The sequence below is a fragment of the Flectobacillus roseus genome, assembly GCF_030056595.1.
GTDB classification, from domain to species: Bacteria; Bacteroidota; Bacteroidia; order Cytophagales; family Spirosomataceae; genus Flectobacillus; species Flectobacillus roseus.
The window spans coordinates 230,685-288,355 of record NZ_JASHIF010000009.1 but is presented as its reverse complement, the minus strand read 5'-3'; the positions used below and the strand labels follow the sequence as shown (position 1 = coordinate 288,355).

Genomic DNA, 57,671 nt, shown 5'->3' with positions numbered 1-57,671 from the left:
TTCTCGATCCAGATGGGTCAACACTTTTTGATGCGGCAACAGGCTCAGGTAGTTTTATTTTTGAAGGCAAAGATTACGCTTACACCACCAAGGCTGATATTTATTACGATAATATCAATCAATTCGTAGAAGTTGCCTACCACAGAGGCACGGCATATCGTTCGGGTAAATATACGGTTGAGTTGTTTGCCGAAGGTTTTAAAATCGGAATTGGCGGTTTTGAGATTAAGTAGGTATTCATGGAAGACTCACCAAAAAAAAGCACAATACAAGTCAAAGAGTTTTATTGATTTGTATTGTGCTTTTTCATTTTATAAAACGCCGTATCATGAATTAAATAAATTATCTTTAATACTGTATGTTTTTAGATAATTTATCAAAAATATAAGTATTTATGTTTTATAATTTCTATTTTTTGATTCAATACCAAATGATTTATTGGTTTGCTTTTTAAATCTTCTTAAAACCTACTAATTTTGTACTTTATAAAGAATTGAGTAAATAATCAAAAAACAATATAGCTATTTAAGTGGCTGAGATAGAGTTTTTTAAATGCTTAATTTTTCAAGTATTAGAAATAATAAAAGTAAAAAATAAATGTCAACTACAACACAACCGTACACTCCGTACAAAGTAAAAGACATCGCCCTTGCTGATTGGGGTCGCAAAGAAATTCGTTTGGCTGAAGCTGAAATGCCAGGTTTGATGGCGCTTCGTGCTGAATATGGTGAGTCTAAGCCATTGGCTGGTGCTCGCATCGCAGGATGTTTGCACATGACTATCCAAACTGCTGTATTGATTGAGACATTGGTAGCTTTGGGTGCTGATGTAACTTGGTCTTCTTGTAACATCTTCTCTACACAAGATCACGCTGCTGCTGCTATTGCTGCTGCGGGTATCCCAGTTTATGCTTGGAAAGGTATGAACGAAGAAGAGTTCAACTGGTGTATCGAACAAACTTTGTTCTTTGGCGAAGATCGTCAACCTTTGAACATGATTTTGGATGACGGTGGTGACTTGACTAACATGGTATTTGATAACTACCCAGAATTGATTGGTGGTATCAAAGGTTTGTCTGAAGAAACTACAACAGGTGTTCACCGTTTGTATGAGCGTTTGAAAAATGGTACATTGTATTTACCAGCTATCAACGTTAACGACTCAGTTACAAAATCTAAATTTGATAACAAATACGGTTGTAAAGAATCATTAGTTGACTCAATCCGTCGTGCGACTGACTTGATGTTGGCGGGTAAAGTAGCTGTAGTTGCTGGTTATGGTGACGTAGGTAAAGGTTCTGCTGAATCATTGCGTGGTGCTGGTTGCCGTGTGTTAGTAACTGAAATCGACCCAATCTGTGCGCTTCAAGCGGCAATGGACGGTTTTGAAGTAGTTACAATGGACGAAGCTGCTACTCGTGCAAACATTTTTGTAACAGCTACAGGTAACGTAAACATTATCAAAGGTCGTCATTTCTTAGCAATGAAAGACAAAGCGGTAGTTTGTAACATCGGTCACTTCGATAACGAAATCGATATGGCTTGGTTGAACGGAACTTACGGCGCTACTAAACAACAAATCAAACCACAAGTTGATTTGTACACTGTAGAAGGAAAAGAAATCATTGTATTGGCTGAAGGTCGCTTAGTGAACTTAGGTTGTGCAATGGGTCATCCTTCTTTTGTAATGTCTAACTCATTCTGTAACCAAACTTTGGCTCAATTAGAGTTGTGGTTGAACACAGACAAATATGAGAAAAACGTATATATCCTTCCAAAACACCTAGATGAGAAAGTAGCGAAATTGCACTTAGCTCACATCGGTGCTAAATTGGAAGTATTAGACGAAGAGCAAGCTGCTTATATCGGCGTAACAGTAGAAGGTCCATTCAAATCTGACTTGTACCGTTACTAGGATTCTGTCCTAAAACGACCTATATATCAAAGCCTCAATTACTTCGGTAGTTGGGGCTTTGTACTTTCATGCATAAGTATCCAAATATTTTGAATTTATTCAAGAAGTCTACTAAATTTGGACAAATTCTCCCTTATCCTATCTATTAAAAAATCAAACTTATTATTGTTCTTTAACCTCCGAAAAAAGAATTCTTAGGATTTGGACACTACTAAATCTTAAGTAGCTTTCGATTCGTTTGAATCGATAAGTTTTACATGAACCCAATACCTCAAATTATATACTCTGTTGCACAACCACTTACCTATTTGTTGAGTGAATTACTGATTTTTTACTTTGTGCTTTATATGAAAGGTATTTTACATTGTGCTTGCTTTATTTTTTTATTGGTCACCTGTGAAGATCCGATATGGGGGAAAAATTTCGCTGCTGATTCTGTCAAAAAGGAAACAGAGCAGGCTTATACGCCGTCTTCACTAACACTTCGTTTGAGAGATAAACATTCCCGAAAATATATTTTTGGTCAATTCATCGTACAGTATGAGAATGGTCAAAAGACACTTATCGAAACTGCTTCTACGCATGTTGTCACTTTTACAAAAGAAACAAAACTGACAATCATCGCCCAATCAGAAGGCTATCAGAATCAACAACGAACCTTCCAAATTTTACTGGCTCCATTCGGAAAACATTATGAATTTGAAGCATTAATGGAAAAAGCAGTGGGCGTTATTCGTGTCAATGCCATTGACGCAGAGTCGAAGAAGAATGTCAAAAAAGTAAATTATATTGTCAAAAATATCGATACTGAAGAGTTACAAAAGTACCTAGCTATCAGTACAGAAGGCATAGTATATTTGAATTTGTTTGATTCACCTCTCAAATATGAACTCGAAATTTCGGCAAAAGGCTATGAACCACAAACTATCAAATTAGACTCCTCAAGTCTCGACAGAGTACTAAATTATATGTTGACACCAGTCAAAAAAGCGAGTGTAGTCATTCCCGTAGTGGCACAAGACCAGCTTACCAAAGATTTGATTCCTGTATTTGAGGTGGTTTCAACAAACTTAAAATTGACTGAAACCAAGCCCTACAAAGTACTTTTGGTAGATGGTGATGAAATAGATGTTGAAATAGCTGCTAAAGAATATCAAACCTATGCTAAGCATTTTGTCGTGACGGATACCCTTTTGAATCTTTCAAAATTGATTATTCCCCTCGAACGAAAAAGCTACACATTTCTCCTGAAATCCTGGGAAGATCAAGAGCTGACAGAACATATTCAGGCTTCGTACAAAGTATTCAATTTAGAGACGAATACCATGCTACCCCTAGCTTTTCAAGGATTATTTCCAATGGTCGAGTTACTTCCTTTCAAAGAATACAGTATTCATGTAGTTGCCAATGGCTACGAGCCTGTTATTGCTCGTTTCGCTCCTTTGAATTTTATAAAGAATAAACAATTTTCCATAGATTTTATTCTAAAAAAGAAAAAAGTAATAGCCAAAGCAGAACCTAATCTCGTTATTCAATCAAAGGAGTTTGGGGTTATCGAAAAGGGTCGAGCTATTACTTTGCGTAATTTATATTTCGACCAAAGTAGTCCTGTTTTACGAAAAGAATCATTTCAAGAATTAGATTCATTGGTCAATCTTTTGAGAGATAATCCAAGTCTCAAACTCGAAATACGGGGTCATACCGACAATGTGGGAGATTTTAACTTAAATCTAAAATTATCACAAGACCGTTGCCAGTCAGTCATAGGCTATTTAGTGACAAAAGGTATTCAAGCGGATAGACTGAAGGCGGTCGGACGTGGGCCTCTAGACCCCGTTGTACCAAATTCGACAGAAGAAAATAAAAAGAAAAATCGCCGTGTAGAGTTTATCCGACAGTGATATGATGGCAGATTTGGGAATGTTTGATTTCGGATTTCTAACTTACTATTTTACATTATTTCCGAAATCAGCAATCCCCAATCAGCAATAATAAAAAAATTACATTCACAATTCACCACTCACAATTCAGCACTATTATTTGATGGTGCTATGTAATACTTTAAATTATAAACTCAGAAAAAAGCTTTTCCCTGAAAATCAGTATAAAAGCCATCTAGTTTACTTTTTCGAGAAACAAACTTACTACCTTTATGTCTACTTCAAACCGTCGTCAGTTTTTAGCTGACTTAACTATGATTGGGGCTGCTTCTATGCTCTCACAATCGCTTTTTGCTGCAAAACCATCATCTATCAAAATTGCCTATTCTGCTATTACTTGGGGAGGGAAAGACCTTAATGCCATGCAGGATATTGCTTCTTTGGGATTCAAAGGAATTCAGCTTCGTGCCAATGCTTATGATAATTATAAAACGAAAGTTCAGGAGTTAAAAGACTTATTGAGTCAGCATCATCTATCATTAGCCATGTTTTCGAGTGGTAATGTAGAGGTTGATCCAGCTCGTATTTCAAGCAATGTGGATTACCACGTGGCACATGCGAGTTTTGTAAAAGCATTAGGTGGTGATGCGCTTCAATTGACTAATAGTCTGCGAAAAAATAACCAAGCACCAACCAAAGATGAGTTGAAAGCTTTGGCAAAAGTGATGAACCAAATTGGAGAACAAACAGCTGACTTGGGTGTTCAAACTACCTATCACAATCACATGCACCAATGGGGCGAAACACCAGAAGAAGTAGATATTTTGATGCAAGAAACGAATCCAAAATTTGTGAAAATGCTTTTGGATGTGGCGCATTATCACCAAGGAGGAGGCGTACCTGCCAAGGCAGTTGAGCAATATAAAGACCGATTATTTGCACTACATATCAAAGATGTGAAATCACCTCTAGCAGATAAACCAGAACCTAAAGCCTATAAGTTTGTGGAGTTAGGACAAGGAAACGTGGATTTGCCAGCGGTATTTAAGGCTTTAGAAAAAGTTAAATTTAACCGTTGGGCTGTGGTTGAGTTGGATGGGGTACCCGAACCAAATCGCACACCTCTTGAATCAGCGACTATCAGCAAAGCCTATTTGAATGATAAATTGAAACAAAAAATATAGAATTTTTGAGCGTATCTGAGTGATATTAAATATCCAATTGAGTGATTTAGAGGTTGAGCGAATGAGTGATTATTTTAAAAATCTGTATTCTAGCGGTAGAGACGCAATGCTTGCGTCTTCAGTTGAGTCATCCCAAATTTTGACATTTGAGTTATTAACCAACTGGTTATCAAAAAATAAGATCGAAAAAATAATTTCGGTCGCATTTTTAAGCTAAAATTCTAATTGACAAATCTTTAGACGCAAAGCATTGCGTCTCTACTAGAAAATGTAGATTAAAAATAATCACTCATTCGCTCAACCACTAAATCACTCAATATAGAAATACCTCATGTTTTTGCCTTTTTCTACAAAAACACCTATCTTGCAGGGTTTTCAAAACCAACATATTATGAATTAACTATTTCCTCTAAGGTTTTGGTGTAGGCATTGGATAACCCTATCTAGTACACCCATTAGCTGACTTCTGACAGCGAGAATGCCCTTTCGAATATTCTTTACAATACATTTTCGGTAATTATTAGCTTTTTGATTTTAAGATAAGATACTTGTGATCTCATGAAAAACTATCATGCGAAATGATACTGTAATTCATGCTATCATAGCGACGTATGGTCGTGTCTTATTAAAAAGTTAATGTTCTGAAAAGCCTTAAACAATCGCTAAACACTTCGTCGTTATGTCTGACAAGCGCAACCCTGCCATTATTTTTATTTTTATCACCATGCTCATTGATGTTCTTGGTATTGGTATTATCATTCCAATTTTACCAGACTTAATTGAGGAATTTGTTGGAGGAGGAACCTCCAATGCCGCTATTTATGGTTCAATGCTAATGGCATCTTATGCTGTAATGCAATTTTTGTTATCGCCTGTTATAGGTGGTTTGAGCGACCAATATGGTCGTCGCCCGATTATTTTAGCATCATTATTGGGCTTCTCGGTAGATTATCTATTATTGGCTTTTGCCCCTAATATTACTTGGTTATTTGTGGGTCGTTTGATTGCAGGCGTTACAGGAGCGAGCTTCACTACTGCAAGTGCATATATTGCCGATATCACCAAACCAGAAGACCGTGCCAAAAATTTTGGAATGGTCGGTGCTGCATTTGGTCTCGGTTTTATTATTGGGCCTGTCATTGGGGGTGTTTTGGGCGAAATTCATATCAAATTGCCATTTTTTGCTTCGGCAGGACTAACGGCCATTAATTGGCTATATGGGTATTTTATTTTACCAGAATCTTTACCCAAAGAAAACCGTCGTCCCTTTGATTGGCGTCGCTCGAATCCAATAGGAACCTTGTCGAACATGACCAAATATCCTCTATTGTTTGGCTTGTCTATCGCGTTATTCTGTATCCAATTGGCGGGACAAACCAATCCTAGTACATGGGCATATTACACCAAACTCGTATTTCATTGGACTAAAACAGAGATTGGCTTGTCCCTAGGCTTTGCTGGCGTGGCAGTTGCTATTGTACAAGGGTTTTTGAGTCGAAAAATTATACCCAAACTTGGAGAGAAAAAATCTATCTTGGTTGGATTAGCCTTTTGGTCGGCTGGCTTTTTCTTATATTCTATAGCTTGGAAAGGTTGGATGATGTACGTTGTGATGATGCCTTTTGCCATGGGGGGTATTGCAGGGCCTGCAATACAATCGGTTATGACACAGCAGGTTGGAGCCGATGAGCAAGGCGAGTTACAAGGTGGAATTACCAGTATATTTAGTATGACCTCCATCTTGGGACCTATTATTGCTTCTAATTTATTCAGCTATTTTTCTTCACCCAATGCTCCAATTTATTTTCCTGGGGCAGCATTTTTTTCGGGATCGGTGTTGGCAGCTCTTGGACTTGTGATTGCGTATTTATCTTTTCCCAAAAAGAAAGTACAACCATCCGTCAGCGAATAATACGTTTTGTCCTAATTCCGTTTGATAAGTAGCAATAAATAAAGTAGCTTTCAAGCAGGAATTGGAGCTCAAAGGTTTGATTGAGGTAAGCCATAGGTTTAAATAGTATTTTGAAAAAATCATGATTACATTTCTGCCAAAAGCCTAATTGTTCAATCTGATTATGAATGTAAGATGTTGATAATTAAAAAAACATTCACAATTCACAACTCATAATTCAGCACTAATACTTAATACCTTATTAACTAAAACTAAGCAAAAAATGAAGGTTTCAAAATTTTTAGTCTCTGCACTAGTTGTTGTCGCAACCACAGTGTCATCAATGGCTCAAACAGCCGAAGAAATAGCAAAAAAACATATCGAAGCTATTGGTGGAGCAGAAAAATGGAAAGCCATTAAAGGCATCGAAATCAAGAATCGTATGTCTATAGGTGGGATGGACGTGGAGTCTAAATCTATTATTTTGGTAGGGAAGGGACTTCGTACTGAGGCATCTGTGATGGGGCAAAAAATAATAACAGCATTAGACGGAGATCAAGGCTGGACCATTCTTCCGTCTATGATGGGAGGTACTGGCGAACCTCAAGAATTACCGAATGCAGTGGCAAAACAAACTAAAGGTCAAATGAATTTTGGCGGCGCACTAATCGATTACGTTGAAAAAGGAGCTACGCTTGAATTGGTTGGCAAAGAAAAAGTTGACAATGTGGAGGCGTATCGTTTGAAATTGACAGAAAAAAATGGTGATGTAACCAATGTATTCGTTTCGCCATCGACATATTATATTGTTAAAACTACTGCCAGCAGAGTGATTAATGCAAAAAGTACAGATATTGAATTGTCTTTTTCAAATTTTAAAGCAGTAGACGGTTTGATTTTTCCATTCACTACCGAAATTCCATCACCGATGGGAGGAGGTCAAATGACAATGGAAGTTGATTCTATCAAATTGAATCCAACAATAGATGAAGCAATTTTCAAAAAACCTTCAAAAAAGTAAAATAGAGGATTTTTACTCTAAAATTCTGGTTTGAACCCATGAATGAGGAAAAACTTTTCTATTTGACCAAAACAATTTCAAAACCTCATAGCTAAATCCAAAAGCTGTGAGGTTTTTGTTTGCCCTTTTTGTAATTTTGTTATTGTAATAAATCTTAAAAAGTCCTCCAATCCTTAGGATCAGGGCGCAGATTCTGACAATATAATGTATAAACTTTTTTTACAGCCACTCTTATTTCGTTTTGATGCCGAGAAGGCTCACTATTTTACTTTCGATTTAATAAAGGCATTATTCAAAATCCCTTTTTTTTCAACCATTTTCAAAGCTATTTATCAGTATGAAAATCCTACTTTGGAAAAAACGGTATTTGGGTTAAAATTTAAAAATCCAGTTGGCTTAGCGGCTGGTTTGGATAAAAATGCGGTATTAGTAGATGAACTTTCTGCGATGGGTTTTGGCTTTGTAGAAATAGGAACACTTACCCCAAAACCTCAGCCCGGTAATGACAAGCCTCGTTTGTTTCGTTTGAAGGCAGACGAAGCCTTAATCAACCGAATGGGTTTTAATAACGATGGTGTAAAGGAAGCGGCAGCACGTTTGAAAAAGCGCAATAGTAATGTCTTGATTGGTGGAAATATTGGTAAAAATAAAGTTACACCAAACGAAGAAGCAGTGAATGATTATATGATTTGCTTCAACGAACTGTTCGATGTGGTTGACTATTTTGTGGTAAATGTAAGCTCGCCCAATACGCCAAACTTGAGAGCTTTGCAAGAAAAAGAACCTTTGAAGGATTTGTTACAAACTTTGCAAAAAGATAATGAACGTCGTCCGAAACAAAAGCCAATTTTGTTGAAAATTGCACCAGATTTGACCGAATCGCAATTGGATGATATTATTGAAATTGTACAAGAAACTAAAATCGCTGGAGTTATTGCCACTAATACCACTATTTCAAGAGAAGGCTTACAATCTTCTGAAGAATTAGTTAAAGAAATGGGAGGATTGAGTGGAAAACCCGTAACCAAACGCTCAACAGAAGTGATTCGTTATTTATCACAAAAATCAGGAAAAGCATTTCCTATCATTGGTGTAGGAGGTATTCATTCTCCAGAAGATGCTGAAGAGAAACTAAACGCTGGTGCTGATTTGGTTCAAGTATATACAGGTTTCATTTACGAAGGTCCAGGACTGGTAAGTAGAATTAATCGTTATTTGGCGAAGAAGTAAGTAAAGGGTTCAGGCAAGGAGGCATAAGGCATTAGTGTAAAGTATGACTGATTTCTTCTCTTCTAATCTATAATAATACTGTTTTTTCCTTAAAGAATTGTGTAGAACTAATTTGATTTTGAGGCAAGTTGTTACCAAAAATTCAACTCAAAACTCATCACTCTTAACTCTGCACTCATGGTAGTTTCCTTACTCTAATCCGATTTGAGAGGTTGAAATAACTCAAATCATCATTTCGAAGGGCGAACATACTTCGAAATATTTAAAATGTTATGGCTAGAAATATTCCCAAAGACCCAGAGCAAAACCGACCTAAGGAAAAAGCTCGTTCAGCTTCGCCAAGCCCATTCAAACTAGATTTTGGGGGCTCAGGTGTGGAACGTGCTCGTTTACTGATTGGTGGTGTTTTGGTATTGTTTTCCGTATTTATGTTTTTCTCATTTTTCTCGCACCTTTTTACAGGCAAAGCAGATCAAAGTGAGATACATAACTCATTGTCAAGTTTGGCAGAAACAGGTAAGAAAACCAAAAACTTTTTTGGCGTATTTGGTGCAAAATTGGCAGACCTATTAGTGCTTCGCTACTTTGGTGTTTCGGCTTTTTGGCTGGTGCCAATGACATTTTTTACAGGAGTACAAATCGGACTAAAAAGAAGCCTTGTTAATTTAGAAAGATTTACCAAACTGTCTATTTTCGGTATTTTGTGGGGAAGTACCTTCTTAGGCTTTTGGGTATATACTTTTCATATTGCCGATAACTGGAGTGATTTGTGTGGGGGCATGGGATACTATCTCAACGAGTATATGGATAGTCTCATGGGACCATTCACGATTTTTGTCATATTATTTCTACTAATACTCTTTATCTCGTTTTTCTATGGTACTGAAGTTTTGGTGGAATTTATGGAAAAGTTGTTATCTCCCTCTGAAACATCAGTCGAAGCTGATGAAGAGCAAAATGCAGATGATATTAGCCAAGCTAAAAATATTCGTAGAGTACGAGATGACCTCGAAAATACAGCTAAAGGTGCAAAGAATACCCTAAAAGTACCAGAGCCAGAGTTTGAGGATGATGATTTGCTGACAAGAGAAGATAATGCGGATGAAGAGAGCATAAGACCGTATTTGCCACCAATTGTAGAAGCAAAAGCCAATGCCGCAACCCAAACGATTAGCCCTGCAAGTACTGCTAGAAAAGAGGTTTCTTTAACGATAGAAAATACTTTGGAAGGGGACTTGCCTGAGACAATCGACGAAATCGAGGAGGATATTCCTGTTACAGAAACCTCAAAAGACGAAGCCAGCGATGAGCTAGTCAAACGATTTGGCTTATATGACCCGACTTTGGATTTACCTAATTATCAGTTCCCATCCGTTTCTTTGTTGAAGGACTATGACATGGGTAAAGCTCAGGTTTCTCAAGAAGAATTGAAGGCAAATTCGAATAAGATTGTTGATACACTTGGACATTATGGTATTGGTATTGCCGATATCAAGGCTACAATTGGCCCAACAGTAACGCTTTATGAGATTATTCCTGATGCAGGGGTTCGGATTTCGAAAATCAAAAACCTCGAAGATGATATTTCCTTAGCATTGGCAGCCTTAGGAATTCGTATTATTGCGCCTATTCCAGGAAAAGGAACCATTGGTATTGAGGTACCAAACAAAAACCGTGAAATGGTGCCTGTAAAGATGGTGATTGGCTCTGAAAAATTCCAAAAATCAACCGCTGATTTGCCAATTGTATTAGGTAAAACCATTAGTAATGACATATTTATGACCGATTTAGCCAAAATGCCTCACTTGTTGATGGCAGGGGCAACTGGTCAAGGTAAGTCGGTAGGATTGAACATGATTCTGACTTCATTGTTGTACAAAAAGCATCCATCACAACTAAAATTTGTATTAGTTGACCCGAAAAAGGTAGAATTGACGCTTTTCAATAAAATCGAACGTCATTTCTTGGCTATGCTTCCCAACGCCGCTGAAGCAATTATTACCGATACCAAGAAGGTAGTAAATACCCTCAATTCCTTGTGTATCGAAATGGATAATCGTTACAATTTGTTGAAAGATGCAGGTTGCCGTAACTTGAAAGAATATAACGCCAAGTTTGTCAATCGTCGATTAAATCCAGATAAAGGGCACTATTTTATGCCATACATCGTGTTGGTAGTCGATGAGCTTGCTGACTTGATGATGACTGCAGGTAAGGAAGTAGAACAACCTATTGCTCGTTTGGCGCAGTTGGCTCGTGCTATTGGGATTCACTTAGTTATTGCCACGCAGCGTCCATCTGTAAACGTTATTACAGGTACAATTAAGGCTAACTTTCCAGCTCGTTTGTCGTTTAAAGTGACCTCTAAAATTGACTCAAGAACTATTTTGGATACAGGTGGAGCCGAACAATTAGTCGGAATGGGGGATATGCTACTTTCGACAGGGTCTGATATTATTCGTTTACAATGTGCCTTTGTAGATACCCCAGAAGTAGAAGATGTATGTGAATTTATTGGGGAACAAAGTGGCTACGATTCAGCGTATTTGTTACCAGAATTTGAAGGTGACTCTGGCGGTGGAAATGAAAAAGGTGATTTTGACTCGAAAGATAAAGATGAATATTTTGAAGAGGCTGCAAGGTTGATAGTGACTCACCAACAAGGCTCAACATCACTAATCCAACGTCGTTTAAAATTAGGCTATAACCGCGCTGGACGCATCATCGATCAACTTGAAAAAGCTGGCGTTGTAGGCCCATTTGAAGGCTCAAAAGCACGTGAAGTATATATAAAAGACTTAGATGCACTTGAAAAAATGTTGAGAGATTTATAGTAGAGTTAGTGATTTGTGATTGAGTGAATGAGTGATTATTTAATGTATCTTAAAATAATCACTCATTCACTCAACCACTAAATCACTCAATTAAAGATGTCTACTTCGTTATCACATCCAATTCAGCATAGCCTGCCCAATTATCGTTTTTCGTGTTCTTTAAAGCCGTAAACTTGATAAACTTGGCTTTACTCGGAGCAAAGGTTTTGACTTGCAAAAGAGGATTATTCTTAATGTTTGAAAACTCTCCTTCGTTTACTATTGACCAATTAATTCCATCTAACGAAACAGAAAACTGGTATTTTGCAATGACGCCGTCTGTGCTTTGCCAAGGTAAATACTTAAATCCTGTAAGCGTAATGTCTTTTCCTAAATCAATAACCAAATCAGCAGGAAGTGTTTGTGTTTTGGCTTGATACCAAGCTGTATGAGCATTTCCATCGATTACTTTATACACTTTTTCATCTGCGATACCCATAATTTTCCAGTCCTTTTTCACAATGTCAAACTTTTCCTCAGCTATTTCCGAACTCTTTTTAGTACTGGCTTCTACTGCTATAGCTTTTACTGTCACTTTGCCATTTGTTTGAATAGTTCCAGCATATTTTGCCGACTTTGTGGTTGGCGTACTACCATTAAGCGTGTAGTACACAAGTGATTCTGGATCATCGGCTTTGATGGTCACTTCTCCTGCTTGATTTCTCTTAATACTCGGTGCTGTTAGTATCTGAGGCGCATTATAAATTCCAATGTTCGAAATCAATGGGCAAGCTTTGGCATCCAAAATCGTAAAGCGAACTTTACTAGCTTTTACGGTTGGGAAAACTAGAATTCGTTTGTAGCCAATAGTGGTTTGTTGGGCTAATTCTTTCCAATTGCCATCAATCAAAGCCTCTATTTTAAAAGATTTCACTCGTTGCCCTAAGCGAATATATTCCTGTGCCATAAAGCGATTAAAGACGGTTGGTTTGCCCAAATCTATCGTAATCGAGGCATTTGTGATACCTTCATCGGTAGCCCAATAGGTATTTTTGTCACCATCCAATGCTTTAGAGGCATTAAACATCAAGGCGTTTTCTCTGGTATTTGTTACAGTGGCTTTTTTGTTTTGCGCCAAATTGACCGAGTAAGCTTCTTTTACCGCCTTAGCCAATGCTTTTACCGCTTTTTCATCGTTTTCATGAATCAAACCTCTTTTATCAATAGGAAAATTGAGTAACAAGGTCCCATTTCTACCGATAGAATGATGATAGGTATTCATTAAGTCGGGTAATGTTTTGACACGACTATCTTCATATTCATGATAAAACCACCCTGGTCGAGTTGACGTGTTGACTTCTCCTGGCACCCAAACTTCACCGTTTTCTACACCATGACGTAGCATATCTTCGGGCACATCACCTTTGGCATTGAGCAAACTCCAGTTTTTCTCACCAACATATCCTTCTTCTGTTCCTACCCAACGAAGGTCAGCACGGTCGCCACCATCGTTCCAAATAACAATTTTAGGTTGTAATTCACGGATGAGTTTGTAGGTATTAGACCAGTCATAATAGGTTGTTCTATCAATCTTTCGTGTTCCTCGTGTACCACCATAATAACCATCACCACCGTTAGCGCCATCAAACCAAATCTCAAAAATATCTCCATATTGAGTCATCAATTCTCGTAATTGATTTCTGAAATAAGTAATGTATTCTGGCTTACCATAGTCTGCAAAGTTTCTATCCCAAGGAGAAAGATAAATCCCTAATTTGAGTCCGTATTCTTTACAAGCTTTTGCCAAGTCGCCAACAATATCACCTTTCCCATTTTTCCAAGGAGAATTTTTAACTGAATATTCTGTGTATTTAGAAGGCCACAAACAAAATCCAGAGTGGTGTTTTGCCGTGATGATAATGCCTTTCATACCTGCTTCTTTACATACTCTAGCCCACTGACGGCAGTCTAATTGTGTTGGATTAAAAATCTTTGGATCATCGTCACCAAATCCCCATTCTTGATTGGTATAAGTATTGGTCGAAAAATGCACGAAGGCATAATATTCCATTTCCTGCCATTTGAGCTGGTTTTCGGTAGGAACTGCTCCTACTGCCTGTGGAATACTTTGGGAAGTACTGATGCTTGAATAGGAGGATAGCAATGCTGTGGTAAGACAAAAACTGGCTATTTGAGAGGTAATAATACTTTTAAAGGTCATATAGTTTTTAATTAAATTGGGAATATGATAATGAAATAGCAATAATAAATTAGTAGTGAGAGAAGGATTATCAAAACCATTTATTTCCGAAATCAGAAATCCCAAATCTGCAATAGTTTGGAATCCTTCGTACAGCCCTAATTATAAATCACTTTCTATATAGTAAATCTCTTGACGACTTATACTCATTTCGTTTATTCAACCTATCTTTTTTAGAAAGAAAGTAAAGGAAGTTATAAGTTAACCGCATAATCCGCTAACTTATACACTAATAACGTCTAACATAACTAAATTAATTTTTTATAAAAGCATGAAACCTTACCTCTCCAAACGCCAGTTTCTCAAAAACCTCACAGGTGTTGCTGTATTATCACAGACTAATTTATCTGATTTGATTCGACTCCATGAACATTTACCTGCGGAAAAATTAGCAGAAGATGAACAGTTTTGGACAAAAATTCGAGAAGCTTATGAGGTGCCTAAAGACTTTATTCATTTAGAAAATGGCTATTACTCAATTACAGCCAAACCTGTTATGCAAAAATATTTGGCACATATTCAGGCTGTCAATAAAGTATCCTCATATTATATGCGAACTCGTCAGTTTGATGATAAAATGATTTCTCGAAAAAAATTAGCTGATTTATTGGGCTGCTCGTTCGAAGAATTGATTATCACCAGAAACACTACAGAATCTTTAGATACCATTATTGCAGGTTTTGATTGGAAACCAGGCGATGAAGCACTCATGGCCGAGCATGATTATGGTGCCATGTTGGATATGTTTAAGCTCCAAGCCAAACGGCATGGCTTGACAAATAAGGTAATTTCAGTGCCCTTGCATCCCAAATCAGATGAAGAAATTGTGGAAGTTTATGAAAAAGCGATTACGCCCAAGACTCGACTATTAATGGTGTGTCATTTGATAAATATTACAGGACAAATTTTGCCTATCAAGAAAATCACAGAAATGGCGCATCGTCATGGGGTAGAGGTTATGGTAGACGGCGCTCATGCTTTTGCTCATTTGGATTTTAAAATTGACGATTTAGGTGGCGTAGATTATTATGGAAGTAGCCTGCACAAATGGTTGGGAAATCCACTCGGAGCAGGTATTTTGTATGTTCGTAAAGACAAAATAAAGCCCGTTTGGCAAATGATTGGCGATATGGGTTACAAGGATGAAGATATTAGAAAACTCAATCATACAGGTACGCATCCTGTGGCTACAGACTTGGCGATTGTTGATGCCATCGATTTTCATAATATGATAGGCGTAGCCAGAAAAGAGGCTAGATTAAGATATTTACAAGAATATTGGACGAAAAAAGTTCGTAATATTCCCAATATCATTGTGAATACCCCCGAAGAATCACACCGAGCTTGTGGAATTGCCAATGTGGGTATTAAAGGAATGAACCCTGCAGACTTAGCCAAGAAGTTAATGGAGGAATACAAAATCTTTACCGTAGCTATCGGTTACGCAGGAGTTTTTGGTGTAAGAGTTACGCCTCATTTATATATTACCACCAAAGATTTAGATGCTTTTGTAGAGGCATTGAAGCAATTGGCTAAAATGTAAAAAGTATTAATGCAAAATAAAATTGCATTAATAGGCTTTAAGCAGTAAGCCGTAGGCATTAGGCAAGTACAAGGTATGCTTATTTCGTGAGAAATACTTTTTGAATTTTAGCTTAATGCCTAGAGCTTAAAGCGGGTAAAATTATTTTAATTTTGCCCACTAATCTAAGCTGTAGTGATGAATTATGAAGGTAAGATAAAGCGTAAGTACATAAGCTTATTTTGCCCACTAACTTAGTTTTCAAAGTTTTACATTCACAATTCATCACTCAAAACTCATCACTCTTTAATAGTCTATTTGAATGAAGTGATTAGCCGATCGCCACCAATTCAATATCAAAAATCAAATCTTTTCCAGCTAATGGGTGGTTTGCATCCAATGTGATGTGTGTATCTGTAACTTCAGTTACCACAACTGGCATTACTTGACCAGTACCATCTTGATGCATATTCAACTGCATACCTACTTCGTAAGGAATGTCAGCAGGAATTTCGTTGCGAGGGAACATTGCCATGTACTCAGGATTTACTGGACCGTATGCCTCATCTACTGGAATATGAACAGTTTTTTTGTCTCCGATAGTCATACCAGTAATACCATTATCGAAACCAGCAATCACCATACCAGTACCTAGTTCAAATACTAGAGGTTCACGACCTTCTGAGCTATCGAAAATAGTACCATCTGTTAATTTACCTGTGTAATGGACGCTAACTTTATCGCCCGATTTTGCTTGTGCCATTTGATTATTTATTATGTAAATGCGAGTATTTTTTGTTTTGCAACAAACTCCTTTTTACTCAAAGATGGTAGTTTATTTTTAAAAATTAAAATATCGGAGAAGGAAGTTGATTGGAAATAGATGATAAGATTTGTATGTTGTTGATTTACAGTTGGTTACTTTGGTGTAGTAAGCTAATATGTAAATGGCGTATGATTATTTTGATAATTAATAAAATAATTTAAAGGAGACATTGGCAAGGCTCGAGGCTTTGCCAATGTCAACGAGTAGTTAGATGGTCTTGTGATTTTCCATTTGTGCTATGATTTTATCAGCATCGAGCGCTGCGCAAGACCCACAACCTTTACTACATCCTGCTGTATTTTTAGGATTAAAATTGTTCCAAACCAATCGCACTAAATAGGCGATAGCAGCAAGAAAAATAAGTGCTATAATGATATTTTCCATTGTGTGACGGGTTAAGATGGATAAGTTTTGAGTTAGAAAAAAGGTACTTTGAAAATTATTGGTTTACTCCATTTTCAATTCTTTAAATCCACATATCTTCAATTCACCTAGCTATTTCCAGTGTTTTTGAATGACCTCCTTCAGTTCATGAAACGCACCGCATGCGGCAATTAGTTCACGACCAAAGATAAAATCGTTGCCACCTTTAAAATCACTTACGATTCCTCCTGCTTCTTGCACAATGAGTGTTCCTGCTGCTACATCCCATGGTTTGAGATTGTATTCAAAAAAGCCTTCAAAACGTCCACAAGCTGTGTAAGCCAAGTCCACAGCTGCCGAACCCATACGGCGCAAACCATGTGATTTTTGCATCAATTCCTTCAAAATAGCCAAATATTGGTCTGTTTGTTTGAAATCATAATACGGAAATCCTGTTGCCAAAAGGCTATCTTTCAGGTGATTGGCTGATGACACTTTGATAGGTTTTCCATCCAAATAGGCGCCACCGCCCAGCCACGCAGTAAAACATTCTTCACGGTTGATTTCCATCACAACACCACTCACGATGTTGTCGTGGTGCATGAGCGCAATCGAGATAGCAAAAACTGGCAAACCGTGCATATAATTCGTGGTTCCGTCCACAGGGTCCACAATCCAAGCATATTCTTGGTCTTCAGTACGTTCGGCAGTACCTTCTTCGGCAATAAAGCCAGCTTCAGGCAAAATTTGTCTGAGCCCTTCTACCAAACGAATTTCGGTTTCTTTATCAACATATGAAACCAAATCGTTGAGTCCTTTGTATTCGATACTATCTCTAGAAAATTCAGAAGCAGCTTCTTTCACAAACAAAGCTGTTTTGCGTGTCAATAAAGCTACCTGTTCGGTAATGTGTTGTAGGTTCATTTTTTTTGAGTGTACAGGGAACAGGCACAAAGGCACAAAGTGAATGAATGGTTTAAAACGGGTGAGCCAAAGAAAAACACTTTGTGCCTTTGCCACTTTGTGCCTCGTTTCTTAGTTTTTTCTCCAATCTAAACTAATTGCGCTTTGTCGCTGTTGTTTTTAAAGGATAAGGTTTATTAATAACTTTGTCAAAGATAGCAAAAGTTTGAGAGGACTTTGGGCTTTCTATAACTGAGAATAGACTATAATTTTAATTTTTCTGAACATTGAGAAAAGAAGAAAAAAGCGGGCAAATTTTTGATTTTGAGATATTAAGACGCATTTACGGTTTTTTACAACCTTACAAAGTACGTTTTTGGTCGTTGGTGGTTTTGATTATGGTAATGGCCTGTGTAGTACCACTCAATCCATTATTGATTCGCCATACGATTGACAATGAGATAGCACGTGGCGATTACAACGGCTTATCTTTGATGCTTCTGGCTATGCTTGGGGTATTACTATTGCAAGGTTTTTTGCAGTTTGTAACTTCCTACATGGCTGGCTGGCTCGGACAAACGGTGATTCGAGATATTCGTGTGGCATTGTACGAAAAAATCCTTCATTTAAGACTCAAGTTTTTTGACGATACCCCAATCGGTCGCTTGGTGACCCGTACCGTTTCGGATATTGAAACGCTCAACGATGTATTTTCGGAAGGTTTGGCATCCATTGCAGGCGATATCTTACAATTGGTATTGATTACTGGAGTGATGTTTTATACCGATTGGCGTTTGACGCTTATTTGTTTGATGACAGTTCCTTTCATGGTAGTGTCGACCTATATTTTTAAAGAATATATCAAAAAGTCATTCAATGAGGTGCGTATTGCGGTATCCAACCTCAACTCTTTTGTGCAGGAACATATCACGGGGATGAATATCGTACAGGCTTTTAGTGCTGAAGAGTTAGAATACAAGAAGTTTGTGGCGATAAACCAAACGCATCGTGATGCCAATATTCGTTCAATTTGGGCATATTCGGTTTATTTTCCTGTAGCCGATGTTATTTTAGCGGCTGGAACAGGGCTGATAGTTTGGTTTGGTTCAAAACAAATTCTCAATCATGATATTACCTTGGGGACCCTTACGGCATTTATCATGTTTATGAACTTGTTTTTCCGTCCTATTCGTTTTTTGGCTGACCGTTTCAATACCTTACAAATGGGTATAGTGTCAACAGAGCGTATTTTGAAATTATTGGATTCGGATGAATATGTTGCCAACAACGGCTCGTACAGCGCCAATGATTTGAAAGGTGATGTCAAGTTTGAAAATGTCTGGTTTGCCTATAACGACGAGGAATATGTACTGAAAGATATTTCTTTTGAGGTTAAACAGGGTGAAACTATTGCGCTAGTTGGTGCTACAGGTGCAGGAAAATCATCGACTATAAATCTTTTAAGCCGTTTTTATGAAATCAATAAAGGAAAAATTTTCATCGACGGTCGTGATTTGCATGAATACGAATTACAAAGTTTAAGAAGTAAAATTGGGGTAGTATTGCAAGATGTATTCTTGTTTTCGAATACAATTGAGAATAATATCACGCTTGGAGATAAGTCTATTACTAGAGAAAAAATTATTGAAGCAGCCAAATTAGTTGGTGCCCATGATTTTATTGAAAGACTACCCGATGGTTATGATTACAATGTAATGGAACGTGGTGCGACGCTTTCTGTAGGACAACGTCAATTGATTTCGTTTGTGCGTGCGCTTGTACACGATCCTAAAGTAATTGTGCTCGACGAAGCAACTTCTTCGGTAGATACTGAAACGGAAGAGATGATTCAAAACGCCATTGCAAAATTGATGAAAGGTCGCACTGCCATCGTAATTGCACATCGTTTATCTACAATCCAAAATGCCAATAAAATTTTAGTTTTGGACAAAGGCGAAATCAAAGAGGAGGGAACGCACGAAAGTCTATTGGAAAAAGACGGTTGGTATGCCCAATTGCACAAAATGCAGTTTTTGGCAACTCAAACACATTAGATTTGGGAATGCTGATTGTAGATTTCGGAATTTCGAAAGGTACGGTAAATTCCGAATAGGGTGCGACTTAAGTCGCACCCTATTCGGAAAAAGGTTCTAAAAGACATATCAAACAAAAAGGGGGTCGAAAATTGTTTTTCGATCCCCTTTTGGCTACTATTATTTTGGGATTAGACGTAAAATATTAAGTCTCTACGAGTGGAATGAAGATAAAAAATAATCACTCATTCGCCCAATCACTAATTCACAAATAAATTATCGAACCTATCCTACGTATTTGGTTTCTTTAAGTTTACCTGCTACCAACATAAAAATCACAGTACTAGCGAACATCAATCCTGTAAAGAACCAGAAGTAAGAAGCACCTTCCAATTGAGCTAAGAAGCCACCATTAGCAATATTACCATTGACTAAAGCAACGCCTAAGTTACCGATTGATACTGCAGAATACCAAATCGCGGTCATAGTACTCTTCATTGATTTTGGAGAGTTGGTATAAGCATATTCCAAACCTGTGATAGATACTAAAATCTCGCCCCAAGCTAATACCAAGTATGCCAAAATCTGCCACCATACCGACGGCTGACCACCTGCATCAATACTTGTTTGAATCAAGGAAATAATCACAAAAGAAACCGCTGTTAAAAAGAAACCAGCACCTAAACGACGTAGTGGAGTAGTTTTGATACCTAATTTTTCGAAGAAAGGATACACTACGTAAGTGAATACAGGAATAAAACTAACTAAGAATAACGGGTTCAATACTTGTACTTGCTCAGGTAGGAATGTGTAGCCTAAACCTGTATTTAAGTCTAATTTCTTAGCTTGTAAAACCCATTCTGCTAAGTTTTGGTCCCACAATGCCCAGAAGATAGGAATAAAGGCAAATACTGCCAAAACACGGTAAACGGCTTTAACGCCTTCTACTTTTTCGTGATCATATTCAGCTTTTGATACGTCTAACCAACTTTCACCTTCTTTCTTGTCTCCCAAGTGGGTAAGCGCATAATAGGTAATAAATACAAAATTGTTACGATTAATTCCAGATGGAGGAACATGCACATATTTGTTTCTTCCTAAGAAAAACACTACCGTCGCAATCGCCATTAAAATACCCGGAACTCCAAATGCCCAAGCAGCACCGATAGAAGCATAAATAACAGGAATAAAAATGTTAGATACCACAGAGCCAGCGTTGATAGCGAAATAAAACCAACTATATGCTTTTGTCATTAAATGTTCATTGCTTTTGTCGAATTGGTCACCCACGTTGGCCGACACGCAAGATTTAATACCTCCTGCACCACAAGCAATAATTAGTAAACCTAGCGAGAACATATCTAAGTTGTTTTCGAATAACGCTAAGGTTAAATGGCCAAAACAATATAAAACAGATACATAAAAAATGACCTTGTATTTTCCGAAAAACCAGTCAGCTACTAAGCCACCAATCATTGGCATAAAATACGCCAATGCCACAAACATGTGAACCATTTCGTTGGATTTTGCTTCGGCAACTTTTTGAAGTACAGGGTTTCCGCTAGGGTTGAAGAACTGTGCAACTAAGAAAGTGGATAGGATAGAGCGCATACCATAAAAGCTAAAACGCTCGGCAGCTTCGTTACCCAAGATGTAAGGGATCGCTTTTGGAAACGTACCTTTCTTTTCTTCTGTTAGGGCTTCGTTAGAATGATTTGAAGTCATATATTTTTAAAGCTTTGTGCCTATCAAAGTAGTTTTAGGATTCGTGGTTGCCACTTTGTAGGCTGTAAATAGTTTGTTTTTGTTAAGTTAATATAATGTTTTTGTTTTAGACTGATATCCTTCCTGTTTTATAATTTAACTCAATGTTAAATCTTAGGGTCAATCCCCCTGTTTACATCCCGTTAATCGACTTATTATTTGTAACTTGTAAGTAAAATAACATTCATTAGGGTAGGAGAAAAACTTTTGGCGAAATATCTGTAATATAGTCTAAAATCGCTGTTTTTATGGAAAAAAACATTCTAAGTTAAACCTATATCAGCGTAATACCAACTTTTTGATAACTCGAAGGTCAAATTTTAAGTCAAATTCTTAGAAAAAACCAGAAATAGAAGAGTTTATAAAAAGGTACTAATCAAATAATTAATATGACTTTTGTAGGCGAGGTGGTGCGAGTAGATAGTTTTTTTTACAAAAGCGCAAATTTGATTTCAATTATCAGAGTTTAGTAGGAAAGTTTTGGAAAGATTTTTTATATTCGTGAAACATTTGTGGAACACTCTTTGTAAATCTCCTTCGAAAGAGAGATATTTGAAGGTAGATTGAGTTATTCCTTATTGGTTATTCAGGATTCGTAGTTCTGTAAATCAAATTACCATCGGCTGTATAACTAATAATCAGTAACTGAAACAAGTAACTCAAAAAATCAAATGGGGAAAGTAATTGCGATTGCCAACCAAAAAGGAGGAGTTGGTAAAACAACTACCACTATCAACCTAGCAGCAAGTCTTGCCGCACTAGAATTTAGGACGCTAATAGTCGATGCCGATCCTCAAGCAAACTCTACTTCGGGTTTGGGCTACAACCCAAAAGAAATCCAAAACTCGATTTATGAGTGCATGGTAGATGGGGTTCAGGTACAAGATATTATCATCGAGACGGATTTGCCTTACTTACATTTGATTCCGTCACATATCGACTTGGTAGGTGCCGAAATTGAAATGATTAACCTTCGCGACCGCGAACAGCGTATGAAAGAATGCCTTCAAACGGTATTGCACGAGTACGATTTCGTGATTGTTGACTGTTCACCTTCTCTAGGCTTGATTACGATCAATGCTCTTACAGCTGCTGATTCGGTCATTATTCCAGTGCAGTGCGAATATTTTGCCCTCGAAGGTTTAGGTAAATTGTTGAATACCGTTAAGATCATCCAATCTAGACTCAACACCGCTTTGACCATCGAAGGTATTTTGCTAACGATGTACGATTTGCGTGTTCGCCTATCCAATCAAGTGGTTGCAGAAGTTACTTCACACTTCCAAAGCATGGTTTTCAACACGATTATTCCTCGCAATATTCGTTTGTCTGAATCCCCTAGTTTTGGTGTACCAGCTATTGCTCACGACTCAGAAAGTAAGGGTGCAATTAGTTATTTGAACCTTGCCAGAGAAATTCTTGCAAAAAATGGCTATGTAAATCAGGAATAGATTGGTGGAGAAAACGCTGATGCAACAATGTCTTTTTTTAGAAAAACAACTTATCTGTTTATTGGGATATTCACATGGTGAGAGATTCTTGCCGAAATTAGCGCCAATATACATTTGTACTTATTAACTTTTATACCATGAGTAAAATGGAATTACCTGCAAAAAAACGTGTTGGACTTGGCAGAGGCTTAGGAGCTTTGTTACAGGACTCAGATTCAGTTAATGGTGTAAATAATACCAGACCTAGTAACCCTACACCCATCGAGCGTCCTCAACGTTTGGAGCAAATTAGCTCGATGAACGAAATTTCGGTAGATGCTATCGAAACCAACCCGTATCAACCCCGTACTCATTTCGATGAGGAGGCTCTCAATGAATTGGCCGATTCAATCCGTGTACAAGGGATTATTCAGCCTATTACGGTGCGTCAAATTGCCCCAAATAAATATCAGCTTATTTCGGGAGAACGCCGTTTGCAAGCATCTAAGCGTGCAGGTTTACGCATGATTCCTGCCTATGTGCGCACGGCTGACGACCAACAAATGTTGGAAATGGCTTTAATTGAAAACATTCAGCGTGAAAACCTGAATGCGATTGAAATTGCCTTGAGTTATCAGCGTTTGATTACCGAATGTAGTCTTAAGCAAGAAGAGCTTGGAGATAGAGTTGGTAAAAACCGTACGACTGTCAATAACTATATTCGTTTATTGAAACTTCCTGATGTGATTCAGGTGGCATTGCGCGATAACAAAATTTCAATGGGACACGCTCGTGCTATTATCAATATCGATAATCGTGAGCACCAACTATCTATTTTTAACAAAACCATCGCCGAAGAATGGTCTGTTCGTAAAGTAGAAGAGGCTGTAAGAGAATTGTCAAACGCCAAATTAATGGCAGAAGGGGTTGATAAAAAAGGTGGCGTAAAACAAGAAATAAGAAGCCTTCAATTTAGACTTCAAGCTTATTTTGGTTCAAAAGTAACCGTAAAAGCAGATGACAAAGGCAAAGGAGAAATCAAGATTCCGTTTACTTCACAAGAAGAATTAGACAAAATTTTGCTCTCAATCAAAGCTTAACTCTGGTCGATTTTCCAACAATAGTTTTGTTAAATCTTGTTAAGGCATTGAAAACGAAGTTATTTTACATGAACTTTGCAAGAAATTTTGACTAGAATACGCATGAAACACATACAAAAAGTATGGCTTTTGAGTATAATTGCTATGTTGTTGAGCTATTGTTCACCAGCACAAATCTTGAAAGCCGATACCATTCAAATTCCAAAAGATGACTTGACAAAAGTAGCTAAGTCATTAGATTCAGGGAAAAAGCAGTATAAGATTATTCCAAGAATAGCCACTATTCGTTCAGCAATGGTGCCAGGATGGGGACAAATCTATAATCGACAGTATTGGAAGTTACCGATTTTAGCCGCGGGTTTTGGGGTAAATGTTTATTTTATTATTCATAACAATGAATACTATCAACTGTTTTTGAATAAATCAAGATATGTAACAGAGAATAAGCTAACGGGGACGTCCATTACTTATAATGGTGTTACTCGTGAGATGACGGCAGCACAACTAAAAACTGGAACCCAATATTATCACCGATATAGAGATACTGCAATCTTGTTTGTACTCGTCATTTGGGCAGCCAATATCGTTGATGCCAATGTAACGGCACACTTAAAAACATTTGATTTGACTGATGATATTTCAATGAAAATACAACCATCTGTGACGACTCCTTTTATGAATAGTCCTGCGTTTGGTGCAAAAATCACATTGGCGTTGAAATAATAAATAGAATTAAAATTTTCACATAAATAGTCTCAATTAACATGAATATTGTTCTTCTCGGCTATGGCAAAATGGGTAAAGTAATAGAGAAGATTGCTCTGAGCCGAGGTCATAACATAGTAGCACGAATCGACGTAAATAACCGTAGCGAATTTGATGCTCTAACCGCTGCTGATGTGGATGCAGTAATTGAATTTAGCCATCCTCTTTCAGCATACGAAAATGTAAAGTCTTGTATTGAAAAAGGTATTCCAGTAGTTTCAGGAACGACAGGTTGGCTAGAGAAAAAGCCTGAGTTAGAGGCTTTAACATTAGAAAAAGGAAGTGCATTTTTCTGGTCATCAAATTATTCTATTGGTGTTAACATATTTTTTAAACTGAATAAAATGTTAGCCAAATTGATGAACCCTCAAAAACAATATAGCGTAAGCACAACCGAGATTCATCACACCGAAAAGAAAGATTCTCCAAGTGGAACTGCAATTACTATTGCTGAAGGTTTAATTGAAAATCTTGCTGGCAAAGAAAAATGGATTAATAACGAAATTCCTGCCGAAAACGAAGTGGCAATTTGGTCAGCTCGTGAAGGTAAAGTGCCAGGAACGCATATTGTTAAATATATTTCTGATATTGACCAAATCGAAATTTTGCACCAAGCACATGGTCGTGAAGGTTTTGCATTAGGCGCAGTTATTGCAGCAGAGTGGATTGCTGACAAAAAAGGCGTATTTGGCATGGAAGATTTGTTAGCAGAATAATAGCATTCAAAAGCACTAAGTAATACAATGTTGGATTACTTAGTGCTTTTATTTTGTCAATGTTTGAAAAATAAATTCATGGAAATGTAATTCTAGGTAAAGAATCACGACTTATTGTGTAAAAGCTTAGCTACATAACCATCAAAGAAATTTAAGATTTTTGTAAAATGTCTGAAAAAAAGCCTGTTAAAAAGTCAGCCTTTCGTGAGTGGGTTGATTCAGTTGTATTTGCAGTTGTGGCTGCTACCTTGATTCGTTTCTTCTTTTTCGAAGCCTATACGATTCCGACTTCATCAATGGAAAGTAGCTTGATGGTTGGAGATTTCTTGTTTGTGAGCAAACTCCACTATGGTGTTCGTACGCCTAAAACGCCATTACAAGTACCATTGACTCACCAAAAAATTTGGGGTACAGATTTACCTTCTTATTTAACTTGGTTAGATCTTCCTATTTACCGTTTGCCAGGTTTTTCTGATGTGACTAAAGGCGACGCCGTTGTTTTCAATGTGCCAAATTATGCACCAGATGGCGATGCTCCAGTTGATTTAAAAACCTATTATATCAAACGTTGTGTTGCTACAGCTGGAGATTTGATTGAAATTAAAAATACGCAGTTGTACATCAATAGTAAACCTGCTACCAATCCTGCTAAAATGCAACATGGTTATATTCTTAAAACAACAAAAGAAATTACAGACGTAAAACCTTTTGAAGAATTAGGAATATACAATGGTATAGATGCAATGGGTCATGAGAATAATAACTTGGTTGGACCTTATCAAGGAGATTCTTCTGATACGAAAAAAGGATATTTTGTATATGTGGTGAATACTTTCGAATCAAATATTGCTAAATTAAAGCAGTTGGAAGGTGTGAAAGAAATCACTCCTATTATTTCTCCAAAAGGGGAGCGCATGGAAGTTGGACCTAATATCATCCACCAAGAAGATGCGCCAATGAGTTCAGCACTTTATAACTGGAATCGTGATAACTTTGGTCCGATTCAAGTGCCAAAAGCTGGTTTGACAATCCAATTGGATTCAATGAATATTGATAAGTATAAGTATGTGATCAAATATTATGAAGGTAACAAAAACGTTGTTATTGAAAATTACAAAGTAAGTATCGATGGCAAGCCCGTAACTTCTTATACTTTCAAACAAGATTATTACTTTATGATGGGTGACAACCGTCACAATTCAGAAGATTCAAGATTCTTTGGTTTTGTTCCTGCTGACCACATCGTTGGTAAAGCGGTATTTATCTGGATGTCACTCGACCCAAACAAATCTTTCTTGAGCAAAATTCGTTGGAACAGATTATTCAGATTTGTTGAATAGCAATAAGATTTCAAGTATTGATTTACTAGAAAAAGATATACAAAAAGGGCTGACTCAACACTGAGTCAGCCCTTTTTGTATATCTTTTTGGTTTTATTTACTCAACGTAAAGAACCAAACCTTTTAGATAACTTCCTTCAGGATGGAAGAAATTAACAGGGTGGTCTGATGGTTGCGTCAAATGGTGTAATACTCTCACTTGTCGCCCAGCCTCTAACGCTGCTGATACAACTGTATTGTAAAACAATTCTCTATCTACTACTTGTGAGCATGAGAACGTAAACAAAATGCCACCTTTGCCCAAACGCTTAAAACCTTCCATATTCAAACGCTTATAACCTTGCACTGCACGGTGGCGAGCATCCATGCTTTTCGCATATGCAGGAGGGTCAAGAACGATTAAGTCATAAAACTGGTCGTTTGCTTTCAGATATTTCATAACATCTTCTGCATACGCCTCATGATTATTGGCATTTTTATCTCCAAAGTTTACTTCTACGTTCTGATTAACTAAGTCAATGGCTTTTTGTGAAACGTCTACCGAGTGCACCAAAGTTGCTCCTTCGTTGAGAGCATAAATAGAAAAACCACCAGAATAACAGAACGAGTTTAATACCTTACGGCCTTTTGCATAACGAGCCAATAAAGCACGGTTATCACGTTGGTCAAGGAAGAAACCTGTTTTTTGCCCAGTTTCCCAGTTAATTAAGAAAGTGTGACCATTTTCTTTGGCTGGATGTGGTACCGAACTTGTTCCGATTAAATATCCATTTTTTTGATTTGCGGCATATTGAGGAGGCAAAGTCTCTACGCTTTTATCATAAATAGCCACTAAGTTATCGCCCAATGCTCTTTTGATGGCATTTGCCAATTTATGACGCTCAAGGTGCATTCCAATGCTATGAGCTTGCAAAACTGCTACGCCATTATAAATATCAACGATTAACCCTGGGCAGCCGTCGCCTTCGCCATGAATCAAACGGAAACAATTGGTTTGTTCAAAGTCGATTAATTTGCGTACTTCAAAAGCCTTCGCCATTTTGTTAAACCAAAATTCTTCGTCAGCTTCTGTTTGTTCAAATGAGAATATTTTTACAGCAATACTTCCTTCGTGGTAATGGCCAGTAGCCAAAAAGCTACCTTCAAAATCTAATACATCTACCACCTGTCCGTCTGTTGGTTCTCCTAAAATTTGGGAAATTGCCCCCGAAAATACCCAAGGGTGAAAACGTTTTACAGGTAATTCTTTGCCTGCATTCAATACAACCGCAGGTTTATCCAAACTAAGATGACTTAAATCTGACTTTACACCAGGTTTATTAGTCTTATGATTAGGCTGATTTTTTCTACGAAAATCGCTATTTCTTCTAAATTGATTTTTCATAATACAAAGGTAGAAGATAAATTGTCTGAATTGAAGCAAAATTATAGCTCAAGTGATAGACTTGCATAATTTTCGTGAATACGCAATAATGTTTCTAAAATACTTTTCAACTTTTAGTCTTTAGCATAATGCTTAAATCCTAATGCCGTATTTTTATCCTTATCTTCTACCAGAAATTTATTATTCATTTTCGTCCCTAGCTGAAAAAATACGCTTGAGCCACGAATTAGCTTCTTTTTTATCCGCTATTTGTAATGAATCACTCAAGTTTTGTTGAGATAAATCGTTTAAATCAGGTTGTCCTGCATCGATCCAACAAGTGTACCAAAAATCTCCAATCATTTTCACTGTTGCCTGCATTTGGCGCTCCACTTGATGATTGAGAAGATTATGATAGGTTTGACTATAGAATTGAGAATAGGTTCTTGTGTTTATCGCATTTCGTTCGTCCACACTAAATTGCTTGTTGGATGGGATATGAGTTTGTAGTGCTTTTTCAAATCTAAAAACAGAATCTAGACAAGCGTTCGCAACCCTAATATGTGCCCAAATGCGTTTTTGTGGAGATTTTACATATTCGGCTTTTCCTACAAAGAAATCATAATTCTTCGCAAAAAGCTCAGGAAGCCTTGATTCCCATAGCCCATGAATCCCAACTTGTTGTGTTTTTTGTCCATTATAGTTAGAGGTAGTATGCAATGGAACATTTGAGTCTCCAATATAATGCCCAATTTCTGCCGAACATTTAAGGATAAGTGTCAAATTCCTAGCTTCAAAAGCCTTGGTGAGACGATATTTCATAAACTGAATATGCCAAGGTACAATACCATGCTTTTTGAGGGTATCCTCCGAGTATTTTTCCACCACCTGCTCCCAAGGTTTTTGCAAATGAAAAAACGCACTGTCGCCATAATAATCTAAGTCGATAAAATGCCTTGGTGCTTCATCAGGAATCGCATAGCGTCGTTTGTCGGGGTCTACAGCATGTTCGACAATATACCCAAGATGTTTTTTATAAAAAACAATCATTTCTGGTGGGAGTGTAAAAACTGCAAGTCGATTAATGAGTTGATGCCCAAAAAATCCCCAATGACTAACTTGGTCAGAATTAGCAGGGAAGGAGTAGCCATAAAGCATAAGAAGTAAAAAACTTCGTAGAAATAGGGTAGGTTTCATGTGAGAACTATCAAAATAAGATGAATAAACTGATTAAAGTTACACGGCTAATCTTGGAAATGCAATTTATTTCAACGACATTTGCACCGCAAAAATCAATTTTTCAATTAATATTGAGTATATTATTGGTAAATCTGAAAAGAAAATACTACAATTAGGTTGTGGAAGTCTAACTTTTTCTGTACCTTTGCACTTCAATTTAGAAAACCAATATTATTCGGGAAATAAAAATGGCAAATCACAAATCAGCGTTAAAAAGAATTAGAGCGAACGAAGCTAAAAGATTGCGTAACCGTTACCAACACAAGACTACTCGTACAATGGTAAAACGTTTACGTGAAACTAACGATAAAGCAGTAGCTTCTGAACTCTATAAGAAAGTTTCTTCAGCTTTAGACAAATTGGCTAAGAAGAACATTATTCACAAAAATAAAGCTTCTAACTTGAAATCAAAGTTAGCTAAGTTGGTGAGTAAAGTAGCAGCTTAATCAGCTTCAAAATACTAAGTCTAGAAAGGGTCTCATTTGAAAATGAGACCCTTTTTGTATGATTAATACTAGATTATAAGCCGTAGGCATTAGGCAAAAATGTATTCGTGATTTCATTCAATACATTTTAAACTTTTAGCTTAAGGTATGTAGCTTAAGTTAGTGGGCAAAATAAAATTTAAGATTGTTCTTTGGGCTTTCAGATAATGGCTTCCTGCTGTGGGCTTAGGGTAAAATGTATGTCCTTGATCGTTAAAAATATTCTAACACTCTTTGCCTTGTGCCTGTTGCCTTGTCCCTAGGATAAAAACTGAAATATAATTTTGCACTAATACTTAATACCTATTGAAGTGATAGTACAAATACTAAAATTTTCAAAAAATACGACTTATTACAATACTTTTCTACATATTTACCTAAAAAAATATAGTAAATACATTCACCTATGTCATCATATTCTAGCGAACATCTCAATATCAAAGAGTGGGCGGAGGAGGACCGTCCCCGCGAAAAACTTCTCCTCAAAGGCAAATCAGCTCTTTCGGATGCCGAATTATTAGGGATTCTGATTGGTTCTGGTATTCAAAAACTGACTGCTATCGACATTGCCAAATTGATCTTACAAGGTGTCGGCGGTGATTTGAACCAATTGGCTCGACTGACTGTCAAAGAACTTGCTAAATTTAAAGGAATCGGCGAAGCGAAGGCAATCACGATTGTAAGTGCTTTGGAGTTGGGGCGTAGACGAAAAGACGCTGAAGTACCTAAAAGACCAAGAATTACCTCCTCCAATGATGCCTATCAAGTACTAAAGCCTTATATGCTGGACTTATCACATGAAGAATTTTGGGTGATTTTGCTTAATCGTGCTAATCAAGTAATTCGTTGTCAATGCATTAGCTCTGGTGGAGTGGCTGGAACGGTTGCCGATCCAAAATTGATTTTTAAACTTGCTTTAGAAAATCTCGCGAGTGCGATGATTTTGTCTCACAATCATCCTTCTGGAAACACTGCACCAAGTCAGGCGGATAAAGATTTGACAAAGAAAATGGTAGAAGCTGGAAAGTTTTTGGATATGCCCGTTTTAGATCATTTGATTTTTACGGATAAAACTTATCTCAGTTTTGCCGATGAAGGTATGTTATAATAACCCCACAAAAGTATAAACAATGGTGGTCGAATAAGTTCGAACAGGTACTACAACTGAAATTCCCCTGATTTCATACTGAAGTGGAACTCCTGTTCTACCCAATAATCCTGAGAAAAGAGTTACGTCAGAGCTTCCGAGTAAATTATAGCTGCCAACTCCCGAAGGGCTTATGGTGGCGAGAAGCACGGGAGTTCCATCTCCTGTTTTTCGTACATACAACTCTAATCTACTATCCCAAAGTGTATCTTGTTTCTTGGCTCGAACTTCATAAGTCAGAAGTGTACTGATATTCATTAGCGATTGGTTGGTTGCGCTGGTCATATTGATGCTGTAGTCAAGCCCGGCAGTGGTAATATTACTGGCAGGTACAGTAACAGACCAAGAGGTTCCTCCTGATTGAATGGCAATGCTTTGAGTAATGCCTTTTTGTTGAAAAACAAAAAAGAAAAGCGTAAAGAGGAGATAATATGACAGATTTTTGAGCATATACTGAAACTTTTTCTTTAATTATCGACCATCGTATAGGTTACTGAAAATGAGCTTGTCCCTGATCTTAATAGTTGATAGCTACTCACACTTAAAGAGTAGGTAAGGTTATATCCCGTATTAGAGCCACTTCCTGTGTAAGCGCCGCCAATATTGTTAATAATTGTATTGCTAGATGTTGATAAGGTAACTGTGCCTGATGACGAACCAACTGTCCCTGTGCTTGTTACGGCTGTTCCTGCGAGTACAGTAAGTTGTAAGCCACTTGGGACAGTACCCCCCGAAATTTGTGCTGTGATTCTTCTAGAGGCACTAGGTGCAACAGCCGAACTGAAGTTGAGCCATTTAGTCGTATTTGTCAAAGTGCTAATAGCTCCACCTGCGGTAGAAGGTGCTGAAAAACTAAAGGTAATAGAGTTGCTATTAGGACTTAATTTTAGCAATGCCACAGAGTTCAACGTAATGCCTACAGATACAGTAGATTGGGCATTAATTTGTACACTTAGGAATAGTAAAATCAATATTTTAGCAAATAACAGCAATTTCATCATGTAGGCTTTTCGTTTTTACCCATGTTGGCTCCAATTATCTCATGGGGTATTCTTTAAGGATTTTTATTATGTAATTTTATCTGAAAACTTTTACTACCATATACCAATTTTCGCTGAAGTGACTGTAAGCCAATGGCGATATCAACGGTTTTGCTTGGATTTACTTGGACATTCTGATTGGCATCTATTAATTGAAATGTATTTTGATTGTTGACAAGCCATGCCGATAAATTCCAAGAACCAGGGATTACATCACTAAAACTAAATTCACCAAGGGCATTTACTTTGGTAGTAATAGAGCCTTGGTCATTTTGTATTTTAATAAAGATAGTAGGAAATACCAGTGTGCTATCTATTTTTTTGTTGCCATTTTGGTCTACCAGTTGAATTATACCATTGATAATACCCGTTCTGGCAATCGCTACTTTTAACGTATGAACACTATCATTCTTTACTTGGACTTCTATCGGACCACGAGGGGTTATCGCAACATTAAAAAAGTTAGGATTGGGTTCTACTCTGAAAAGATATTTGTCAGGAATGATTTTGTTAAAAGTAAACTTGCCATTGGCATCTGTTAATACCTTTTTCTCCCCTAAAGATACCATGACATTCCCTACCGAAAGCGTGTTGTCATTGCTACTCAACTGACCTATTACTGTACCTTGGCGTTTATCTTTTGCTAAAGGTAAATTCAGTTTTAGGGTATATTTTAACGAAAAATAAATAGCATCTCGGTTGATATTTCCAAGATTAATTGCTTGAGGGACAAAAGATTGACCAACAATTAGACTAAAGGCATGATGCTTGAAATCGAGATTGAGGTTTCCTGACAAAAAACTTTGTGTTTGAACAAATGCATCAGGCGTAAAGTTGTTTCGATAAGTCGCCATTGCATTGAGCCATGGACGAATGTTAAGTCTGAAAGAGCCACCATAGAAATAGTAATTTGTATTACTGTTGGTCGCCGAATATTTACTCGTGTAAAGGTGTTCAAAAATACCCCCTAGCCAAAGCGAAGGAATTAGCCTGATTTGAGGATTTATAGCATTGGAAAAAGAGGTTTTAATGATGTTTTCATCATTGGGAACCAACAAGTTTTCGGCATTACCCCATCTGCCATTGTAAGAGAGCGCAAATTTTTCCCCGTTATAATCATAGCCTAGCCCACCAAAGGATTCTCTGTAATAGAAAGATTTTGGCTCTAATCTATCTTCTCTTTCAAGAATATTGTAACTGAGTCGTAACATACTTCGATAGTTGAATCGATAATTCAACTGCCCAATCAGGCTTTTGAGATAGGGCGAAGAATTATATACAAGCAGGTCGAAAGAAGGATTTATTCTAGTGAGATTATGACTTATCCCTAAAGAAAGATGGTTGTTGATGGTAAAATTAATGGAATTGAAAGTCTGCCAGCCACTTTTATAAAATCCGTAAAAATTTTTGCCTGCATAAATCAAATTACTCGAAATCGCTATCCATTTATTATACCAATTAAAATTATTCTGAATCGCATAATCTGTTCCATTGTTAGAAATACTTTGTGCTAACTCTGTTTCCCAATGAATTTTGGCAGTCGTAATACTAGAAAAAAGATTCAAGATATTAGCATCAAAAGATTGATTTCTGAGTAACACGCCTTTTCGTTGATAGCCAGCGGTAATAAAATTGTTTTTTGAATAATACCAAGATACATTACCTCCCAATTGATAGTTGAGGTCAGATTCAAAACGAGGTTTTGCATAGTAAAAACTCGTTCCTATTACTTCATTTCGCCAATCTATTTTTGCCCCTCTGCTAAACCGACCAAATTCTAGTAAGTTAGAAAGTCTTAAATTATAGTCGCCTAATTGTACTGATAGATTTTTTTTGAAATCATATTTCATGGAATAAATCTCATATGAGCCAATCATAGGAATTTGAAATTGGTTGGGTCCATGGGCGGTAAAATCAATATAGTGCTTATTCGAAAGGTCTAAGAATCCTTTCCCTCTTACGTCAAATTGGTAAGCAGAAGTCGACAAATCACCCTGCTTTGTGCCAATATAAACGCCACCAATTTCTAGGGGAAACTTGAGCCACGAATTATCTTCCTTGCGAGTGGTTCCGTATACAGGAATGGATACAACGCTAATAATTGAAGTGTCTTTCGTTTTAAGTGATAGAATCGGATTATAATTCCAGTTTCCTTGGTTGGTGGCTTGAATAACATGCCTCGTAAAAATAGTGAAGCTTTCATTCGCATTTATTGGCACATCGAGGGTATCTTTTTGACTAAATATTTTACCTTGATTTAAGCCAATTGTTGCTTTTTCAGGAATATTACCCGCATTCTGAATGGAGAATGAAATATTCAGTGTATCTCCTTCTTTGGCAAATTCAGGAAGATTGATCGGCGTAATTATCAATTGATGAACCTTTCTGATAGTAATGGGAAAATTCGCAATAGATTGTTTTTGTGACTGAAATACAAAATAATAGGGGCGAATCGCTACCTTATTCGGACATACCATCGTTTGAACAAACCTGCTTGTACTATCGTTAATAGGAATTTGCTTGGTCAAAATCGTTGCCCAATTGGGTGGCGCTATTAACTGAATAGGCACAATCCCTTGTTTTAAAGGATGTTTGACATCACAAAAAACAGTGAAGTGCTCGCCTGGAGAAATATCCGAAGGGTATTTTAATTGCTGAATTTTGGGCAATGTTTGTCCCTGTGCTTTTGTGAAAGCACCGAATATCTCTACTGCTAGACATAGAATAAAGATTTTTGGGGATAATATGTACTTGAGGGAACACATTGTCAACCTAGGCTACTTTACTCGATAGATAGTTCAAGATTGGAGGCAAATAAATCTGTGCCGTTATCGGCAATCAAAATTCCTTCGTACTTTCCTTTCGGGAGTCCTACAATATCTACTTCGAAGGTATTGCATTTGTCTTGGTAAATTCTTCTAGACAAACTTTCAAATACCTTTATTTTTTCACCTTTGTCATTATAAATCTCTAATGAAACCTTTGTTTTAGCTGAAAAGCGTCCTTCATTTTTGAGTGAGACAATTACCTGACTATTTGAAGCCTGCTGTTTTTTAGCATTATAGCGAACATCCAAGAAAGATAATTTCGGGCTTTCAAAGGCACCTTTGTTCGCAATAACCTGAATAGCGTATCTCACCTTTGAGTTGATACTTACCCCCGAAGGGTCGTTACTAGTAATAGGGTCGGCAGCCTCAATCATGATAACCGACCAGTAACTTCCATTTGGAGAGCTTTGTGGCAATGCTACCGAATAGGGCAAATCAAATTCTTCTTTAGGCGCGAGTATTTTCTCAGATAATGGCGTTGTGAGATAACGTGCTAACGAATACGAGTGTGTTGGTGTGTTGGCAAAATTAGATTCCTGACCACAAGCAAGTAAATACTCTTGTTTATAAAATAGCACTTTCATAGGAGTCTCGGCATCATTTTTTAGTTTTATGACTCCTTTTACTTGAGCAGATTCTCCCAAAATGGCGTGTTCATGGGTAAGTCCGTTCAAAATTAAAATATTTGAAAATCCAGTTATGGAAGAGAAAATAATCGCCCAGCACAAAGCCCACTTAATGAGTTGATTCATAAGCTAAATAAATTAATATGGGTACGGAAAATCAACCGTATCCTAAAGTATAAGCTATGACCTAACAAGCTTCTTTTCTTTAAGATACGGTAATTGAATGTCAAAGAGTTTAGATACTTTTAATTGTCAGCTAAAGTATATGTTACTGTAATACTTGACGTTCCAGAACGAAGGTTTTGGTACGCCGAAGCACTAGTCGTAGCAATGCTATACGTCAAATTACTACCATCTGTAGATCCTGTTCCTGTTGCACAACTTGTGATACCAGTAATAATGTCGGCAGCAGTAGTACCCAACGAAGAGATTGTACTGCCTGTACCGCCAGCACCTTGCAAATTGGTTGCACCAGGGTTTGCTGCGGTTACCGCAATCGTCAAACCTGCTACCGTAGCAGAAGCTTGTACTGAAATTTTACGACCAGTTGCAGAAGCAGTCATAATCGAACTATACTGCAAATACAGAGAAGTATTATTAGTAGGGGCTACAATGGGATCTCCAGCGGTGCTTGGCGATGTAAAATTCATGGTGATATTTTTGCTGGCAGTCGGTGCAATTCTTAGCATTGTAACTGCTGGAATCGTAATGCCTATGGTATGTGAGTCGGTTTGGCCAACGACTTCGATTTTAGAAAGCAAGAAAAGTACTAAAGCGGATAAGAAGAAAACACGTTGTTTCATGGCTACTTGGTTTTAAATTGTGAAAAATCATTTGCTTGACGGCGCTTTAAACTTGAGACATTTACAGCTAGGCGTAGTAAGTGCTATAATGCGGTTTAAATGACTTTATTGAGGTGGGAGAGATAGTATGGAGACGGTTAAATAAATATTTGAGTTTAATAATCAGCATAGTTTTAAATAGGTAAAATAATCGTATTGTCTTGAATTTAAAGAAGTTAATATGAAATTACAAGCAGTAATTATGCCAATTACCTATTTGAAAACCTTGAATTACACGAACGCAGTAGTATTGAAATGGGCTTTCAAATGGAAAAACAATCACAAGAAAAGAATGTGGACTTGTAGATGATTAAATTGCTGATATTTAAGTAATTGCGAATTGCGTATTTTTGAGTGAATAGAGGAAATGTAAAGAAGTTGAAATGTATTTTTCGGGACGAACGACGTATAGAGTCGAAAAAGTGTAGTTGAGAATAGTAGCTATACAAAAAAAGAGAACTGCTTTAGTTCTCTTTTTTTGTACTTGACATCTTATTTGCCTCTTTCGTTATAGATTTTTTGTAGTTTCGAACCTACAACTGCTGCTAGCACAAAAAGAACGATAAAGAATAAAGCTCCTGAAACACCCATGGTATTTATATTTTAGATTTATGAAAATGAACAGTCAGTTTTGATGCCACAAAGATAAAATTCAAAACCGAAAGATTCATATATTAACTGCTAAACTTTGGGTAGTTTTTTGTTAAGTCAATAAAAACAAAGTTATCCGAACGGATATTTTATGAATCTAACTATAAAACTCCTTTAGTTGATGGAAGAATATCCAAGTCCTTAATTTCTCTTTTAGTTGCCATTTTGATGGCTTTAGCAAAGGCTTTGAAGGTAGCTTCGATTTTGTGATGCTCATTGTCTGCTTCTGCTTTGATATTCAGATTACACTTAGCAGTATCAGTAAATGATTTAAAGAAATGGAAGAACATTTCTGTTGGAACGTCACCAATTTTCTCGCGAGAATATTTTGCATCCCATACCATCCAGTTACGTCCAGAGAAGTCGATCGCAGCGTGTACGAGCGCTTCGTCCATTGGTAATAAGAAATAACCATAACGAGCAATTCCTTTTTTGTCACCCAAAGCTTTCAAGTAAGCTTCGCCAAGGGCAAGTGCTGTATCTTCAACAGTATGGTGCTCGTCGATATGTAAATCACCTACAACTTTTACCTTTAAATCTGCACCAGAGTGTTTTGCCAACTGATCAAGCATATGGTCAAAAAAGCCTAAGCCTGTTTCGATTTGTGATTTTCCTTTACCATCTAGGTTCAATTCAACCCAAATTTGAGTTTCTTTTGTGATACGCTCAACCGACGCTTTACGTTCAGGTAAACGTAAAAACTCATAAATGGCATCCCAATCAGCCGAAATCAAAGCTGTAGCTTCTGTATGTTCTGGTTGCTCAATGGCTTTTTCTCCTAAATAAATAGCTTTTGCTCCAAGATTAATCGCCAATTGAATATCTGTCAAGCGGTCTCCCAATACATAAGAATTTGCCAAATCGTATTGAGTACTATCAAAATACTTAGTCAACATTCCCGTCGAAGGCTTGCGAGTAGGCGCATTTTCATGTTCGAATGTACGGTCGATATGTACGTCTGCAAAAATGATGTTTTCACCTGCAAGGGTATCCATCATTTTGTTGTGAGCAGGCCAAAACGTATCCTCTGGGAAAGAATCGGTTCCTAAACCATCTTGATTGGTCACCATAACTAATTCATAGTCGGTTTCCTCAGCAATTTTGCGAAGATTAGAGATGGCTTTAGGTAAAAAAGCTAATTTTTCTAATGAATCAACTTGAAAATCAACAGGAGGTTCTTGAATGATAGTACCGTCACGGTCGATAAATAAAACTTTTTTCATTGTTTTTGTGATTACGTCTGAGGATAGCATTTTTGGAGGTAAAATTTGAGCTATCCTTTTTGTATGGAGTCACAAAGTTAAGGTTCATGTTTTGGTAATTAAATTTTTTTAGAAGAATTTCATTTTTTTAACATCTATTTTGCATTAAACAAGTCAACAAGGGCGTTGATAAAATGATTTGATAAGATATTGGGAAATATGCGCCAAATATCAAGGAAGGATTGTATTTTTGAGCAAAAAAATGGAGTTGTTATGTACCTTAACATACAAACAGTGCCTATTGCTTATCTAAAATCTCGATAGAATAATCTTAAAACATTTGATATGAATTTAATTGTAGAGTTGAAAGAGTTATTAGGAGGGGACATCAGTGTAAAAGCTGCCTCGCTAGTAGGTGAAAAAGAAGACAAAGTAAAGTTGGCGATAGAGGGGCTTGTACCAACCATTATTGGTGGTATCATGAAAAGAGCAACGAATGAGGCTGGCGCTACTACGCTTATGAATGTAATCCAAAAAGGAGGTCACGATGGGGCTATTCTTTCTGAAATTTCAAGTGTTGTACAAGATCGTGAAAGTTTTGCCAAAGTTGTTGAGAAAGGCCATAGTTTGGTAAGCATGTTGCTACCTGATAAGAAAAGCTCAATCGCAACCTTGATTTCACAGTTTGCAGGTGTTCGTAATTCTACGGCTACTTCATTATTAGCTTTTGTGATGCCTGTGGTTATTGGCAGATTAGGCAAAATTGTTGCGAATCAAAATGCAGATAAGAGTACTCTAGCCAACAATGTACTCGAATTGAAGAGTTATCTATTAGGTGAAACACCAGAAAATCTTCAAGTAAAAATGATTGATGTGCTAGGTTTGGCAACATTCATGAGCCAAGAGTTAAAACCTGTACAGTTTGCGTCAGGTGCTCCTTTGCGTTCTCCGGGTGTTCCTGCTCCAACAGCTCCTAAAATCTCTGATGATAGAGATAAGGTTGTTACTTATTCTAGCAAAAATTATGATTCGGAGGACGAAGAACGTCAACCTCTTCCAAAATGGGTTTTCCCTGCCAGTATTATAGCTTTGGTGGTAGCGGTTGCGGCCTATTTCTTAGTGAATTATGACTGGCAATCAACATTTGCCAGTACTGCTGATGAAGTAGATAGCACTCAGGTGGAACAAGTAACAGGTGCTGAAATTGACACAACGGCTTTGCCTAAGGATACAGCTGTAGCAAAAATTGATTCATCAAACACTGCTGCTGAAGTTAAATTGACTGGAATTGCATTGCCTAATGGTCAAACTATCGAAACACTACCGGGGTCATTTGTAGAGCGCTTTACCAAATATGTAGCAGATACCGCAAGTCGTCCATCTCAGGTATTTACTTTAGAAAATGTAGCTTTTGAAGGAAACACTGCCACACTCGTGACTGGAGGAGAGAAGAACGTTCAAGATTTGGCAAAAATTATGACAGCTTTTCCAAAGGTTCAAGTAAAAATCACTAGTCATACTGATAACGCTGGGGATACTCTACAAAATAAGAAATTATCTCTTAAACGTGCTTTTGCTATTCGTAATATGTTGGTTACGAACGGCATTAGTGCTATCCGTATCGACTTTGATGGCAAAGGTCCATTTGTTCCTGTGGCATCAAATACCACTGAAGAAGGTAAAGCAAAAAACAGAAGAATTGAGGTGAAAGTAGTGAAGAAATAGTATGCTTACCTAATTGAGTGATTGGAGATTGAGTGCAAGAGTGATTAGGTTAAAATTGGTATACTCAAGTTGAGACGAAGTATTTAGTGTCTAAAGCTAAGTAAAACTAAAAAGGGTTCGAAAATTATTTTTCGAACCCTTTTTAGTTTTACTACAATACTGGATGACTTATATGGTGAAATAATATATTCTTTCTCAACGGGTAAAAAATAATCGCTCAATCACTCAATCAAAACTCACTCAATAAGCACTATCTCATAGCAGTACGATTGGCTTTCCATTGACTTTTAACCAATTGACCACCAGTACTTTCTTGACTTGGCGCTGCTTTTTTATGAAGAATCAAATGTGCTGCCAATGCTGCTGCAATAGCTTCTTCATCTGCATCTGGCGCAGTATCCAAAACCTCAGGAGTATAATAAAGACTGATAAAACGTGTATCGAATTGACCAGAAAGAAACGCTTCATGACGCAATACAAATTTGCAGAAAGGAAGGGTAGTTTGAATACCTGTGATTTGATATTCATCGATCGCACGAATCATTTTGTCTATAGCCTCATTGCGGTCTTTTCCGTAAGTAATCAACTTAGCAATCATTGGGTCATAATAGATAGGAATAGCCATTCCCTGTTCCATGCCATCGTCTACACGTACACCGTTTCCTTGTGGGCGTACATAGGTTGTCAGAGTACCCACATCTGGTAAAAAGTTATTGCGAGGATCTTCTGCACAAACTCTACATTCAACGGCATGACCATTAATTGTTAGATCTTCTTGTTTGAACGAAATAGGATGTCCTTCAGCAATCAAAATCATTTCTTTTACTAAATCTACGCCTGTAATTTGTTCTGTCACAGGGTGTTCTACCTGTAGGCGAGTATTCATTTCTAAGAAATAGAAATCTAACTTTTCATCTACAATAAATTCTACTGTACCTGCGCCATAGTAATTACAAGCACGAGCTACATCCACTGCACATTGCCCCATAGCTGCACGAATTTCGGGTGTTAATACAGCTGAAGGTGCTTCTTCTACTACTTTTTGGTGACGACGTTGCACTGAACATTCTCTTTCAAAAAGGTGAACAATATTGCCATGCTTATCGCCTAATACTTGAATCTCGATATGTTTAGGTGAAGTGATATATTTTTCTACGAAAACAGCACCATTTCCAAAAGAAGCAATGGCTTCGGAAACTGCACGGTCCATTTGTTCGTCAAACTCTTCTTCATTTTCTACCACACGCATACCCTTACCGCCACCACCAGCAGATGCCTTGATGAGGACTGGATAACCAATGTCTTTCGATTTTTGCTTAGCAACTTCACGGTCGGTCACGGCATCAGGTGTGCCTGGGACCATGGGAATATTATATTTAGCAACAGCGTGTTTTGAAGAAAGTTTGTCACCCATCACCTCAATACTCTCAGGCGACGGACCAATAAAAATGATGCCTGCATCTGTTACTTTTTTACAAAAGGCTGCATTTTCAGACAAGAATCCATAACCTGGGTGAATAGCGTCAACGTTCAAATCTTGACAAATTTGAATGATTTTATCACCTAATAGATACGATTGATTGGATGGGGGAGGCCCTACACAAACAGCTTCATCTGCAAATTTTACATGTGGTGCCAAACGATCGGCCTCCGAATAGATAGCAACAGTTTTGATACCCATTTCACGAGCAGTACGCATCACACGCAAAGCAATTTCGCCACGGTTGGCAACGAGGAGCTTATGAATTTTTTTCATTGATTGGTTTCTTCGATTTTGTTTTGTTGTTACTAATGTATTAATGCAGAATGATAAGTTGAGAATATAATTTTTTAATTATCAGTGTTTTATATTTAAAATAGATTAAATTTTATCTTACTTTATTACGCATTAGACTGTAAGATGTAGGCATTTGACATATTCCATGAGAAACCGTTTTCAACTTCATTTTACGGGATAATGCCTACAACTTAAAGCGGGTAAAATTCATTTTATCCACTAATTGATACTTTCGTCATTTTTATAAATGTCTTATTTTTCAACCTAAATATTCTGAGGAGGCTCAAATAAGGACTTTAATGTTTCGAGCATTGCAATAATATCATGAACAATATTGCGTGCCTTTTTCATAACTTGAGCATGTTGTTTTTCTAATGATTTTTCATCAAAAAAACGCCATAAATATAGCAAATCATCAAACTGATAAGCGAAATCATCAATTCGATAAAGCGTAAATCTATCCTCCTTTTCGTAGGCTTTGTAGATGGCCAAATAGAAGGCGCCATCCTTCAAAACACTTTTAACCATATTCTGGCTAAAATCCTGCGGTAACTCCTGATTATCAACCAAAAAGTCTAGGATAGTGCTTTGGTCTTCGCAAATGGTAAGTTTACTATTTAGACTCATGGCTCATTTGGATTTTTCAAAGATGGATTCAACTTGAAATCTTACAATTGAAAAAGTGCTGCCTTTACCCAATTTTGATACAAGATATAAAACGAATCGATAAATATGTATTTAGCGAAAAAAGTTCTTGAAATATTGCAAGTAATAACCAAATGAAGTCTTGTTATTCTTTGTTTAATACAATATTTGGCAGTTAAAAAATAAAGAATTAACTTTGAGATTATTTTAAGATTTTCACTGCACATATTCCGCTAATATATTAGACAGAAAAACTTGTTGCTTTGAAAATAATTGACACTATTCATAAATCTAAAACGCAGATATAAAGTGGATATTTTTGAGAAAGTCGTAAACAACATGGGGCCGCTAGGTTCTTACCACAAAATTGGCCACCACTATTTTTCATTCCCTAAATTGACTGGCGAATTAGGCCCTTATATGAACTTCAATGGCAAGCGTATGCTTAACTGGTCATTGAACAACTACCTTGGTTTAGCTAACCATCCAGAAGTTCGTGAGGCAGATGCACAAGCTTCTGCTGACTATGGTTTGGCTTATCCAATGGGTGCTCGTATGATGTCGGGTAACTCTGATTTGCATGAGGAGTTTGAGCGTCAATTAGCTGAATTTGTAGGTAAAGAGGATGCTTTCTTGTTGAATTACGGCTATCAAGGTGTAATGTCTATTATTGAATGTATGGTTGACCACCGTGACATTATTGTTTACGATGCAGAATGCCATGCTTGTTTGATTGATGGTATCCGTTTGCACAAAGCTAAAATGGGTGCTTACTATAAGTTCAATCACAACGATATGGGCTCATTGCGTAAAAACCTTGAGCGTGCTACTAAGAAGGTTGCAGAAACTGGCGGTGGTATCTTAGTAATTACAGAAGGTGTGTTTGGTATGTCTGGTAAAGTAGGTTCTTTGGACGAAATCGTTGCATTGAAAAGCGATTTCAACTTCAGAATTTTAGTAGATGATGCTCATGGTTTTGGTACAATGGGTGAAAATGGTCGTGGTGTTCACGAACATTTGAACTGTATCGAAGGTATTGATTTGTACTTCTCAACATTTGCAAAATCAATGGCCGCAATTGGTGGTTTTGTAGCTGCTCCGAAAGACATTATTATGTTCTTGAAATATAATATGCGTTCTCAAACTTATGCAAAAGCACTTCCTATGCCATATGTAATTGGCGGTATGAAGCGTTTGGAGTTGATTAAGAAACATCCAGAGTTGCGTGAGAAATTATGGGAAAACGTACGTGCTTTACAAGATGGTTTCCGTAAAAGAGGTTTTGACATTGGTGATACTACATCTCCTGTTACTCCAGTATTTTTGCACGGTGAATACGATGTACTTACAGCAACGTCTTTGATTAAGGATTTGCGTGAAAATATGGGTATCTTCTGTTCAATCGTAGTATATCCTGTAGTACCAAAAGGACAGATTATGTTGCGTATTATTCCTACTTCAGCACACTCGTTGGAGGACGTTGAGTACACAATGAACCAGTTTGAAATTGTACAAAAAAGATTGGCTGATGGCTTCTATAAAGCACAAGCTGAGCAGTTTAAATCAGTATTAGCATAATTTTAATACGATTTTGTGCTTTTTTCATGCTTTTTTTGATAAAAGAATTTGCATCATGTTGGAAATTGACTATATTTCGGTCGTAAAAAATGCCTACAGGCTTCATATGAGGCTTTTTTAACCATTTATCCAACCTAAATCCAATTACAAATATGAGCAGATTCTCAGAAGTAAAAGACTTGATTTTGTCATTAGAGGGTGACTTCGAAAAGTTCTATGAAAAAGGCAATCAAGCTGCTGGAACTCGTGTAAGAGGTGGCATGCAAGCATTAAAAACTTTGGCTCAAGAGATTCGTACTGAAATCCAAAACAAGAAAAACCAAAGTGAATAATTCAGGCAAATAAAAAAGGCTAGCAATTTCGATTGCTAGCCTTTTGCTTTTATAACATCTTTGGAAAGACAGATCTTATCTTATGCTGACACTTATTAGAACTGTTCTGCATTCATAATCGTAGCCATACCATCTGTAGTTTTTTTGTTGGTAGTAACATCGAATATTTCACATTTGACTTCCGCAATGTGTTTCTTCTCATCAATATTTACTACGGTAAACACTGCTTCATAATCCGTGTCGACAAACATTGGGCGCTTAAATTCAGAAACTTGTTTTAAATAAACACTTCCGAAACCAGGAAATTCCGTACCCATTACTTTAGAAAAAATACTCGAAGCTAATGCGCCATGAATAATTGGGCGCTTGAATGGGGTATTAGCTGCAAATTCAGCATCTAAATGAAGTGGGTTGTGGTCACCAGATACTTTTGCAAATAAAATTACGTCATCTTGTGTGAATGAAAACTTATGACGGTGTACTGTATTGAGTGCAATCATGAATGAAAAGATTTTTTGAATGAAATAGTGCCCATTTAATGGTCGCTTCATTTCTTAATTTTATGCAAATATACTTCTAGTATTTTGATTTTAGTAACAATAAACAATTGCTTACAGGTAATCTCTTTGCGGATTCAACTCAAAGGTTTTACTATTAAGTAATCGTGCAGAATAAGATTTAAGTTTTTTGTTGAAGGCATAAGGCAACAGGCACAAGGCAAAGAGTGTTAAAATGTTTTTTAGTAACGATGGATATATTTTTTGCCGATTGCCGAGAGCTGAAAGCCGTAAGCTCAAAAATTTAAGATTGTTCTTTGGGCTTTCAGGTAACGGCTTTCGGCGGTGGGCTTGGGGTAAAATGCATGTCTGTGGTCGTTAAAATATTTTTTAGTAACGATAGATATATTTTTGCTGAAAGCTGATACCTGAAAGCCGAAAGCTCCCTACGATGAGTGATCTGCAATGATGACCCATTCCCCTTTAATTTTTTGCCATGTTAGGGTAAAATGCCCACCAATATCACCCTTTTCTGGACGAGTCAAGGCCCATTTTCCTACTAATAAGCAATTTTTGGGTCCTAGAAAATTTACCTTAATGATGGTGAACTTAAGCGTCCCCATGCTGGCTTTGTCAGGATAGTTTTTCTGATAGCTTGCCAAGGTTTTTTGATAACCGTACGTAACACCACTTTTACCGATATACATCAAAGAGTCGGATTCCCAATAGCCTTTCATAAAAGCAACCACATCGCCACGATTCCAAGCTTGGTTTTGTTTGTCTAAGATTTCTAGAATTTTTTGACGGTCTTGATTAGTTTGTGAGAAACTGATAAAACCGCATAAGCAAAATAATACGGAAAAGATGAAGCCTTTTGTCATGTGAAATAGATAAAATTAGGGTGCTAAATATGAGATTTATCCAAATAGATAGAATACATCCCTCCAAAATTTTGTAGTTTTGAATTCTTATCAATTCAGCTCAAATAAAGATAATTATTTTTATGAAATTCAAAGAATTTGTAGATAAATATAAAGACTACTATTTGGTAGATGGCCTTATGTATCTTTCTTTTATTATAATGATTATCTTGATGTTTGTGTTTTTCAGTTAGTACCTGCGTTTCGCAACTCAACCATAGAAATACGCTTCCAACAGATTTTGGGTGATTGATTAAAACACTTATAAATTATAGATCGGGCGTATGTCTCGTAAACTTACATAATAATATGATTTGGTTTGTTTTAAATCCTAAGTCTGGAACCACAACCCCAGCAAAGAGAAATAAAATAATTCAAGCTATCAACAAACAGGCAAATTGTAGATTAATCTTAACAGAATATGCAGGTCATGCAACCGAAATCGCTCAGCAAGCCGTCCAGCAAGGTATTAGCCGTGTTGTAGCAGTCGGTGGCGACGGTACAGTCAACGAGGTAGCTCGAGGGCTGGTGGGTTCGGACACTGCGCTTGGTATCATTCCAATTGGTTCTGGCAATGGCTTAGCTCGTCACCTGAATATACCGTTAAAAATTGATAAAGCGATTCAGTTTGCTATTCAGCAACCTACTGCCCAAATAGATGCTTGTTATTTGAATGAAATTCCCTTTTTCTGTACTGCAGGAGTTGGGTTTGATGCTTTTGTGGCAAATGAGTTTGCACAACAGGATTCAAGAGGATTGAAAACTTATGCTAAAATGTCTCTTAAGTCATTTCGAACCTACAAGCCTGAAGCTTATGTAATTTCGCACCAAGGAAAAGACTATGCAAAAATGGCTTTTTCCATCACGTTTGCCAACGCTACCCAGTACGGTAATAATGCCCTGATTTCTCCAAAATCTAAGATTGATGATGGTTTAATCGACTTAGTTATATTGAAGCCTTTCCCTTTTGGCGCGGCTCCAATTATTGGTGTACGTTTGTTTAGAGGAACATTACCTAACTCTCGTTACATTGATATGGAGGTTTCGGAAGACTATGTGCTCAAGTCAGAAAAGCCTTTATTGATTCACTTTGATGGCGAACCTTTACAGTTAGATACCAACGAGATTCGTGTATATATCAAACCAAAATCGCTAAAAGTAGTGGCTGGGGTAGTGGAGTAGAGTAATTTCATTTTAATAGATTCTTTAATAATATGAATTTTCAATCGTTAGTAGCCTCTATCCATAACACTAATAGATATTTACAGCAGCAGTCTATTAAGGCTGTTAATATTCATATTACGCTCCGAAATTGGCTTGTAGGCTTTTATATTGTAGAGTTTGAACAAAAAGGAGAAGATAGAGCCTCTTATGGGAGCCAGTTACTTCACAATTTAGCTGCTATCTTACAAATCAAAGGTCTTACTGCTCCTGAACTATCTAGGTGTAGGCAATTTTATCATACATATCCTCAGTTTAGTTTACTTTTACCAACTAGGATTTCTAATGTTTTTTCTATAAAACCAGAATCACCGATATTTGATTCTGAACTGGATTTCATTAAAAATGAAATTTTTGGGTTATCAACCCAAAAATCTGCAAACATAAAGGAAGAAAGAGAAATTGGGTATATAAAAGAAATATTTAGGACAATATCCTACACACATTTCACTGAGCTGATTAAAATTGAAGATGAAATAAAGAGACAATTTTACGAGCTATTAGTTTTAAAAACACAAGTTTCCGTAAAAGAGCTAAAGCGACAAATCGCAACGTTAACATACGAAAGATTAGGTTTTTCAGAGAATAAAGAAAAAGCATTTGAAGTCGTAAAAAACAAAATAACACCTCAAAATAGAGAAGATCTTGTCAAATCACATTATTTCTTTGAATTTCTAAATATTTCGCAACCACATCTTATTGAAGAAACTGAACTAGAGCAGGCGTTAATTGAACATTTGCAAATGTTTATGTTAGAATTGGGGATAGGATTTTGCTTTGAAGCTCGACAGAAAAGAATTTTAATAGGAGATGAATATTATTTCATAGATTTAGTATTCTATCATAGGATTTTAAAATGTCATGTTTTAATAGAATTAAAGACTGAAAGAGCAAAACATGAACATATTGGACAGCTCAAAACGTATTTGAATTATTATAAAAAAAATTTTCAGGATAGTAACGATAATCCTCCTGTAGGAATATTGTTGGTTACAGATCAAAATAAAGCATTGGTGGAATATGCAATTGCTGATACAGATAAAGATATTTTTGTCAGTAAGTATATATTACAGTTGCCCAATAAAGAAAAGTTGGAAAGCTTTGTTAATAATGAATTAAAAAAACTGGTACTCTAACTCAATAGGAATCATTTACCATGTCAAAAAATAAAAAAATACCATTAGGAGTTGTCTATTCTACAAATCCTGATTTTGAATATGAATTTGAGGAAAAAGAAGTGGCGGAAACACTTCCTCCTAATCAACAAAATTTAAAGGCTTTATTAGATAAAAAGGCTCGTGCAGGTAAACAAGTAACACTTATTACAGGGTTTGTTGGAAATGATGATGACTTGAATACTTTGGGTAAAAAACTTAAAAATCTTTGTGGGTGCGGAGGTTCTGTGAAAGATGGTGAAATCATCCTACAAGGTGATTTTAGAGAGAAGGTTGTCACTTGGCTAATACAACAGTGTTATAAGGCCAAAAAGGTATAAGAACTCTACTATTGAGTGAATGATGATTTAGTAAATTTCTTTATGAAATAATCACTCAACCACTAAATCACCATTCACTCAATTAGTAATGTCTCATAAAAATGAACTAGTCCATCAATTCTTTCAAAATCTTTTGTGCTGCAATTGATATAATGGTACCAGGACCAAAAACACCTTTCACACCTGATTCATACAAAAATGCATAATCTTGCGCAGGGATTACTCCTCCAGCAATTACCATAATATCTTCGCGACCGAGTTTTTTCAATTCATTGATAAGCTCAGGAACAAGCGTTTTGTGTCCTGCAGCCAAACTTGAGGCACCAACTACATGGACATCATTTTCGACGGCCTGTTTGGCAACTTCTTCTGGTGTTTGAAAAAGTGGGGTAATGTCCACATCAAAACCTAAATCGGCAAAACTTGTGGCAATTACTTTGGCACCACGGTCGTGACCGTCTTGTCCCATTTTGGCCACCATAATACGAGGTCGGCGACCTTCCAATTTGGCAAACTCGTCTGCCATTTCCTTTGCAATTCTGAAATTCTCGTCGTCTGTCACTTCTGATGAATATACGCCTGAAATTGAACGAATAATAGCTTTGTGGCGACCATATACTTTTTCTAGTGCCATGGATATTTCGCCAAGAGTGGCACGCTCGCGAGCGGCGTCTACTGCCAAAGCTAATAAGTTTCCTTGTTTGGTATTAGCGGCTTCAGTGATTTTTTCGAGTGCTTTTATTACTTTTTCATTATCACGAACAGCCTTTATTTGCTCTAATCTTTGTATCTGTGATAAACGTACTGCCTGATTATCTACCTCCAAAATCTCAATTGGGGTTTCTTCTGCCAATTTGTACTTATTTACCCCAACGATAATATCTTTTCCTGAATCTATTCTGGCTTGTTTGCGAGCCGCTGCTTCTTCGATACGCATTTTTGGCAAGCCTGTTTCGATTGCTTTTGCCATTCCCCCCAAACTTTCAACCTCTTCAATCAATGACCAAGCTTTTTTAGCCAATTCTTTGGTCAAATATTCTACATAATATGAACCTCCCCAAGGGTCAACGACACGCGTGATATTAGTTTCGTTTTGAATATACAATTGCGTGTTACGAGCAATACGAGCCGAAAAGTCCGTAGGAAGTGCAATCGCTTCGTCGAGCGAGTTGGTATGTAAACTTTGGGTATGTCCCAAAGCAGCAGCCATTGCTTCTACACAAGTACGAGTAACGTTGTTGAACGGGTCTTGCTCTGTCAATGACCACCCCGACGTTTGACAATGCGTACGCAAAGCCAAGGATTTATCGTTTTTGGGACTAAACTGTTTTACAATTTTTGCCCAAAGTAAACGACCAGCTCGCATTTTGGCAATTTCCATAAAATGGTTCATTCCAATAGCCCAGAAAAAGGATAGGCGAGGAGCAAAGTTGTCTACATCAAGACCCGCCGCAATACCCGTGCGAAGATATTCCAAACCATCAGCCAAGGTATATGCCAATTCCAAATCAGCGGTAGCACCTGCTTCTTGCATGTGATAGCCAGAAATAGAAATAGAATTGAATTTTGGCATCAATTGAGCGGTGTATTCAAAAATATCTGCAATGATTCTCATCGAAGGCTCTGGCGGATATATGTAGGTATTGCGCACCATGAATTCTTTGAGAATATCATTTTGAATAGTACCAGACAGTTTTTCAGAACCAACGCCTTGTTCTTCTGCTGCTACAATATAAAAAGCCATTATGGGCAATACTGCGCCATTCATGGTCATCGAAACCGACATTTGGTCTAATGGAATTTGGTCGAAAAGAATTTTCATGTCTTCAACCGAATCGATTGCCACCCCTGCTTTTCCAACATCGCCTGTTACACGTGGATGGTCTGAATCATAACCTCGGTGAGTAGCGAGGTCAAATGCTACCGAAAGTCCTTTTTGTCCTGCTGCCAAGTTACGTCTGTAAAAAGCATTGGATTCTTCAGCAGTTGAAAACCCTGCATATTGACGTACAGTCCAAGGTTGTTGGACATACATAGTCGAATATGGACCTCGAAGGTAAGGAGGCAAACCAGCCGCAAATCTCAAATGCTCGGCATCGTTGAGGTCAGCTTGGGTAAAATGTACTTTTACAGGGATTCCTTCAGGTGATTTCCAGAATTTAGGAGAACTAGAAGCAACACCCTTAGCTTTTCCTTCTTGTAATTGAATATTTGAAAGGTTTGGTTTCATAAAGTCATCAAACAAATTTTTGGTTTTATAGCTTTGTTTTGTTATTTCTCACTGAGACTATTACTGAGCTTCTACAACTTCTGATAATCTTAGGGCTTTTAATAATGGTCTTGTTGATGATGTTGTTTCTGTTGTTTCGTAAACAAAAGGTTTTTCATCAAATCTAAATTTGTTAACGCCAACCATAACACGTTTACCTGAAGTTGTTGCTTCCGTACGACTATTATGAGTTTGTGCAATCGTATTTTGAATGAATCCTTGCTCGAACGCTGCAATACTTCCACCTAACGAAGCCACCTCTTGCAGGAGGTCTAGTGCTTTTTGAGCTAATTCGAAAGTCAAATGCTCAATATAATAGCTTCCTGCTGATGGGTCATTTACTTTGTCAAGGTACGATTCTTCTTTCAAAATGGTTGAAATATTGCGAGCAATTCTTTTCCCAAAACTCTCTTCATTTTCGAAGGTCGAGTTATAAGCATGTAAAACTAGGGCGTTGGCACCACCAATAATAGCAGACATAGCCTCGGTTGTGGCACGAAGCATATTGGTATTGGGCGTTAAAGCAGCATCAAAATAGCTCGAAGTATGAGCGGTAATGATGGCTGGAAATTCATTTGTTTTGTCGAAATTGTATCCTTCAGACAACACTTTTTGCCATAAATATCTCATGGCTCTAATTTTGGCAATTTCAGTAAAGTAGTCTGTTCCAACGGCAACACTAAATTCAATTTTGTTCAAAATATCCTCCAAAGATAAACCAGCCTCTGTAAGTTGATCGATATATTCTAAGGCATTGGACAATGTAAAGGCAATTTCCTGTACGCTGTTTGCACCTGCATTATGGAATACTTCACCCGAAACTAGAAGAGCTTTAAAGTGAGGGTGGTTTTGTACTTTTCTAATAGATTGTGCTAGTTGGATTGTACTATCTTTTGATAACTCTCCAGTACTCATCCAAGTCGCTAAGTAGTCGTCTTCTACACCACCTTTCATTTGATAAGGAATCAAAGAAGCTAAGGTTTCGAGTAGTTGTAAACTTTGATTTTGAACTTTAAAAAAGACATAAATCTCCGAAAGCTTGATTTGATGTAAGAGTTTTTTGAAGTCGATAGTTGTAATATCTTTTCCTTCAAAATCAATTATCACGCTATCTGCTCCCCATTCGATAGCCTCTAGAATATGCTGATTTGTTGCTTTTTCGCTTGAAAAAATGATTTTCTCACGATTATGCCATGCGGCCATAGCCGTATTTTTTTGCGCACTTTGGATCAAATCTACAGGAATAGAAGATAAGTCTTCATGATTGTAATAAGGCTCAATATGCAAGTCGCCTTCGGCTTGCCAAATCAGCGTTTGATCAAAGTCTTTTCCTTTAAGGTCTTTGATTGCTTGATTTTTCCAAACCTCTTTAGAATGAGGTTGAAAGTCTTCAAAGAGTGATGCTGCCATATTGAAAATGGATTTCAAATAATTTAATTTTTCAAAGTTGAACAAATGTAATGTCTTAGATTTATCAAACCAAAAAATCTCCAAAACTTGATATTCAAAAGGATTTTATTGTATTTTTTATAGAACAAAACTATAGTAGATATCGCTACTGAATGACTTTATTTTTGGAAGAAATAAACAGACTGTACAAGCGATAACTTATTAAACGGTTGATTAATATCCTGAAAGATAATGTGTTGTATTTTGAGTTTTTTTATAATTTAGGCTTTACTTTGTTTGATAAATACGGTAAAATCTTTCAAATAAGCAAAACCTCTGCTCAAATAAGATAGTCAAGGAATGGAATTAAGAGAATCGTTTTGAGATTGTTCGAAAAATGATTTATCTCATCCCAATAGCGTTTTCTGATGATAAAATTTACTATTTTTGTGGCTTGATTTGGCACAAGACAAGTCATTGCTTTTTACAAAAAAGTTAAATGCTTAACTTCCAGAGGTTTGTGTATAGAACATCTGATTTCGCCATTATTTTAAAAATTTACCCCAACCATGCAAACCGAAACAAGGCAAGTGTGGGCTAAGTGCCTCGAAATTATTCGTCAAGAAGTCAACGAACAGAGCTTCAAGACGTGGTTCGAACCCATAGTTCCTCTTCGAATTCAACATAACACATTGACCATACAAGTCCCGAGCCAGTTTTTTTATGAATGGCTTGAGGAAAATTATGTACATGCCTTACGCAAAGCTATTGATTATACTTTGGGTCGTCAGGGTATGCTCGAATATTCTATTATCGTTGACAAAGGTGATCGTAAAAATCCTCCTATCGCCTTAAATGTACCAAATCAGAAAAGTACCACACCACCACCCGTACAAAGACGTCCAGAGCCAACAATTTATGAAAGTCCTTTTCAATTAAAGGATTTAGATTCTTTGGAGTTGGATTCTTACTTGAATCCACATTATGCCTTTGATAATTTTGTTGAAGGAGACTGTAACCGTTTGGGACGCTCAGCAGGTTTGGCTGTGGCACAACGCCCTGGTGTTACGTCATTTAACCCTTTGATGATTTATGGTGGAGTAGGTTTGGGAAAAACACATTTGATTCAAGCAATTGGAAATTATATCAAAAGCACACAATCAAACAAATTTGTATTGTATGTGTCATCTGAAAAATTTGTCAATCAATTCATCAATGCGATTCGTAATAATACCTTGCAGGCATTTACGAATTTTTACATGCAAATTGATGTATTGATATTGGATGACGTTCAGTTTTTGGCAGGAAAAGAAAAAACGCAAGAGTCGTTTTTCCACATATTTAACCACTTGCATCAATCAGGTAAGCAAATTATTATGTCTTCTGACCGCCCTCCACGTGATTTGGCGGGTATGCAAGACCGTTTGCTTTCACGTTTTAAGTGGGGGTTGACAGCAGATTTACAACAGCCTGATTTTGAGACCCGTATTGCTATTATTCAAAAGAAATTGCAAGCGGATGGCATTTATATCAAAGACGAGGTTATTGAATATTTGGCTCATAGTGTAGACACCAACGTGCGTGAATTGGAAGGAGTAATCGTTTCGTTGATGGCACATGCGTCGTTGAATCGTCGTGAAATAGATATGGATTTGGCTCGTACTACTTTGAAGAACATCGTAGTCGATAATGAAAAAGAAATTACGGTAGATAATATTTTTGATGCGATTACTGCTCATTTTGATGTTACTATGACAGATTTGAAAGGTAAAAGTCGTAAGAAAGAAATTGTATTCCCTCGTCAGGTAGCTATGTATTTGATGAAGGAGTTTACCAATTTACCTTTAAAATCTATTGGTTATCATTTTGGTGGTCGTGATCACAGTACAGTTATTCATGCCGTACAAAATATTAGCGTTTTAATCGATTCAGATAAAGATGTAGAAGGTAGAATTCAGAAATTATACAAGCATTTCAATCGCGTGAGAGTACGCGCATAAGATTGAAATTTAAAGTAATTATAAAAAGCTCATTACCAAGGTAGGTAATGAGCTTTTTGTTTTAATATGATTTGGTTTTATGGGCGATTGATGATTAATTTGTTATGCAGTTAACAATATGCTTTTGAATTACTCAATAGACTCAACCTTATTAAACTTATATGATGAATACTCTCCCTTCTAAAAAATATTTTACTAAAACATTTCTATTGGTTTTTAGTATTGCCATGCTCAGTAATGGTACCAAAATTTATGCCTCAGAAGAAGCTCCTCCAGTTTTGACGGTAGAGAAATTTATGGATAACCCTAAAAAGAAGCTCAGGATCAAGTTGGTATTCAATGAGGAAGAGAAAGATTCAACTGGAAAGAAAAAAAGTGTATTTGCAAAAGTAAAAGGACTTGTAGATGCAATCATTAATTTTTCTGATAATCCTCCAGTGAGATTAAAAGTTGGATATGAAACTGACAAAACGAAAAAGCAGTAGAAGATTGACCGAAAATAAGTTTAATTCATGTTAAGAATGTTCACATATCAACTACTTCTGCCTACATTTTCGAAAAACCTCCAATTAAAATCTCGTTGCTTTGGCTTAAATTATTAATTTTGCAGACCCATTGTATAGGCTTGAATCAATTAGCGTTGCTGATTCAAGGTTTTGGGATATGAACAAAGCCTTTTACTTAAGATATTTAGAATAAATGCAAGAGAAAATTCAAGAAATACATCAGCAGGTTGATGCTTTCGTGATTGAAAACAAAGATCAGTTAGAGGCATTCCGTATAGCATACGTAGGGCGTAAGAGTGTTATTGGTGAGCTTTTCGATGGACTAAAAAATGTAGCAGCCGAACAGCGTAGAGAAATTGGTCAGCAATTGAATGGCCTTAAAGACTTTGCTCAAAACAAATTTAACGAGATGCAAGCCTTGCTTGAAGCTTCTTCTGAGAATGCAGTAAGTATTGAGTTTGACTTGACATTACCTGTAGTTCCTCAAGAGAACGGGACCTTACATCCATTGAGCATAGTGCGTGCAAGAATTATCGAAATCTTTGAGAAAATGGGCTTCAATGTTTCTGACGGTCCAGAAATCGAAACAGATTTTTATAACTTTACGGCTTTGAATTTTGCAGAAAATCACCCTGCTCGTGAAATGCAAGATACTTTCTTTATTGAGAAAAAAGGTGGAAATGTAGCTGACGACGTATTGTTGCGTACGCACACTTCAAACGTACAGATTCGTTTGATGCAACAAAAGCAACCTCCTTTACGCTCAATTATGCCAGGCCGTGTATATCGTAATGAAGCTATTTCGGCACGTGCTCACTGCTTGTTTCATCAGGTAGAAGGTTTGTATATTGATAAAAATGTTGGTTTTAAAGACTTAAAAGATACACTTTATCACTTTGCCAAAGAAATGTTTGGTAAGGATACCAAAGTACGTTACCGCCCTTCATATTTCCCATTTACAGAGCCTTCAGCTGAAATCGATATTTCTTGCTTGATTTGTAAAGGAGTTGGTTGTAACGTTTGTAAATACACTGGATGGGTAGAAATTGCTGGTTCGGGTATGGTAGATCCTAATGTATTAGAAAACTGTGGTATCGATTCGAAAGAATATACAGGTTTTGCTTTTGGGATGGGTATCGAACGTATCACCATGCTAAAATATGGTATTAAAGACTTAAGATTATTTACCGAGAACGACGTGCGATTCCTGCGCCAGTTTGAAGGTGTCTAAATGTCTTCAGAAAGACCTCACAGACAACTCTCTGTGAGGTCTTTTGTTGTTTAGACGGTTGAAATAATTGCGTAATGAGCAAGGACAGATAATCATTTCATTTGGAAAAGCTGACATTAAACAGTCATTTTAACACATTTTAACTAAAGTAAAAGTAAATACACCGGCCTATTTTGCTATTTTTGACTTTGAAAGGCGAAATATTCCGTTTGCGCAATACTGTCGGATACAGTATTCATAGACTCTAAAACAGATAAAGTATCTCCTAATGAACAACTTTAAAAAGATTAACGACTTAGTTGGTTGGGCCGTTTTTGTTATTTCATTAATCGTATTCGCTGCAACTGTAGAAAGAACAGCTTCTTTCTGGGATTGCGGTGAATTCATTGCTTGTGCTTACAAGCTTCAAGTTCCACACCCTCCTGGGGCACCATTGTTCCTCTTGTTGGGTCGATTATTTTCCCTCTTCGCGGCTGGTGATGTATTGCAGGTGGCCTATTGGGTAAACATGTTATCGGTAGTTTCGAGTGCCCTAACTATTTTGTTTATGCACTGGACTATTGTCTTGATTGGTAGAAAAGTTCTTAATAAGAAATTTGATGAACTTACTTTCAATGAAGCACTTATTTTATTGAGCTCAGGTGTTGTTGGTTCATTAGCTTATGCTTTTTCAGATACTTTCTGGTTCTCAGCAGTAGAGGCAGAAGTATATGCTATGTCTTCATTCTTCACTGCCTTGGTTGTATGGGCAGCTTTTAAATGGGAAATCATTGAAGATGAAGTTACGGCTAACCGTTGGTTGATTTTGATTGCCTACATCGTTGGTTTATCAATCGGAGTTCACTTATTGAACTTGGTTACAGTACCAGCTTTGGCATTGTTGTATTATTTTAAAAAGTATCCAAAACCTACATATCTAGGAGGATTTGCCTCAATTTTCGCAGGTTTGGTTATTCTAGGAGTGATTAACTCAGGAATTATCCCGGGACTTCCATCTATTGCCTTCAGTTTTGAATTAGGAATGGTAAATGGCATGGGAATGCCTTATGGTTCTGGGGTAGTAGTGTTCTTGATTTTGTTTGTTGGACTTATGGTGGGTGGAATTCTCTATTCTCAGAAGAAAAACAAGGTTAATTTGAATATTGGTATGTTGGCATTGTCATTCGTACTAATTGGTTATTTGTCGTATACTTTGGCCTTGGTTCGTTCAAATTACAACACACCAATCAACGAAAATGACCCAAGTAATATCCTCAACTTCTTGAAATATTTGCGTCGTGAGCAATATGGCGATCGTTCTTTATTGTTCGGGCCTATCTATACAGCAGAAGTTGAAAGTGTAGAGCAAGGAGCACCTGTTTACAAAATGCAGGATGGTAAATATGTGGTATATGATCACAAGCAAAAAGTATCTTACTCAAAAGATGGTCAGATGCTTTTCCCACGTATTTATTCTAGCGCACCTCAACACGTAGAATTATATCGAGAAATGCTGGGTATTCCAGAAGGACAGAAACCAACCTTTGGGGATAACTTAAAATTCATGTTCTCGCATCAAATGGGACATATGTATATGCGTTATTTGTTGTGGAACTTTGTAGGTCGTGAAAGCGATATTCAAGATGCTGGCGTGATTGATTATACTCGAAAAGGAGCTTTACCAGAGCTTTTAGCTACGAATAAAGCAAGAAATAACTATTTCTATCTT

General features: G+C 37.1%; 46 protein-coding genes (2 of these 46 cut by a window edge). 27 read left to right on the top strand and 19 right to left on the bottom strand.

Features of this window, described 5'->3' with window-relative positions; translation table 11 throughout:
• The 8 genes from QM524_RS12120 to QM524_RS12085 all read left to right on the top strand — a co-directional run.
• Nucleotides 1-233 carry the 3' end of a hypothetical protein gene (locus QM524_RS12120; RefSeq protein WP_283344795.1) on the top strand. It extends 754 nt beyond the left edge of the window, so the window shows 233 of its 987 coding nt (coding positions 755-987); its start codon lies off the left edge, out of view; its stop codon occupies nt 231-233.
• 364 nt (nt 234-597) lie between these two features.
• On the top strand, nt 598-1,914 hold the full coding sequence (ahcY, locus tag QM524_RS12115) for an adenosylhomocysteinase (protein WP_095162385.1): 1,317 nt from the start codon (nt 598-600) through the stop codon (nt 1,912-1,914).
• Nucleotides 1,915-2,171: 257 nt separating this feature from the next.
• Nucleotides 2,172-3,815: an OmpA family protein gene (locus QM524_RS12110; protein WP_283344794.1), complete on the top strand. Its 1,644-nt coding sequence runs from the start codon at nt 2,172-2,174 to the stop codon at nt 3,813-3,815.
• A 251-nt stretch (nt 3,816-4,066) separates the two neighbouring features.
• Nucleotides 4,067-4,978 (top strand): sugar phosphate isomerase/epimerase family protein, encoded by a 912-nt coding sequence (locus tag QM524_RS12105; protein WP_283344793.1) that lies wholly within the window; start codon nt 4,067-4,069, stop codon nt 4,976-4,978.
• A gap of 679 nt (nt 4,979-5,657) precedes the next feature.
• Nucleotides 5,658-6,890, top strand: coding sequence for a TCR/Tet family MFS transporter (locus QM524_RS12100; RefSeq protein WP_283344792.1), 1,233 nt, complete (start codon nt 5,658-5,660; stop codon nt 6,888-6,890).
• Nucleotides 6,891-7,152: 262 nt separating this feature from the next.
• A complete protein-coding gene (locus QM524_RS12095) occupies nt 7,153-7,890 on the top strand; it encodes a LolA-like protein (RefSeq protein WP_283344791.1) in 738 nt (245 codons plus the stop codon).
• 204 nt (nt 7,891-8,094) lie between these two features.
• Nucleotides 8,095-9,120: a quinone-dependent dihydroorotate dehydrogenase gene (locus tag QM524_RS12090; RefSeq protein WP_283344790.1), complete on the top strand. Its 1,026-nt coding sequence runs from the start codon at nt 8,095-8,097 to the stop codon at nt 9,118-9,120.
• 272 nt (nt 9,121-9,392) lie between these two features.
• On the top strand, nt 9,393-11,954 hold the full coding sequence (locus QM524_RS12085; RefSeq protein WP_166579385.1) for an FtsK/SpoIIIE family DNA translocase: 2,562 nt from the start codon (nt 9,393-9,395) through the stop codon (nt 11,952-11,954).
• 100 nt (nt 11,955-12,054) lie between these two features.
• On the opposite strand, the gene QM524_RS12080 is transcribed toward QM524_RS12085, so the two are convergent.
• Nucleotides 12,055-14,154: an alpha-L-fucosidase gene (locus QM524_RS12080; protein ID WP_283344789.1), complete on the bottom strand. Its 2,100-nt coding sequence runs from the start codon at nt 14,152-14,154 to the stop codon at nt 12,055-12,057.
• Nucleotides 14,155-14,464: 310 nt separating this feature from the next.
• Here QM524_RS12080 and QM524_RS12075 point away from each other — a divergent pair, with 310 nt between their 5' ends.
• Entirely contained in the window at nt 14,465-15,736 is a 1,272-nt protein-coding gene (locus tag QM524_RS12075; RefSeq protein WP_283344788.1) for an aminotransferase class V-fold PLP-dependent enzyme, read from the top strand.
• A gap of 310 nt (nt 15,737-16,046) precedes the next feature.
• On the opposite strand, the gene QM524_RS12070 is transcribed toward QM524_RS12075, so the two are convergent.
• From QM524_RS12070 to QM524_RS12060, 3 genes are all read right to left on the bottom strand, one after another.
• Nucleotides 16,047-16,478 (bottom strand): FKBP-type peptidyl-prolyl cis-trans isomerase, encoded by a 432-nt coding sequence (locus QM524_RS12070; protein WP_095162398.1) that lies wholly within the window; start codon nt 16,476-16,478, stop codon nt 16,047-16,049.
• Nucleotides 16,479-16,748: 270 nt separating this feature from the next.
• Complete coding sequence (locus QM524_RS12065) at nt 16,749-16,925, bottom strand: FeoB-associated Cys-rich membrane protein (RefSeq protein ID WP_283344787.1); 177 nt, start codon at nt 16,923-16,925, stop codon at nt 16,749-16,751.
• A gap of 111 nt (nt 16,926-17,036) precedes the next feature.
• On the bottom strand, nt 17,037-17,828 hold the full coding sequence (locus QM524_RS12060; protein WP_283344786.1) for an inositol monophosphatase family protein: 792 nt from the start codon (nt 17,826-17,828) through the stop codon (nt 17,037-17,039).
• A 266-nt stretch (nt 17,829-18,094) separates the two neighbouring features.
• On the opposite strand from QM524_RS12060, the gene QM524_RS12055 reads away from it, so the two are divergent.
• On the top strand, nt 18,095-19,861 hold the full coding sequence (locus tag QM524_RS12055) for an ABC transporter ATP-binding protein (RefSeq protein ID WP_095162404.1): 1,767 nt from the start codon (nt 18,095-18,097) through the stop codon (nt 19,859-19,861).
• Nucleotides 19,862-20,125: 264 nt separating this feature from the next.
• Here the strand turns inward: QM524_RS12055 and QM524_RS12050 are convergent, their stop codons facing one another.
• Nucleotides 20,126-21,565: a POT family MFS transporter gene (locus tag QM524_RS12050; RefSeq protein ID WP_283344785.1), complete on the bottom strand. Its 1,440-nt coding sequence runs from the start codon at nt 21,563-21,565 to the stop codon at nt 20,126-20,128.
• 710 nt (nt 21,566-22,275) lie between these two features.
• Here QM524_RS12050 and QM524_RS12045 point away from each other — a divergent pair.
• The 5 genes from QM524_RS12045 (at nt 22,276) to lepB (ending at nt 26,955) form a co-directional block, all read left to right on the top strand.
• Nucleotides 22,276-23,055, top strand: coding sequence for a ParA family protein (locus QM524_RS12045; protein WP_095162408.1), 780 nt, complete (start codon nt 22,276-22,278; stop codon nt 23,053-23,055).
• Between the two features lie 137 nt (nt 23,056-23,192).
• Complete coding sequence (locus QM524_RS12040; protein WP_166549167.1) at nt 23,193-24,134, top strand: ParB/RepB/Spo0J family partition protein; 942 nt, start codon at nt 23,193-23,195, stop codon at nt 24,132-24,134.
• Nucleotides 24,135-24,236: 102 nt separating this feature from the next.
• Nucleotides 24,237-24,857 (top strand): DUF5683 domain-containing protein, encoded by a 621-nt coding sequence (locus QM524_RS12035; protein WP_141234736.1) that lies wholly within the window; start codon nt 24,237-24,239, stop codon nt 24,855-24,857.
• 41 nt (nt 24,858-24,898) lie between these two features.
• A complete protein-coding gene (gene dapB / locus QM524_RS12030) occupies nt 24,899-25,615 on the top strand; it encodes a 4-hydroxy-tetrahydrodipicolinate reductase (RefSeq protein ID WP_283344784.1) in 717 nt (238 codons plus the stop codon).
• Between the two features lie 167 nt (nt 25,616-25,782).
• Nucleotides 25,783-26,955, top strand: a complete 1,173-nt coding sequence (lepB, locus tag QM524_RS12025; RefSeq protein ID WP_283344783.1) for a signal peptidase I — start codon at nt 25,783-25,785, stop codon at nt 26,953-26,955.
• Nucleotides 26,956-27,052: 97 nt separating this feature from the next.
• Here lepB and QM524_RS12020 read toward each other — a convergent pair whose 3' ends face one another.
• The gene (locus QM524_RS12020) at nt 27,053-28,237 is read right to left on the bottom strand and encodes a class I SAM-dependent rRNA methyltransferase (protein WP_388045837.1); all 1,185 of its coding nucleotides are present in this window, start codon (nt 28,235-28,237) and stop codon (nt 27,053-27,055) included.
• 282 nt (nt 28,238-28,519) lie between these two features.
• Nucleotides 28,520-29,515: a zinc dependent phospholipase C family protein gene (locus QM524_RS12015; protein WP_283344781.1), complete on the bottom strand. Its 996-nt coding sequence runs from the start codon at nt 29,513-29,515 to the stop codon at nt 28,520-28,522.
• Nucleotides 29,516-29,745: 230 nt separating this feature from the next.
• Between QM524_RS12015 and rpsT the strand changes: the two genes are divergently transcribed.
• The gene (gene rpsT, locus QM524_RS12010) at nt 29,746-30,003 is read left to right on the top strand and encodes a 30S ribosomal protein S20 (protein ID WP_095162422.1); all 258 of its coding nucleotides are present in this window, start codon (nt 29,746-29,748) and stop codon (nt 30,001-30,003) included.
• A gap of 445 nt (nt 30,004-30,448) precedes the next feature.
• Nucleotides 30,449-31,150 (top strand): RadC family protein, encoded by a 702-nt coding sequence (radC, locus tag QM524_RS12005; RefSeq protein WP_166579374.1) that lies wholly within the window; start codon nt 30,449-30,451, stop codon nt 31,148-31,150.
• Here the strand turns inward: radC and QM524_RS12000 are convergent.
• The 6 genes from QM524_RS12000 to hisB all read right to left on the bottom strand — a co-directional run bounded on the left by QM524_RS12000 (nt 31,145) and on the right by hisB (nt 38,399).
• Entirely contained in the window at nt 31,145-31,639 is a 495-nt protein-coding gene (locus QM524_RS12000; RefSeq protein ID WP_166579373.1) for a hypothetical protein, read from the bottom strand. The genes radC and QM524_RS12000 overlap by 6 nt on opposite strands.
• 17 nt (nt 31,640-31,656) lie before the next feature.
• Nucleotides 31,657-32,190 (bottom strand): hypothetical protein, encoded by a 534-nt coding sequence (locus tag QM524_RS11995; RefSeq protein ID WP_283344780.1) that lies wholly within the window; start codon nt 32,188-32,190, stop codon nt 31,657-31,659.
• 53 nt (nt 32,191-32,243) lie between these two features.
• On the bottom strand, nt 32,244-34,898 hold the full coding sequence (locus QM524_RS11990; RefSeq protein ID WP_283344779.1) for an MSCRAMM family protein: 2,655 nt from the start codon (nt 34,896-34,898) through the stop codon (nt 32,244-32,246).
• A 113-nt stretch (nt 34,899-35,011) separates the two neighbouring features.
• A complete protein-coding gene (locus tag QM524_RS11985; protein ID WP_283344778.1) occupies nt 35,012-35,809 on the bottom strand; it encodes a hypothetical protein in 798 nt (265 codons plus the stop codon).
• A 119-nt stretch (nt 35,810-35,928) separates the two neighbouring features.
• On the bottom strand, nt 35,929-36,486 hold the full coding sequence (locus QM524_RS11980) for a hypothetical protein (RefSeq protein ID WP_283344777.1): 558 nt from the start codon (nt 36,484-36,486) through the stop codon (nt 35,929-35,931).
• A 791-nt stretch (nt 36,487-37,277) separates the two neighbouring features.
• Nucleotides 37,278-38,399, bottom strand: coding sequence for a bifunctional histidinol-phosphatase/imidazoleglycerol-phosphate dehydratase HisB (gene hisB, locus QM524_RS11975; protein WP_283344776.1), 1,122 nt, complete (start codon nt 38,397-38,399; stop codon nt 37,278-37,280).
• A 324-nt stretch (nt 38,400-38,723) separates the two neighbouring features.
• Between hisB and QM524_RS11970 the strand changes: the two genes are divergently transcribed.
• The gene (locus QM524_RS11970; protein ID WP_283344775.1) at nt 38,724-40,103 is read left to right on the top strand and encodes a DUF937 domain-containing protein; all 1,380 of its coding nucleotides are present in this window, start codon (nt 38,724-38,726) and stop codon (nt 40,101-40,103) included.
• Between the two features lie 250 nt (nt 40,104-40,353).
• On the opposite strand, the gene accC is transcribed toward QM524_RS11970, so the two are convergent.
• Both accC and QM524_RS11960 read right to left on the bottom strand, forming a co-directional pair.
• The gene (gene accC, locus QM524_RS11965) at nt 40,354-41,859 is read right to left on the bottom strand and encodes an acetyl-CoA carboxylase biotin carboxylase subunit (RefSeq protein WP_283344774.1); all 1,506 of its coding nucleotides are present in this window, start codon (nt 41,857-41,859) and stop codon (nt 40,354-40,356) included.
• A gap of 285 nt (nt 41,860-42,144) precedes the next feature.
• On the bottom strand, nt 42,145-42,507 hold the full coding sequence (locus tag QM524_RS11960) for a hypothetical protein (RefSeq protein WP_095162441.1): 363 nt from the start codon (nt 42,505-42,507) through the stop codon (nt 42,145-42,147).
• A 327-nt stretch (nt 42,508-42,834) separates the two neighbouring features.
• Between QM524_RS11960 and QM524_RS11955 the strand changes: the two genes are divergently transcribed.
• Together QM524_RS11955 and QM524_RS11950 are read left to right on the top strand one after the other, a co-directional pair.
• On the top strand, nt 42,835-44,103 hold the full coding sequence (locus QM524_RS11955) for an aminotransferase class I/II-fold pyridoxal phosphate-dependent enzyme (RefSeq protein WP_095162443.1): 1,269 nt from the start codon (nt 42,835-42,837) through the stop codon (nt 44,101-44,103).
• Between the two features lie 152 nt (nt 44,104-44,255).
• Nucleotides 44,256-44,435, top strand: coding sequence for a histone H1 (locus QM524_RS11950; protein WP_095162445.1), 180 nt, complete (start codon nt 44,256-44,258; stop codon nt 44,433-44,435).
• A gap of 95 nt (nt 44,436-44,530) precedes the next feature.
• Here the strand turns inward: QM524_RS11950 and QM524_RS11945 are convergent, their stop codons facing one another.
• Nucleotides 44,531-44,986: a MaoC family dehydratase gene (locus tag QM524_RS11945; RefSeq protein WP_388045732.1), complete on the bottom strand. Its 456-nt coding sequence runs from the start codon at nt 44,984-44,986 to the stop codon at nt 44,531-44,533.
• 392 nt (nt 44,987-45,378) lie between these two features.
• Nucleotides 45,379-45,813 (bottom strand): YybH family protein, encoded by a 435-nt coding sequence (locus QM524_RS11940; RefSeq protein WP_095162447.1) that lies wholly within the window; start codon nt 45,811-45,813, stop codon nt 45,379-45,381.
• A gap of 348 nt (nt 45,814-46,161) precedes the next feature.
• Here QM524_RS11940 and QM524_RS11935 point away from each other — a divergent pair, with 348 nt between their 5' ends.
• The 3 genes from QM524_RS11935 to QM524_RS11925 are packed head-to-tail and all read left to right on the top strand — an operon-like array spanning nt 46,162 to nt 48,568.
• On the top strand, nt 46,162-47,034 hold the full coding sequence (locus QM524_RS11935; protein ID WP_283344773.1) for a diacylglycerol/lipid kinase family protein: 873 nt from the start codon (nt 46,162-46,164) through the stop codon (nt 47,032-47,034).
• A 32-nt stretch (nt 47,035-47,066) separates the two neighbouring features.
• Entirely contained in the window at nt 47,067-48,209 is a 1,143-nt protein-coding gene (locus QM524_RS11930; RefSeq protein ID WP_283344772.1) for a PDDEXK nuclease domain-containing protein, read from the top strand.
• A 20-nt stretch (nt 48,210-48,229) separates the two neighbouring features.
• Nucleotides 48,230-48,568 carry a translation initiation factor gene (locus QM524_RS11925; protein ID WP_283344771.1) on the top strand — a complete coding sequence of 113 codons (339 nt, stop codon included), beginning with the start codon at nt 48,230-48,232 and terminating at the stop codon, nt 48,566-48,568.
• 106 nt (nt 48,569-48,674) lie between these two features.
• On the opposite strand, the gene scpA is transcribed toward QM524_RS11925, so the two are convergent.
• Both scpA and QM524_RS11915 read right to left on the bottom strand, forming a co-directional pair.
• Nucleotides 48,675-50,798 (bottom strand): methylmalonyl-CoA mutase, encoded by a 2,124-nt coding sequence (gene scpA / locus QM524_RS11920; protein ID WP_388045737.1) that lies wholly within the window; start codon nt 50,796-50,798, stop codon nt 48,675-48,677.
• A 60-nt stretch (nt 50,799-50,858) separates the two neighbouring features.
• Complete coding sequence (locus QM524_RS11915) at nt 50,859-52,247, bottom strand: methylmalonyl-CoA mutase family protein (protein WP_283344769.1); 1,389 nt, start codon at nt 52,245-52,247, stop codon at nt 50,859-50,861.
• Nucleotides 52,248-52,795: 548 nt separating this feature from the next.
• On the opposite strand from QM524_RS11915, the gene dnaA reads away from it, so the two are divergent.
• From dnaA to QM524_RS11895, 4 genes are all read left to right on the top strand, one after another.
• Nucleotides 52,796-54,226, top strand: a complete 1,431-nt coding sequence (dnaA, locus tag QM524_RS11910) for a chromosomal replication initiator protein DnaA (RefSeq protein ID WP_095162460.1) — start codon at nt 52,796-52,798, stop codon at nt 54,224-54,226.
• A gap of 161 nt (nt 54,227-54,387) precedes the next feature.
• Entirely contained in the window at nt 54,388-54,711 is a 324-nt protein-coding gene (locus tag QM524_RS11905; protein ID WP_095162462.1) for a hypothetical protein, read from the top strand.
• A gap of 214 nt (nt 54,712-54,925) precedes the next feature.
• Nucleotides 54,926-55,963, top strand: a complete 1,038-nt coding sequence (pheS, locus tag QM524_RS11900; RefSeq protein ID WP_283344768.1) for a phenylalanine--tRNA ligase subunit alpha — start codon at nt 54,926-54,928, stop codon at nt 55,961-55,963.
• Nucleotides 55,964-56,231: 268 nt separating this feature from the next.
• Nucleotides 56,232-57,671: the 5' portion of a glycosyltransferase family 117 protein gene (locus QM524_RS11895; RefSeq protein ID WP_283344767.1), read on the top strand. Its footprint extends 1,530 nt past the window's final position; 1,440 of the gene's 2,970 nt are visible here — the first part of the coding sequence; it begins with the start codon at nt 56,232-56,234; its stop codon lies off the right edge, out of view.

What these genes read in the sequence shown, in the direction of transcription:
- ahcY (WP_095162385.1), top strand. Translation starts at nt 598, where the DNA reads ATGTCAACTACAACACAACCGTACACTCCGTACAAAGTAAAAGACATC.
- QM524_RS12110 (WP_283344794.1), top strand. Translation starts at nt 2,172, where the DNA reads ATGAACCCAATACCTCAAATTATATACTCTGTTGCACAACCACTTACC.
- QM524_RS12105 (WP_283344793.1), top strand. Translation starts at nt 4,067, where the DNA reads ATGTCTACTTCAAACCGTCGTCAGTTTTTAGCTGACTTAACTATGATT.
- QM524_RS12100 (WP_283344792.1), top strand. Translation starts at nt 5,658, where the DNA reads ATGTCTGACAAGCGCAACCCTGCCATTATTTTTATTTTTATCACCATG.
- QM524_RS12095 (WP_283344791.1), top strand. Translation starts at nt 7,153, where the DNA reads ATGAAGGTTTCAAAATTTTTAGTCTCTGCACTAGTTGTTGTCGCAACC.
- QM524_RS12090 (WP_283344790.1), top strand. Translation starts at nt 8,095, where the DNA reads ATGTATAAACTTTTTTTACAGCCACTCTTATTTCGTTTTGATGCCGAG.
- QM524_RS12085 (WP_166579385.1), top strand. Translation starts at nt 9,393, where the DNA reads ATGGCTAGAAATATTCCCAAAGACCCAGAGCAAAACCGACCTAAGGAA.
- QM524_RS12080 (WP_283344789.1), bottom strand. Translation starts at nt 14,154, where the DNA reads ATGACCTTTAAAAGTATTATTACCTCTCAAATAGCCAGTTTTTGTCTT.
- QM524_RS12075 (WP_283344788.1), top strand. Translation starts at nt 14,465, where the DNA reads ATGAAACCTTACCTCTCCAAACGCCAGTTTCTCAAAAACCTCACAGGT.
- QM524_RS12070 (WP_095162398.1), bottom strand. Translation starts at nt 16,478, where the DNA reads ATGGCACAAGCAAAATCGGGCGATAAAGTTAGCGTCCATTACACAGGT.
- QM524_RS12065 (WP_283344787.1), bottom strand. Translation starts at nt 16,925, where the DNA reads ATGGAAAATATCATTATAGCACTTATTTTTCTTGCTGCTATCGCCTAT.
- QM524_RS12060 (WP_283344786.1), bottom strand. Translation starts at nt 17,828, where the DNA reads ATGAACCTACAACACATTACCGAACAGGTAGCTTTATTGACACGCAAA.
- QM524_RS12050 (WP_283344785.1), bottom strand. Translation starts at nt 21,565, where the DNA reads ATGACTTCAAATCATTCTAACGAAGCCCTAACAGAAGAAAAGAAAGGT.
- QM524_RS12045 (WP_095162408.1), top strand. Translation starts at nt 22,276, where the DNA reads ATGGGGAAAGTAATTGCGATTGCCAACCAAAAAGGAGGAGTTGGTAAA.
- QM524_RS12040 (WP_166549167.1), top strand. Translation starts at nt 23,193, where the DNA reads ATGAGTAAAATGGAATTACCTGCAAAAAAACGTGTTGGACTTGGCAGA.
- QM524_RS12035 (WP_141234736.1), top strand. Translation starts at nt 24,237, where the DNA reads ATGAAACACATACAAAAAGTATGGCTTTTGAGTATAATTGCTATGTTG.
- dapB (WP_283344784.1), top strand. Translation starts at nt 24,899, where the DNA reads ATGAATATTGTTCTTCTCGGCTATGGCAAAATGGGTAAAGTAATAGAG.
- lepB (WP_283344783.1), top strand. Translation starts at nt 25,783, where the DNA reads ATGTCTGAAAAAAAGCCTGTTAAAAAGTCAGCCTTTCGTGAGTGGGTT.
- QM524_RS12015 (WP_283344781.1), bottom strand. Translation starts at nt 29,515, where the DNA reads ATGAAACCTACCCTATTTCTACGAAGTTTTTTACTTCTTATGCTTTAT.
- rpsT (WP_095162422.1), top strand. Translation starts at nt 29,746, where the DNA reads ATGGCAAATCACAAATCAGCGTTAAAAAGAATTAGAGCGAACGAAGCT.
- radC (WP_166579374.1), top strand. Translation starts at nt 30,449, where the DNA reads ATGTCATCATATTCTAGCGAACATCTCAATATCAAAGAGTGGGCGGAG.
- QM524_RS12000 (WP_166579373.1), bottom strand. Translation starts at nt 31,639, where the DNA reads ATGCTCAAAAATCTGTCATATTATCTCCTCTTTACGCTTTTCTTTTTT.
- QM524_RS11995 (WP_283344780.1), bottom strand. Translation starts at nt 32,190, where the DNA reads ATGATGAAATTGCTGTTATTTGCTAAAATATTGATTTTACTATTCCTA.
- QM524_RS11985 (WP_283344778.1), bottom strand. Translation starts at nt 35,809, where the DNA reads ATGAATCAACTCATTAAGTGGGCTTTGTGCTGGGCGATTATTTTCTCT.
- QM524_RS11980 (WP_283344777.1), bottom strand. Translation starts at nt 36,486, where the DNA reads ATGAAACAACGTGTTTTCTTCTTATCCGCTTTAGTACTTTTCTTGCTT.
- hisB (WP_283344776.1), bottom strand. Translation starts at nt 38,399, where the DNA reads ATGAAAAAAGTTTTATTTATCGACCGTGACGGTACTATCATTCAAGAA.
- QM524_RS11970 (WP_283344775.1), top strand. Translation starts at nt 38,724, where the DNA reads ATGAATTTAATTGTAGAGTTGAAAGAGTTATTAGGAGGGGACATCAGT.
- accC (WP_283344774.1), bottom strand. Translation starts at nt 41,859, where the DNA reads ATGAAAAAAATTCATAAGCTCCTCGTTGCCAACCGTGGCGAAATTGCT.
- QM524_RS11960 (WP_095162441.1), bottom strand. Translation starts at nt 42,507, where the DNA reads ATGAGTCTAAATAGTAAACTTACCATTTGCGAAGACCAAAGCACTATC.
- QM524_RS11950 (WP_095162445.1), top strand. Translation starts at nt 44,256, where the DNA reads ATGAGCAGATTCTCAGAAGTAAAAGACTTGATTTTGTCATTAGAGGGT.
- QM524_RS11945 (WP_388045732.1), bottom strand. Translation starts at nt 44,986, where the DNA reads ATGAAGCGACCATTAAATGGGCACTATTTCATTCAAAAAATCTTTTCA.
- QM524_RS11940 (WP_095162447.1), bottom strand. Translation starts at nt 45,813, where the DNA reads ATGACAAAAGGCTTCATCTTTTCCGTATTATTTTGCTTATGCGGTTTT.
- QM524_RS11935 (WP_283344773.1), top strand. Translation starts at nt 46,162, where the DNA reads ATGATTTGGTTTGTTTTAAATCCTAAGTCTGGAACCACAACCCCAGCA.
- QM524_RS11930 (WP_283344772.1), top strand. Translation starts at nt 47,067, where the DNA reads ATGAATTTTCAATCGTTAGTAGCCTCTATCCATAACACTAATAGATAT.
- QM524_RS11925 (WP_283344771.1), top strand. Translation starts at nt 48,230, where the DNA reads ATGTCAAAAAATAAAAAAATACCATTAGGAGTTGTCTATTCTACAAAT.
- scpA (WP_388045737.1), bottom strand. Translation starts at nt 50,798, where the DNA reads ATGAAACCAAACCTTTCAAATATTCAATTACAAGAAGGAAAAGCTAAG.
- QM524_RS11915 (WP_283344769.1), bottom strand. Translation starts at nt 52,247, where the DNA reads ATGGCAGCATCACTCTTTGAAGACTTTCAACCTCATTCTAAAGAGGTT.
- dnaA (WP_095162460.1), top strand. Translation starts at nt 52,796, where the DNA reads ATGCAAACCGAAACAAGGCAAGTGTGGGCTAAGTGCCTCGAAATTATT.
- QM524_RS11905 (WP_095162462.1), top strand. Translation starts at nt 54,388, where the DNA reads ATGATGAATACTCTCCCTTCTAAAAAATATTTTACTAAAACATTTCTA.
- pheS (WP_283344768.1), top strand. Translation starts at nt 54,926, where the DNA reads ATGCAAGAGAAAATTCAAGAAATACATCAGCAGGTTGATGCTTTCGTG.